We start from the raw sequence: 57671 nt of genomic DNA, 5'->3' as shown, positions 1-57671 counted from the left end.
CCGGTCGGGTTCGCCGCGTCGTAGCGCGGCCGACCGAGGATCGGTGCCGACTTCAACGTCAATGCCGCGCCGGTCAGCTGGACATAGCCGTTCACCGTCGCGCTCGAACAGCCGCCGATCGGATCGGTGCAGCTCGTCTGGCCGGGGTTGGGGAATTGCGAGATCGCGCGGTCGCCGGTGCGCACCGCCTCCTGCTTCACATAGCTGCCGCCGAACACCACGCTCGTCCGCGGCGCCTGGATCCCGTAGCTGACGTTATAGTCCTGCGTATGGCCGTCGCCCTGACGGAACGTACCGAACTGCGCGGAGGCCTTGAGCCCTTTCTGCTGCGACTTGGTGATGATGTTGACGACGCCGGCCAGCGCGTCCGAGCCATAGAGTGGCGACTGGCCCGACTGGAGGATCTCGATCCGCTCGATCGAGCCGACCTGGATCGTGTTGAGATCGACCGTCGAGGGAATCCCGCTCGCCGACGCGCCGTTGACGAAGCGCAGGCCGTCGACCAGCACCAGCGTCCGCTTGGCGGTGAGATAGCGCAGATCGATCTCGGCCGACCCTGCACCCACGCCGCCGCCATCGGGCGGATTGCCGATGTTCCCCGAATTATTGGCCTTCGAATTGAGCCCGCCGGCCGCGCTTGGTAGCCGCTGGAGCACGTCGGCGACCGACGACAGCCCGGTCCGCTGGATCGATTCCGCATCAACCGTGATGACCGGCGAAGGCTGCGACAGCGGATCGCGACGGATACGCGATCCAATGACGACGATCTCTTCCCCGCTGGTCTGATCGACGGGGGGCGTGGCCTCCGCCGCGGGTGTCGTGACGGTTTGCGCCTGGACCGGCGCCCCCGCTAGCATCGTCGCCAGGGCCAAACTACCGACGCTGGCATATTTGCCCGAATGTCTGCCCAGATATCTGAACGTCGTCACTGCACGCATGAACCATCCCCCTGTTCGTGTTTCCGCACCGCATCCGCTCTTATATTTTGTATACGAATGATGGCTCAGAGGCGTAACGAAGCAAGGTAATATCGCCGTGTGTAACAATTTTGTTGCGAAATGTGGCTGGTGTGTTGCGCAGATGCCACGTTTGGCGAGTTAGACGAGCACCGGTGCGCTCGCCCGGTCGGCTTCGCCGAATACGCGCAAATAACGGGCGATTTCGGCGGGTTCGCCGGTCGCCTTGGCGGGATTATCCGACAGTTTCACCGCTGGGCGCCCGTTCGCTTCGATCACCTTGCAGACCAGCGAGATCGGCTCCAGCGCCGCCGCGCCATCGGGATCGCAGCCGCGGAAGTCGTTGGTCAGGTTGGTCCCCCAGCCAAAGCTCATCCGCACACGCCCATGGAAATGGCCATACACCTGCTCGATCGTGTCGATGTCCATCCCGTCGGAGAAAATCAGCAGCTTGGTCTTCGGATCGACGCCCTGTTGCTCCCACCAGCGGATGATCTGCTCGCCACCCGCGATCGGCGGCGCGCTGTCGGGGCGGAAGCCGGTCCACTCTGCCAGCCAATGCGGCGCGTTGCGCAGGAACGCGGTCGTCCCGAACGCATCGGGCAGCGCGATCAGGAGGTTGCCGTTATAATGCTGCCGCCAATGCTCGAGCACGCGGTACGGCGCGTCGGCCAGGTCGGCGTCGCTCTCGGCTAGCGCGGCGGTGACCATCGGTAGTTCGTGCGCGTTCGTGCCGATCGCCTCGAGGTCCGCATCCATCGCCAGCAGCACGTTCGAGGTGCCGATGAACCGGTCGCCAAGACCTTCTTTGAGCGCCTCGACGCACCAGCGCTGCCACAGGAACCCGTGGCGCCGCCGCGTACCGAAATCCGACAGGACGAGATCGGGCAGCTCGCGCAACCGCTCGACCTTCTCCCACAGTTTCGCCTTGGCGCGCGCATAGACGATATCGAGTGCGAACCGGCCGCGATCGCGCAGGGCCGCACGCGATTTCAACTCGTTGATGATCGTCAGTGCGGGGATTTCCCACATCGTCGTGTGCGTCCACGGACCGTCGAAATGCAGCTCGTACTGCCCATCGACCTTCCGCAGGTCGTAGGCGGGCAGCTGGAACTCGCCGAGCCAGGCGAGGAACTCAGGTCCGAACATCTTCTGCTTGCCGTAGAAGCTGTTGCCCGCGAGCCAGATCAGCTCCTTCTTCGCGAACCTGAGCGTTCGGGCGTGATCGAGCTGCGCGCGCAGTTCGGCCTCGTCGACGATCTCCGCCAGCCGCACCGTCTTGGTCCGGTTGATCAGCGCGAAGGTGGCATGCACGTCCGGATAGACTTGCCGGATCATCTGCAACATCAGCAGCTTGTAGAAATCGGTATCGAGCAGGCTGCGCACGATCGGATCGAGCCGGAAATTGTGATTGTACGTGCGGGTGGCGATATCGGTCACGGCCATGCGCGCGGGCTCCTGCGTTGCTTGGGGGTTGCGGGTGTCCGAGATGACGGGAGTGTGTCAAGCAGCGGCCAAAGGAGACAGGCGATGGCGCGGTTCGTGGTCGTGGTGGATACGCAGTGGGATTTCATGGCGGAGGGCGGCGCGCTGAGCGTCGCGGGCGCGGCGGCGTTGGTCGGGCCGATGCAGGCTTGGCTGTCGGCTTTGCAGCCCGGTGAAACCTCAGGCGTCCTCTTCACCTTCGACACGCATTTCCGCGAAACCTACGCCGCGTCGCCCGAAGCGGCGATGTTCCCGATCCACTGCGTCCGGGGTACGCGAGGGTGGGAGAACATGCTCGATGTCGCGTTGCTCGATCCGGCGATCCCGGCATGGCGGATCGAGAAGGGGGTGTTCGACATGTGGGCCGAACCGGGGCTCGCGATCGAAGACGCACGCGATGCGAGCCGGACGATTCCCCGCGAAGAGTTCTTCGATCGCCTTGCCGCGCAACGGATCACCGACGTCACGGTCATCGGCGTCGCTGCGGACTATTGCGTCCGGTGGGCTGTCGAAGGTCTGGTCGATCGCGGTTTTGCGGTACGCGTTCCGGCCGCGTTGACGCGGGGAATCGAGCGCCAGATCGACACGGTCGCAGCGCAAGATTTCGTCGGCAAGCGCCTGGAGATTTCGGCCGAACCAGCCTGACGCCATGCGGTCGTGCGCGCGCGGCGCAGGCCACGATCTTGCACGCGCGATCAATTGTCCCGCGTTTCGGATGGTGCCCCCGACCGGCGTAGCGTCGGTATGTGTTCGAAATACTGCGGACAAGATTGGCGCGCAAAACTGCATCCGGGGATCTCGGAGGGCAGTTCCATGCAGCACCAGTCAATATCGTCGCCCGAATGCGCGATCGGGCGTCATGCGCCGCGTTCGCGTCATCGGGATGTCCTGAGCGAACCGATCCAGCGATCCGCCTGTCGTCGGTGCGGTGCGACGATCGTCAAATCGGCGGTCAGCCGACGCTGGGTCATCTCCGGACTGCTCGGCTGAGATGCCCGAATTCATTATCAAAAGGGGAAAGACATGACGCCAAGGATAGTGCCGATGCTTGCACTGCTGATGGGGATGCCGGGTATTGCCAGTGCCCAGATGCAGCGGGCAGGGCCACCAAGGATCGACGTCGTGACGCTGCAACGGCGCGAGGCGGACGACATGGCGCTTCTGCTGCAGCTGCGGGCGGCGCAACGTCCGGCACTCGACGCATTTCTGCAGTCATTCGCACCGCCGTCGGCGATGCCGCGCGGGGACAAAATGCGTGAGGCGATGCCGTCGGGCGGTTTCGAGGAGCATTTGCAGCGCATGACGGAGATGACGGCACAGCGCGCAGCCGATGACACCCGGCGCATCGCCGCGGCGCGAAGCTTCTATGATGGCCTGGATACGAAACAGCGCGCCGCGTTCGAGGCGTTGATGCGTCTGCGTCACGGCCCCCCCATGATGGGCCCTCCCATGATGGGACCCCCGATGATGGGCCCCTCCATGATGGGACCGCCGATGATGAGGCCCATGCCGGGTGGCCCGATGCGCGATCCCGACGGTGGCCCGTTCCTCGACGGCCCTGCGAATGGCGGCGTACCGTCGCACGCAGGTTCGTCACAGCAACTGCCAAACGGCCCGGGCAGCGACCAGTAGGACGATGCTCAACTGACGGGACCTCGGTGAACCCTCGTTATCGGGGTTTTTCGGGGTCCCTGTCGCGGTCGGGTTCGACCGGCGCATCGGATCCGTTGCGCCATGTCTCGGCCCCGGCGCGCGGCAATTCCCCGCGCGTTATTGCGCCATCGTGATTGCGGTCCAATGCCGCGAAACGAACCGTCGCGGTGCTCGTGAATTCGCTGGCGTCGACCCCGCGATTGCCATCGCGGTCGGCGGTGATGACCGGCTCGGGAAAGTCGAAGAACCCGAACCGCGCCGCACCCTGGCGTTCGCGGGGCACCGCAGTCTTGCTGGAACCACCATTGCCGAAGCGCATGCCGTCACCGCCGCCTCCGCCGCCGTTTCGACCGCCGCCGTTTCGACCACCCGCGTTATCGCCACGCCGCCCGCCTCCTTCGGCCATGCGGCGGCCGCCGACGACGCGGATCTCGGGGACGAGGACGTTTTCATAAAATGCGATGTCGTCCGGGTCGATTTCCCCGTCCTTGCCGCGATCGAGCACCGCGAAGAAGCGCATCGCGTCGTGCTGGAACTCCGCCAGTGTAAGGCGTCCGTCGCCATCCGTATCCGCTCCAGCGAACCAAAGGGCTTGCGCGGCGCCGGGGCGAAGGATCGTGCGAAACGGCTCGCCCATCGGGCTGACGAACAATTGGCCGCGGCCACGCTCGGGCGGATCGCCGGCGCGCGGGAGGTCGGCGGCACAGCCTGCCAGCGCGCCCGCCAGCCCGATGAGGATTACGCGTCGCATAGGGACTCCTTGCATGTCGACGGACAAAAACGGTCAGCCTGGTAGCGTGATGCGAGCCCGCAACCCGCCTTCGGGGCGCATATCGAGTGTCGCATCGCCGCCATGCGCACGTGCCACCGCGCGGACGCTGGCCAGACCCAGTCCGATCCCGCCGGTATCGCGGTTGCGCGATTGTTCGGCGCGGAAGAACGGTTCGAATGCACGGATCAGGTCGTCGGGCTGCATGCCGGGGCCGCGGTCCTGCACTTCGATGACCACCGTGTCGCGGTCGCGGTACAGCAGCACCTCGGCATGACCGGCGTATTTGATCGCATTGCCGACCAGGTTGCCGATCAACGCCTTCAGCGAGGGGGCATCGCCTTCGATCGTCAGGGGATCGCCGATCTGGAGCACGACGTCGTCGCCGCGGTCCGCGAACTCGTCGGTGACGCTCTCCGCCAGCGATCGCAGATCCAGGCGTTGGCGACGAACATGCCGTGTCATGTCGCGCACGAACGCCATCGCCGCACCGATCCGATGGCTCATCTCCTGAATGTCGTCCTCGGTGGCGATGCGGATGTCCTCCGGCGCCTTTTCGAGCCGTAACGAAAGCCGCATCAACGGCGTTCGCAAGTCGTGCGCGACCGCGGCGATCAGCGTCGTGCGATCCTCGACGTAGCGATTGAGCCGCTCCTGCATCACGTTGAAGGCGATTGCCGCCTCGGCGATCTCGGGCGGGCCGATCAGCGTTAACGGTTCTGCGCGCGGATCGCGGCCCAGTCGTTCGACCGCTGCCGTGAATTGGCCGATCGGCTTGACCACGCGTCGGGCAAGCGCCCAGGCGATCGGTGCAACGACGGCCAGCGCGACCAGAAACCACAGGATGATGCGGATTCGCCACGGGCCCATGATCGCGCTGGTCGGGCGGATCACGCGCCATCTGCCGCCACCGACGTCGATCGAAACGACGAACGGACCGAAGAGCGCATTCTCCAGCGCGGCGAAATTATGATGCCGACGGGGTCCGATCGGCGGTCCCATCGGTATCGGCGGGCGCAGCGCATCCGCGAACATCGGACGTCCGGACCGCTCCGCCTCGACGACGACCGCGGTCGCGGGCAGGCCGAGATCGGTGGCGATGATCGCGCCCAGCCGTCGGTCGCGCGGACTGTCGGTCGGGTTGGGCGCGCGGGTCGCAATCTCGGTCTTCAGCAGCTTGGCGGGGTCGACGCCGGTGCGGGCGAACGCCGCGATCCGGGTGGTGGTGAAGATGATCGGCGTCGGCGGCGGCATCAACAGCAGCGTGGCGAAGTTCAGCACCTGGACCAGCAGCACGGTGATCAGCATGAGCGCGAAGATTCGCAGGAACAGCGGCCAGGATCGTTGCAGATTGCGCGCGGGCACGGCGTCCCGGCCGGTATCGTTGCCGATCGGCTTTCGGGGAGCGTCCACGGCTTGGTTCACAGCCGGACCACGCGTGGCACGAAGAAATACCCTTCGTTGCGGATCGTCCGGATGATGTCGTCACCGCGGGAGCGGAGCTTGCGGCGCAGGCGGCTGACCTGGACGTCGATCGCGCGGTCGAAGGCATCGGTATCGGGCCCGCGTGCCGCCTCCAGCAGCGCGTCGCGCGCCAAAACGCGGCGGGGCCGCTCGACAAACGCACGCAGCACCGCAAACTCGCCATCCGTAAGATCGATCAGCGTATTTTCCGCATCGAACAGTTCGTGCGCGGCAAAATCGACGCGCCACCCGAGGAAACCGTAGGACCGCCCCTCGCTGGCGTCCTGGATTTCGCGGGCGCGCAACGCCGCGCGGACCGTCGCGAGGATTTCGCGCGGGCTGCACGGCTTGGTGAGATAGTGGCTGGCGCCGATCTCGAGCCCCAGGATACGGTCGGGCTCCGCGCCCAGCGCGCTCAGCATCACCACCGGCGGCCCGGCCGCACGCGCCAGGCGACGGCAGACCGACAGGCCGTCCTCGCCGGGCATCATCACATCGAGCAGGATCAGCGATACCGACTGGCGCGCCAGCACGCTGTCCATCTCCTGCGCGCTCGTCGCGGTCTCGACGTTATAGCCATGCATGCCGAGGCTTTGCGCCAGCAGCGTGCGGATCATGTGATCGTCGTCGACCACCAGCAGCGTCGGCTTCGGCACCACGCCGTCAGGGGCCGGGGCGAGCGATTCGGGGGCGGGGTTCGGCATCATGCGGCGATCCTAGCGAGCGCGTGTGTTCGCGATATTTCTGCATGCGCCAAAGCGCGTCGTCCCACATCTTTTCGTTGCAGTAACATAGGTTAGGATAACGCCAGCCCTCCAGTGTTTCAAAGCGGGGCGGGCGGTGTCACATCGGGAAACATCCCGGACAAACACCGGGTGCAGGGCAGGACGCATGGCTCACCGTCTCCCTCTCCCCGAAAGTCGCCGGCGATGAACGTTTCCCAACATTACGAACCCGTATCCGCCCGCCCGCCGCACATCGCCGCGTGGCAGGACGACGCGACCCACGAGCCCGCGGACGATGCCGGCTACCAGTCGGCCCGGGTCATCATCGTTGACGACGACCCCGGTCTTCGCGAGCTTCTCACCGAGTTCCTCGTCGATAATGGGTTGGGCGTCGAGGCGGTGTCGAGCGGGGCGGCGTTGCGCGCCCGTCTCGTTCAGCGGCCCTGCGATCTCGTTATCCTCGACATGATGATGCCTGGCGAGGATGGCCTGTCCGTCCTGCGCGGGCTTGCCCAGTCCGACGATCCGCCCGGGGTCATCATGCTGTCGGCCTTGTCGAGCGAGGTCGACCGCGTGGTCGCCCTGGAGATGGGCGCGGACGATTACGTGACGAAGCCATCGACTCCGCGCGAAATTCTCGCGCGGATCCGATCGGTGCTGCGACGGCGCAATCGGACGGTGCCTCTCGGTACGGACATCGGTGGCATGGTCGAGGCGGGTGACACGCCGCGATTCCACACGACCTATCGGTTTGCGGGCTGGACGCTCAACTGTCGGATGCGGTCGTTGCAGGCGCCCGGCGGCGAGATCGTCTCGCTGACCGAGGGTGAGTTCCAGATGATGGATGCCTTTGTCACGCATCCCCATGCGGTCCACACGCGCGAGGACATGATCGCGCTGTCGGGGCGTGCCGATACGTCGTCGAAGGATCGCACGATCGACGTCAACATCAGCCGTCTACGCCGCAAGTTGGCGGCCTTCGACCGGACCGAGATCATCCGTACGGTCCGCGGGAAGGGCTATCTGTTCATCGCCGACGTCAGCGGCGCCTGACCAGGGTATCGAATCGGCCGCGAGACTCAGGCGGCGGCGCGGGGCGTTGTCGCCGGATCCCCCGGATGCGCGATGCACCATGCGCGGAACGGCTCTGCCGGCATCGGTCGCGCGAACAGGAACCCTTGCGCCTCGTCGCACTCCATCGTCGAGAGGCAGGCCGCGACGCCCTCGGTCTCGACGCCTTCGGCAACCACGCGGTAGCCGAGTTCGTGCGATAATCGGATCATCGTTCGGACGAGCGTCTGTTCGTCGCCGCCGCTGATGGTCGCATCGAGATCGCGCATGAAGCTCTGGTCGATCTTGACGACGTCGACGGGCAATTGCTGAAGATAGGCGAGACTGCTGTAGCCGGTACCGAAATCGTCGATCGCCAGGCGCACCCCGGCGTCCCGGAGGGCGGCAAGCTGTTCGCGGGCCTGCGCGACGTTCCGCATGATCGCGCTTTCGGTAACCTCGAGTTCGATCCGCTCGGCACGGATCCGGTGCTTGAGCAGCAGCAGCTGGACCCGCGCGGCGAAATCGGGTTCCTCGAGATTGTTCGCCGACAGATTGATCGACAAATTACCTGTAAAGCCTTCGGCAATCCAGCGACCGAGTTGTTCCAGCGCCCGATCGACGACCCAGTGAGTCAGCGGTTTGGCGTGCCAGGTCTGTTCGATCAACGGGATGAACTCGGCGGGCGACACGTCGCCCAGTACCGGATGCGTCCAGCGCAACAGCACTTCGGCACCAAGGCATTGGCGGGACACCAGGTCGACCCGGGGTTGATACACCAGGCTCAACTGATCCTCGCTCGCCAACGCCGCCTCGAAGTCGCGCAGCAGTTCGTAGCGACGGCGATGCGCGGTGTCGTTCGCTGACGAGAAGAAGCAGACGGTAGCCTCCTGAGCCCGCGCATCCTGCGCGGCACCGTGCGCGAACCGCAGGACGTCGGTCGGTTCGACCATGCCGAGCGTGATCGGCGCAACGCCCACCGCGCCGGTGGTGGCAAAACGCAGTGACGATTTCACGCTGCACTCCGCGACCTTGTCCGTCAGCAGCGTGACATAGGCGGCATCATCGACATCGGGTTCGGCGAAGAACACGAACTGCGTCGCTGCGACATGGTACGCGCGACGGTTTGCAGGCAATGCGTCGCGGAGTTGCAGTGCGGCGGTCTTGACCATTTCAACGACATGTTCGGAGCCGAGCACGCGGGTCATGTTGTCGATCTGATCGGTCCTCGCCAGATCGAGCATCACCAGCAGGCGGCGCTCGCCGCAGTGATCGCGCGTCAGGTCGGCGAGATCGTCGAGAAACTGCTGGCGGTTCGGCAACCCGCTGATCGGATCGATCCGGCCAAATGCATGTTGCAGCTCGATCTGCGCCATCGCCATCGCCGCAAGATCGCGCAGCGCTCCCATCTCGGCGGTGGTTGCGGTCCGCGGTTCCGAGCCGAGCACGCACAACGAGCCCAAACCATAGCCATCGCGAGTCGTGAGGGGCGCCCCGGCGTAGAACCGGGTGCCCGAACTGGCGAGTTGGCTCGAGGCATAGAACGGATGATCGAGCAAATCGGGGATGACGAGAGGCTTGGTGGTCTCGGCGACCTCTGCACACGGTGCACGGTCGCGACTGAGTTCGGTGTGCTCGATACCGACCCGGGATTTGAACCACTGGCGATCGTCGTCCGTCAACGAGATGGCAGAGACGGGCAGCCCGAAAATCTGGCTCGCCATCCGCGTGATACGGTCGAAACTCTCGCTGGGAGGGCTGTCGAGGATATCGAGCTGCCTGAGAGCGTCGAGCCGCGCCGCTTCGTTTACCAGTTCAGTCATGGCAACACTCTGTCAAATATGACTTAAGTGAATGTGAATATTAGTCACCATGCGTATAACATAAGTTAGACCAGGCGGATACTGCGCGCGGTGCGATCACGTTTTGCTGCGTATAGCGCCGCATCGGCGCGTCCCCAGGCTGCAGCGAAGTTCTGCACGGCGGAGCTTGTCGTCGAGCCATCCATAAGCACCGCCCCGACACTGCCTCCGACCGGAAGCGTGATGCCGTCGCTGGTCATCCGCTCGCACAATGCGCGTTCGATACGATTGGCGACGACGGACAGCCGGGCGTCGTCGGCGTCGGGCAACAGGACGGCAAACTCGTCGCCCCCCAGACGCGCGAGATGGTCGCTGGCGCGGACGGCCCTGCGCAGACGCCTCGCAACCTCGACCAGAACCGTATCGCCGACACTATGCCCAAAGCGATCGTTGATCGCCTTGAACCGGTCCAGGTCGATCGCGATGATGCCGACCGCCACGCCGGGACTGGTCTGCGCGAGGCGCTGATCGAGACCGCGGCGATTGAGCAATCCCGTCAACGGGTCCGTTTCCGCGGCGACGACCGCGCGCAACTGGCGTTCCCGATCTTCGGAGATGTCGATCGTCACGCCGACGATCCGCAACGGACTGCCATCGGCGGCCCGAAGCAGCTTGCGATCGCACCGCATCCAGCGCGGGCCATTGATCGTCGACAATTCATATTCGACGGAGGCGTTGTCGATCTCACCGTCGAGCAAGGTCTGGACCGACGCCGCATCGCGGTTGGCAGGCGCGATATAGTCGCCATACGTATCGAGGTCGATCGGCCCTGACCTTTCCGGTCCACGCACGAAGCGCGAGAAACTCGGGGAGGTTTCGAACCGTTTGGTTTCCACATCGATGTGCCAGAAGCCGCCGCGTACCGCCTCCATGGCCAGCGTCATCCGCGCGTTGATCTCTTGGAGCGCGCGATCGGCGCGCCGTCGCTCGGTGACGTCCTGGATATGCGCGATTACCCGGATCAGCGCGCCGTCGGGCGCGCGGACGGCCGATACCGCGAGCGACGCATGGACCGGTTCGCCGTTCTTGTGAATATAGCGCTTTTCGAGCGTGTAGTCGTCCCGCCCGCCTGCCACGACCTCGGCGAACAGCCGTGCGTCGGCCTCCTGATCGTCGGGATGCGTGATCGTCCGGAAATCGAGACCCGCAAGCTGGACGACCGTTAGCCCGAGCATGGCGGCGAACGCAGCGTTTACGCGTTCCATCCGCCCATCGGCATTGGTGACCGCCATGCCGACAGGGGCATGCTCGAACGCATCGTTGAACATGATCTCCTTCTCGGCGATGCGGGCCTCGAGATCGCGCCGGACGCTGATATCGGTCACCAGCACGACGACACCACGGATGACCCCATCGGCATCGACATCGGGGACGTAGCTTCCCTGGACGCGGCGCGCGTCGCCCCCATCGAACAGCGTATATTCGTACGTCACGGGTGCGCCGGCCAATGCTTCGGTCAACCGCGGCAGCACGGTCGGAAAGTTACCCTCGCCGACGATCTCGCGACAATGCCGTCCAACGATCTGGTCGGGCGCGATCCCGCGCCACGCTGCGTAGGTCGCGTTGGCGTAGCGATAGGTCAGGTCCCGATCGAAATACGCGACCAGCCCCGGCAGCATGTCCAAGATGGCGAGTGCGGATGGCACGCCGTCCGACGATCGCTCAGGCCCGGTCGGAATAGATCCATTTTGAGGTCTATCTGTCGCGGAGGTAGGGCGGTGGGTCATGACGCTGCATACGGGCGGCATGGTTAAGTGATAGTTCGCGTCGTCGATCGATCGCGTATCGTGATCGACACCTACCTCAAAAGCCCAATGATCCCAACGCGATGGGCGGCGAGCTCTCAGCGCTGCACGCCAGCGATTGTAAAAAGCTCATAGCTCGCGGCGTTCGACGAGGGGCGCTGTCCCTCAGCTATTTCGCGCCACCTGAAACCCTGCAAACGACTGGCTCACCGGCATGATCTCGAGCCGGTTGATGTTCAGATGCGGCGGCAGTTCGGCGATCCACAACAGCGTCGCGGCAAGGTCGCCTCCGGTCATCGGATCGGCGCCGCCATACAGCGTGTCCGAGGCGGCCTGGTCGCCGGCGGTGCGGACGAGCGTGAATTCGGTTTCGATCATGCCCGGCTCGATCGATGTGACGCGCACGCCCTTGCCATGGAGATCGGATCGAAGCCCGAGCGAGAATTGTTCGACGAACGCCTTGGTGCCGCCGTACACATTGCCACCCGTATACGGATAGGTTGCCGCCACCGACGAGATGTTGATCACCGCACCCTTCCGCGCGATCAGCCCCGGCAACATCTTGTGCGTGAGCGATACGAGCGCGGTGACGTTGGTTGCGATCATCGTCTTCCACTGGTCGACGTCCGCCTGATCCGCGGGCTTCGTCCCCAGCGCCAGTCCGGCGTTGTTGATCAGCAGGTCGATGTCGCGAAATGCGTCGGGCAGCGCGTCGAGTGCGGCATCACGCGCGTGTTCGTCGCACACGTCGAAGACTGCCGGATGGACCATGTCTGCGCCGAGGGCGGCGACCAGCGCCTCCAGCCGTTCGGCACGGCGCCCGGTCGCAATCACGCGCCAGCCAGCCTTCGCGAACGCGTGCGCGGCGGCCTCGCCGATTCCCGAGGTCGCGCCGGTGATGAGGACGGTTCTGGTCATGTCGCTTCCTAGCCGTGGTCCGCCCCGCATCGGTCGGGGGCAGGGGCTATGTAGGAGCGATCATCGTGCTCGCAAACGTTGCACCTATAGAGCGCGTACCGCGGCCAGGATCATCCGTCCCGTCAGCCGCGCCGTCTGGTCCTCGGACAGCCGCGGGCGCGACAGGGTCCGGTGGCCGAGCCCGAACATGAAGGCGAGAATCAGCTCCTCGGCGCCTTCCAGTTCATTCTCCTGCAAGTCCGGGTTGGCGACGCAGGCGAGCTCGCGGATCATCCGCCGGAAATCGCGGCACAGGTCGGCGATCGTGTCGGCGACGTCGGCATTGCGATGCGCCTCTGCCATGATCTCGAACGAGAGCGCCTCGTCACCCTTCGACAACGCACGCCGTGCCAGTTCGACGAACCCTTCTTCGATCGAGAATCGTTCCGATTTGACCGAGTCGTTCATCGTCTGCAATTCGGCCATTTTCGCCGCCGCATCTTCCATCACGATCGCCTGGATCACGGCGTTCTTGCCGGTAAACAGGCGATAGATCTGACCGACCGACACACCCGCCGCAACGGCCAGTTCGGACATCGGCGTCTGGTGAAACCCTTGGGTCGCAAACAGATGACGAGCTGCGGCGACGATGCGCTCCCGGCTTCCCATCTCATGCTGCACTGCACTCAAAACTATATTCCCGACGCGTTTTTTGGTTGACCGGCCGCTCGCACAATCCTAGCGGGCAAGCAAGCGGAATGAACGTTCATTCCGGTGAACCTAATCTGCACGGACGTCGGGATGCTTAACATGCAGCAATTGAACCTCAAGGGATCGGTGGCGCTCTTCGCGCTCGCCCTGCTGTCGGCTTGCGGCAAGGAGCAGGCTCCGCCGCCTCCGCCCACGCCGACCGTCGGCGTCGTCACTGTCGGCGAGGAAGCGGTCGTGCTCACCTCCGAGCTTCCCGGTCGCATCGCTGCCGTAGAGACCTCGGAAGTCCGTCCGCAGGTCAGCGGCGTGGTCCGCGATCGGCTGTTCACCGAGGGCGCGATGGTCAGCAAGGGCCAGGTGCTCTACGCGATCGAGGACGCCCCCTACCGCGCGGCGCTCGCCAGCGCGCAGGGCCAGCTTGGCGCGGCCCAGTCGCAGATCAACGCGACCCGCCTCCAGGCGCAGCGCTACGGCCAGCTTGTGCAGTTGAACGCGGTCAGCAAGCAGGAAGCAGATAACGCCACGGCCTCCGCACAACAGGCTCGTGCCAATGTTGCAGCGCAGCAGGCGGCAGTCCAGTCGGCGCGCGTCAATCTGGGCTTCACGCGGATCAAGGCACCGATCTCCGGTCGCATCGGCCGGTCGCTGGTGACCGTCGGCGCGCTCGTCCAGACCGGCCAGACCGATCCGCTCGCAACCATTCAGCGCACCAACACGGTGTATGTCGACGTCGTCCAGTCCGCGGCGCAGCTGCTCGATCTCAAGCAGGCGATGGCAAGCGGCGGCGTGACCCGCGGCGACGGCAGCGCGCGCGTCCAGCTGATCCTCCCCAACGGCACGACCTATCCGATCGAGGGTCGCCTCCAGTTCGCCGAAGTCACCGTCGACCAGACCACCGGCGCGGTGACGCTGCGTGCGACGTTCCCTAATCCCAACGGCCTGTTGCTGCCCGGCATGTACGTCCGCGCCAAGCTGGTCGAAGGGACTCGCCGCCAGGCGATCATGGCACCGACCGCCGGCATCACCCGCGATCCGCGCGGCGGTGCGACCGCTCTGGTCGTCAACGCGCAGAACAAGGTCGAGCAGCGCACCGTCACCACCGATCGCGTGATCGGCGACAAGTGGATCGTCACCAGCGGCCTGAAGCCCGGCGACAAGCTGATCGTCGAGGGTCTGCTCAACCTGCGCCCCGGCGCAACCGTCAAGCCTGCCGCCCCGCAGCAGGTCGCCAAGCCCGCTGGCGGGCCCGGCGCGGCACCCGGAGGCGGCGACGCGTCCGGTGCGACCAGCAACAGTTCCGCGCAGGCCGGGAAGTAACCGCCCATGTCACGCTATTTCATCGATCGACCCATCTTTGCATGGGTCATCGCCATCATCCTGATGCTGGCCGGCATCCTCGCAATCCGGTCGCTGCCGATCGCGCAGTTCCCTGAGATCGCCGCCCCCAAGGTGACGGTCGCGACGTCCTATCCGGGCGCCGACGCACAGACGCTCGAGAACACGACGACGCAGATCATCGAGCAGCAGATGAAGGGCATCGACAACCTTCGCTACTTCGCCTCGACCTCGGACGGCTCTGGCAACCTCGCGATCACGCTCACCTTCGAGCAGGGCACCGATCCCGACATCGCGCAGGTCCAGGTGCAGAACAAGCTGCAACAGGCGACGCCGCTCCTGCCGCAGGAAGTGCAGCAGGCCGGTCTGCGCGTGACCAAGGCGACCGCCAACTTCCTGCTCATCATCGCCGCCTATTCCGAGAATGGCGACCACGACCAAGTCGATCTCGGCGACATGATCGCCTCGAAGCTCCAGGATCCACTCAGCCGCATCAAGGGCGTCGGCGACACGCAGGTGTTCGGCGCGCAATATTCGATGCGGATCTGGGTCGACCCGTTCAAGATGTCGAACCTCGGCGTCACCGTCACCGACATCACCTCCGCACTGACCGCGCAGAACGCACAGGTTTCGGCGGGGCAAGTCGGCAGTCTGCCCGCGGTGAAGGGCCAGTCGCTCAACGCCACCGTGACCGCGCAGTCGCGCCTGCAGACGCCGGAACAGTTCCGCGCGATCATCGTCCGCTCGGCGACCAGCGGCGCGACCGTGCGCCTGTCGGACGTCGCCCGCGTCGAGATGGGATCGGAGAACTACAGCTTCCAGGCGCGCTACAACGGCAAGCAGGCGGCAGGCTTCGGCGTGAAGCTGGCACCGGGCGCCAACGCGCTCGACACCGTCAAACTGGTCAAGGCCGAGGTCAACCGGATCGCCAAGCAGTTCCCGCCCGACGTCAAGGTCGCCTTCCCGATCGACAATTCGACGTTCGTGCGGCTGTCGGTCGAGCAGGTCATCCACACGCTGATCGAGGCGATCGTCCTCGTCTTCCTCGTGATGTTCCTGTTCCTCCAGAATTTCCGTGCCACGCTGATCCCGACGATCGCGGTCCCGGTCGTGTTGCTCGGCTCGCTTGCCGTGCTCCAGGTCGCGGGGTTCACGATCAACACGCTGACCTTGTTCGGCATGGTGCTGGCGATCGGTTTGCTCGTCGATGACGCGATCGTCGTCGTCGAGAACGTCGAGCGCTTGATCCAAGAGGAAGGGCTCTCCCCGAAGGAAGCCGCCAAGAAGTCGATGGACGAGATCAGCGGCGCGCTGGTCGGCATCGGCCTGGTGCTGTCGGCGGTGTTCCTGCCGATGGCGTTCTTCAGCGGCTCGACCGGCGTGATCTTCCGCCAGTTCTCGATCACCATCGTGTCGTCGATGGCGCTTTCGGTGCTGGTCGCGTTGATCCTCACGCCCGCGCTCTGCGCGACGATCCTCAAGCCCGCCAAGGAAGGCCATAGCGAGAAGAAGGGCTTCTTCGGCTGGTTCAACCGCACCTTCGACAAGGGCGTCGGCAAGTACGGCAACGGCCTGCGCCGCGTCGAGAAGGGCTGGGTCCGCACGATGCTGGTCTATGCCGTGATCGTCGTCGCGATGGCCTTCATCTTCGTGCGCCTGCCATCGGGCTTCCTCCCCGAGGAAGATCAGGGCGTGATGTTCGCACAGGTCTCGATGCCGTCGGGTACGCCGATGGAGGAGACCGCCCGGACGATGGACAAGGTCCGCGATCACTTCATGATCGACGAGAAGGCCAACACCGCGGGCATCTTCACGATCAGCGGGTTCGGCTTCGTCGGCCAGGGCCAGAATGTCGGCATCGCCTTCATCCAGCTGAAGCCTTGGGAAGATCGCAGCGGCAAGGAGAACGGCGTCGCCGCGGTTGCCGCCCGTGCCAACCAGGCACTCGCGGGGATCCGTGCCGGCATGGTGATCGGCTTCGTGCCGCCGGCCGTGCAGGAACTGGGCAACGCCAACGGCTTCGACTTCATGCTGAAGGACAATGCCGGCGTCGGTCACGAGAAACTGCTCGAAGCGCGCAACATGCTGCTCGGCATGGCCAGCCAGGACAAGCGCCTGATGCAGGTCCGTCCGAACGGCCTGGAGGATGCGCCACAGCTGAAACTGAACGTCGACCAGGCGCAGGCGGGGGCACTCGGCCTCAGCCAGCAAGACATCAACACCACCGTCAGCACCGCGTTCGGTGGCGCGTACATCAACGACTTCATCGACCGCGGTCGCGTGAAGAAGGTGTTCGTGCAGGCCGACGCGCCGTTCCGCACGACGCCTGCCGATCTCGGCAACTTCTACGTCCGCGGCACGACCAGCAACGCGATGGCACCGTTCTCGTCCTTCTCGACGACGAGTTGGAACTACGGCCCGTCACGCCTCGAACGTTATAATGGCGTGGCCTCGTTCGAGATCATGGGTTCGCCGGCGCCGGGCGTCAGCAGCGGCACCGCGATCAAGGCGATGGAGGAGATGGCGGCCAAGCTGCCACCCGGCATCGGCTATGAGTGGACCGGCCTCAGCTACGAGGAAAACCTGTCGGGCGGCCAGTCGACCACGGTCTATGCGCTGTCGTTGCTGATCGTGTTCCTCTGCCTCGCGGCGTTGTATGAGAGCTGGTCGATCCCGATCGCCGTCCTGCTGGTGGTGCCGCTCGGCGTCCTCGGCGCGGTCGGCGCGGCGATGATCTTCGGGCTGAACAACGACATCTACCTCCAGGTCGGGCTGATCACGACGATCGGCGTGGCGGCGAAGAACGCGATCCTGATCGTGGAGTTCGCCGAGGAGAAGATGGGCGACGGGATGAACGCGGCCGATGCCGCGGTCGAGGCGGCGAAGCTTCGCCTTCGCCCGATCCTGATGACGTCGTTCGCGTTCATCTTCGGCGTGTTGCCGCTCGCATTATCGAGCGGTGCCGGCGCCGGCGGCCAGAACGCGATCGGCTGGGCGGTGGTTGGCGGCATGCTGTCCGCAACCGTCCTCGCGATCTTCTTCGTGCCGCTGTTCTTCCTGCTCGTGAAGCGCGTCTTCAAGCAGGACAAGGCCGGCTCGGGGCAGGACCGCGACCAGGTGCCTGACCACGACGGCAACCGTGACGATAACCGTGACGGCGGCCATCCGCCCCACGACCAGCGGCCGCAGGAGGCCTGATCCAGATGTTCTCGACCAAGATCTCCAGCCGCACCGCGCTGACGTTCGCCGCCGGGCTCACGCTCGCCGGCTGTAATCTCGCCCCGAAATACGTCCGGCCCGAATTGTCCGTGCCGGCGGCGACGCCTTCAGGGCCCGCCTATGCCGCCACCGACGCGGCGGGCGCGATCATGCCGGCGGACACGTCGTGGGAGGTGTTCTTCACCGACGACCGCCTGCGCCGCGTGATCCGCACCGCGCTGGAAAACAACCGCGACCTCCGCGTCGCGGTCGCCAACGTTGCGCAGGCTCGCGCGCAATACAGCGTCCAGCGCTCGAACCTCTTCCCGACGATCGCGGCAAGCGGTAGCGCGACCTACCAGAAGTCGCCGTTCGGCGCGGTTGGAGGCGGGCTTGCGGGCGGTACGGGTACCGGCGGCACCGGGACGGGTGGCACCGGAACGGGCGGTACTGGTACGGGCGGTACCGGCACGGGCGGTACCGGCACAGGCGGCACCGGCGGCGGGACTGGCGGGACCGGGTCCAGCGTCGTCTCGAGCGGTCGTGCCGACATCTATTCGGCGAACGTCGGCATATCGGCGTGGCAGATCGACCTGTTCGGCCGCGTCCGCAACCTCACTCAGGCGCAGCAGGAACAGTATTTCGCGGCGGAGGAAAACCGTAACGCCGCCCAGGTGTCGCTGATCGCCGAGATTGCAACGCAGTGGCTGACGATGGCCGCCGACCAGGATCGCCTAAAGATCGCGCGCGATACGGAACGTGCGTTCGGCCAGACCGTCAAGTTGACGCAGGACCGCTTCCGGATCGGCATCGCATCCGAACTCGAAGTGCGCCAGGCGAGCACCAGCTACGATCAGGCCCGCTCGGACATCGCCGACGCGACCACGCTGATCGCGCAGGACCAGAACGCGTTGAACCTGCTCGCGGGCACGACCCTGACCGCGGACATGCTGCCGGCCCGGCTCGATACGACCAGCCCGACGCTGGAGAACCTGCCCGCCAACCTGCCGTCGCAGGTGCTGCTACGTCGTCCGGACATCGCATCGGCCGAGCATCAGCTGATCGCCGCCAATGCCAATATCGGCGCAGCGCGCGCGGCGTTCTTCCCGAACATCTCGCTGACCGCCGCCTTCGGTACCATCAGCCTCGGGCTGTCGAACCTGTTCGGCAACGGATCGCAGAACTGGTCGGTCGCGCCATCGGTCAGCCAGACCTTGTTCGACTTCGGCCGCAACAAGGGCAATCTCCGCTACGCCCAGGCGACGCGCGACGCCGCGGTCGCCACCTATGAGAAGAGCATCCAAACGGGCTTCCGCGAAGTCGCCGATGCGCTTGCCCGCCGCGGCACGATCGGCGCGCAGTTGCAGGCGCAGACCTCGCTCCGCGACAATGCGGCAGGTGCGTTCAAGCTGTCGGAACTGCGGTTCCGTGCGGGGATCGACACGTTCCTCAACACGCTCGACTCGCAGCGCTCGCTCTACACCGCGCAGCAAAGCCTGCTTGCCGCGCGCCTGACCCGCGACAGCAACTCGGTCGAACTCTACCGCGCCCTTGGCGGCGGGGTAACGACGACCCAGTCCCCGGACCCGCGCCCGCAAAACTAACCCAATGATCCTCCCCCGTCAGGGGGAGGATCGTAAGTGGCGAATGGCGGTTGGCCTCAGACCCTGTCGCCAGGCTAGCGATCGGGCCCATAGCGTGGCGCCGACCGTTGCGCCCCGGTGCAACTCTTCGAATCCCTCGACATCATCCTGCTCGCCGCGCTGGTCCTGCTGGTCCTCGCGCGCAAGCTGAACGTCCCGTATCCGACGTTGCTCGCCGTGGCGGGACTCGGCTTTGCGATGCTGCCGTTCGCGCCGAAGATCGCGGTCGAACCGCATCTGGCGCTCGCGCTGTTCATCGCCCCGGCGCTGCTTCACGCTTCCTACAACACCAGTCCGCGTGCGCTGCGGCGGTTCTGGTTCCCACTCCTGTCGCTGGCGGTGTTCGCGGTGCTCGTCACCACGGCGACGGTCGCGCTGGTCGGTGTGACGCTCGGTGGGCTACCGCTCGCGGCCGCGTTCGCACTGGGGGCGATCGTCGCGCCGCCCGATGCGGCCGCGTCCGAAGCGGTACTGGGCGAGGTCGGCATTCCCCGTCGCGGCCTGCTGCTGCTGCAGGGGGAAAGCCTGCTCAACGACGCCACCGCGCTGCTGTTGTTCGGGCTAGCCAGTGCGTTCGCGACGCATTCGGATACGCCCGTCACGCCGCTCGCGCTGGCCGCTGCGGTGCCGGGCGGGATCGTCTTCGGTGCGCTGGCGGCGTGGGCGTATCTTCGCGTCACGCCGCTGTTCGCACGAACACTGGGGGCAAGCCTGGCTGATTTCGCCGTGACGTTCGGGATCTGGCTGATGGCCGAGCGTCTCCACATTTCGCCGGTACTCGGCGTCGTCACCTTTGGCATGATCGTGTCGCAGCGCCGCCCGATCAAACAGCCCGCGCGCGACCGGTTGCAGAGCGCCGCGGTCTGGTCGGCAGCGGTCCTCGTCCTCAACATCATCGCCTTCGCACTGATGGGGCTGCAATCGCGTGACATCCTGATCCGGCTGCCGAGCGCGGAGCGGTGGCCCGCGATTGGCTTTGCGGCCGCGGTCCTGGCCACCGTGCTGGCGACGCGGATCGCCTGGGTGTTTCTCGTCCGCTTCGTCGAAGGCGGCATCGCCAATCGCTATGCGCCGTCCTGGTTGCCCAAGCCGCCGCCGTGGAACGCGTCGGTGATCCTGTCCTGGTCAGGGATGCGTGGCCTGCTGACGCTGGCCACCGCCTTCGCGCTGCCACGGTCGGTGCCGGGCCGTGACCTGATCGTGCTGGCCGCGTTCGGCGTAGTGATCGGCACGCTCGTACTGCAGGGACTGACGCTGGGTCCACTGATCCGCCGCCTTGATCTCGGCGAGGACACCGGGCTTGCCGACGAGATCGCACCCGCACGCAAGCGACTGATTGACGCCGGGCTCGCAGTGCTACCGGCGCGTGCGGGCGAGGCGGCGGACGCGTTGCGCTTTCGCTACGGCGCGGCGAGCAAGGTCACCGCCGAGGCCGATGATCCGCAGGCGACCTCCGAATTCGACGAACTCCACCTCGAGATGATCGCCTGCCAGCGGGTCGTGCTGCACCAGATGCGCGACAAGGGCGAGGTGGCCGAAGACGTGTATCGCCGCCTGCAGGAGGAACTCGACTGGGCGGAGGTTGACGCGCGCGCCTTCGGGGACAACATCCTCACTGCCACCTGAAACGCTGCCCTGAAATGACACCCGGAAATGCCACCCTGGAAATGGGTGTCGGGAACATCGGCGCCCGCTACGCTGTTTGAAGGAACCACCGAAGAAAGGGTCGATGCATGTCCGAGGCGAATTCGTGAGCAAGTCCGTGAAGCCCGCACCGCCGACGACGCTCGTGATTTTCGGCGCCTTTGGTGATCTGACCCGCCGCCTGCTGATGCCGGCGCTGATCAACATGACCCGCCTGGGGCTGGTCGGTAACGATTTCCATGTGCTCGGCGTCGGTATCGACGAGGGTAACGACCAGTCGCTCCGCGACGCACTCGGCAGCTTCGATGCGAAGGGCGGCGAGGGCGATAGCGAGAAGGGCGACGCCTGGGCGCGGCTCAAGGACCGGCTCGGCTATCTCCAGGGCGATTTCACCAAGGACGGCGTCTACGAGCAGCTCAAGGCGCGGGTGAACGGTAACGTCGCCTTCTACTTTGCGGTGCCGGCGAAGTTCTTCGGGACGATCGTCGACAAGCTCGCCGACCACGGCCTGATGGCGGAGACGCCGCACGGCTTCCGCCGGATCGCGATCGAGAAGCCGTTCGGCCACGACCTCGCCTCCGCCCGCGATCTCAACGCGCGCATCCTCGCGCGCGTGTCGGAGGCGCAGGTCTACCGGATCGACCATTTCCTCGGCAAGGAAACCGTCCAGAACATCATGACCGCGCGGTTTGCCAACATGATGATCGAGCGCGTCTGGAATTCGGACTGCATCGCGCACGTCCAGATCACCGCCGCCGAGACGGTCGACGTCGGCACCCGCGGCAAGTTCTACGACGGCACCGGCGCACTCCGCGACATGGTGCCCAACCACCTGTTCCAGTTGCTGTCGATGGTCGCGATGGAGCCGCCGGCGAGCTTCGATGCCGAGGCGATCCGCAACGAGAAGGGCAAGGTGCTCAAAGCCGTCCGGGTCTATTCGCCCGGCAAGGCGAAGCGCAACGGCGTCCGCGGGCAATATACCGCGGGCAAGGTGAAGGGGGTCGACGTCCCCGCCTACACCGCCTCGCCCGACGTGGCGCCCGACAGCAGGACGGAGACTTATGTCGCGCTGAAGCTGATGGTCGATACGTGGCGCTGGGCGGGCGTGCCGTTCTACCTGCGCACCGGCAAGGCGATGACGTGCCGGGATACCGAGATCGCGATCACCTTCAAGCCGGTGCCGTTCGCCTCGTTCCCGGGCGCGGCGGCGGATATGCTGCCGCCCAACCGCCTGATCATCCAGATCCAGCCCGACGAGGGGCTGAGCATGGACATCAACATCAAACGCCCCGGGCTCGAAGTCGCAACCGCGCCGATCGCCCTCGATTTCCGCTACGCCGACGCGTTCGATATCGGCCACCTGACCGGCTACGAGTCGCTAATTTACGACCTTTTCGTGGGTGACCAAACCCTGTTCCAGAGGGCGGATGCGATCGAGGCAGGCTGGGCCGCAGTGCAGCCGTTTCTCGACCTGTGGGCGCAGGATACCAGCGCGCCCGAGCCCTACGAAGCCGGAACGCTCGGCCCGGCCGCAGCCGATGCGCTGCTCGCGCACGACGGCCACACCTGGCACGAACTCGCCCCGGCAGGACAAACCGTACCTTAAAACCACTCCGGCGAAGGCCGGGGCCCAATTGGGCAACGTCGCTAATGGACGGCGGCGCTCGGTTCCGCCGACCTTGCCAATTGGACCCCGGCCTTCGCCGGGGTGGCGCGTGTATTTAGCCGCCGCTCGAAATCAAACCCGCTCGGTCAGCTCGATCTCGCCCTCGACCTCCATCTCGTCCTCGTCGCCCATCTCGTCCATGTCGGGCATCGTGAAGTCGGCCTTCCAGTCATAGACCTTCTCGACCCCGCCCTGTACCCAGACGCGCACCGCGCCCTCGGTGATCTCGCCGCCCATCGCGCCGACGAAATCAGCGACCAGCGAATCCGCCGCATCCTCGTGATCGGTCGCGCCGGGGATCGTAGCGGCGGTCATTTCTTCATCGAGTTCGATGATCTGCGCCCAATATTGCTTCGCCATGGTCTACTCCTGAGAAATGCTGCCGTTAGCCGGCGGTAATGATAGGGTGATCCTCGCGCAGCCGGTCCGCCAGCCGCTCGACCGCGTCGACCTCGCTCGCGCTGCCCGACGGCGTCACCGCCCAGTTGCAATGCGCGTGCGTCGCGAGGCTGTAGACCTTCACGTCGCCGACGATCAGCCTCCACCGCCGCCGGTCACCGCTATTGTACCGGACGAGATTGGTGACGAACAGGCTTTGGAGATCCGATGCGGTCATCCGCGCCCCATAGCGACAATCGCCCGCCCGCCGCCACCGCAAATGGCCTGAGGTGGATCCCTTCCAAATTACGGCGCGTTTGGGATCGGAACAGATCGTAAGAATAACGGAAATTGCACATGGCCAGGACGGCATTGGTAGTGGGAACGAGCGGAATCGTCGGCAGCGCGACCGCCGCGGCGTTGGTGGAGTCGGGCTGGACCGTCCACGGACTCGCGCGGCGCCCAACCGAACAGGACGGCGTGCAGCCGGTCGCGGCTGATCTCCAGGATCCTGCTAGCCTCGAAAAAGCACTCACTGGCCTCAAGCCCGATGCGGTCTTCATCGCCACCTGGTCGCGTCAAGACAGCGAGGCGGAGAACATCCGGGTCAACGGCGGCATGATCCGCAACCTGCTCGCCGCGCTCTCGCCAGCGGGTAGCGTCGACCACGTCGCACTGGTGACGGGCCTGAAGCATTACCTTGGACCGTTCGAGGCCTACGGCAAGGGCGCGCTCCCGCAGACCCCGTTTCGCGAAGAGCAGGGCCGCCTCGACGTCGAGAACTTCTACTATGCGCAGGAAGACGCCGTGTTCGAGGCGGCGGAGCGGGACGGCTTCGGCTGGAGCATCCACCGCCCGCACACGATCATCGGCAAGGCGGTCGGTAACGCGATGAACATGGGCACCACGCTCGCGGTCTACGCGACTCTGTGCCGCGAGACCGGCCGCCCGTTCCGCTTTCCAGGCTCGGCGGCGCAGTGGAACGGTCTCACCGACATGACCAGCGCGACTTTGCTCGCGGACCACCTGATTTGGGCCGCAACCACCTCCGCGGCACGCAACGAGGCGTTCAACGTCGTCAACGGCGACGTCTTCCGCTGGAGCTGGATGTGGGGGCGGATCGCCGAGTGGTTCGGCATCGAGGCCGCACCCTTCGACGGTACCGTGCTGACGCTCGATGAGCAGATGAAGGACGATGCGGGCATCTGGCGCGAGATCGCGGCGCGCGAAGGTTTGGCCGAGGCTGACCTGTCGCGCCTCGCATCGCCCTGGCACACCGACGCCGATCTCGGCCGCCCGATCGAGGTGGTGACGGACATGGGCAAGAGCCGCCGCCTGGGGTTCAAAGAATATCAGCCCACCGACGACGCGTTCTTCGATCTGTTCGACCAACTTCGGGCTGATCGGTTGATCCCGTAAGCGTCGGTGGCGGGATGTAAGAATACGCAGGCTTCGCGATCCTCCCCCGCCAGGGGGAGGTGGCTGGCCCTTGCCAGACGGAGGGGGAAGTAAGCGCAAACGGATGTTCCGTGTCCTCCCCCTCCGTCACCTTCGGCGCCACCTCCCCCTGGCGGGGGAGGATCGCAGGGGCGGACGCTAGCCCTTCACCGCCACCGTAGCCGTAACCCCCGGACCATCCCGAAGCTTCAGATACAGCATTCCCCCAACCGGTTTCGGCACCGCAAACGAACTCCCGGTAAACCCCTCCGGCACCCGAGCCGCCTCCGCAAACCCCGCATTCGCTGCCACCGACTCGATCAAAAACAGGTCCGCCCCCGCCAGCGTACAAGCCTCCGCACAATTCAACCCGGCCAGCGCAGGTATCCGCACCAGGCTCGTCAACGGCACCCAGTCGCCGGCGACGCCGTTCTGCACCAGCCGCCACCGCAGCGGCCCATGCGCGGACACGCCTAGTGCCTTGCCCGGCTCGACCGAGATCACCGCGATCCGCTCGTCCTGTACGGTCAGCCCGCGACCCGACGCGACGGTCATCGTCGGTCCACCAGCGACCGCCCCGATCTCGACGCTGTCCCCCGCCGCAAATCGCGTGGTCCCTTCGGCGCGCAGCGAGAAGGTGATCCGGGCATCCTGCGCGATTGCGGTGTCGCCCGCCAAGGTCACTGCGAGGCCGGGGGAGGGCGGTGCAATCACACTCTTGGCGATCAGAGTCGCCTTGGGTCGTGCCGCGGCGACGGTGACCTTCACCGACCGCTTGCGCCCATCGGTCAGCGTGACGAGCGCGGTCTTGGTCTGACCTGCCGCGAAATTCGGCGCCGCATCCGCGGTGAGCCCCAGCAGATCGCCCTTGTCCGCGCGCATCACTTCGCCCGGCTTGAACGCGACCCCGTCGACCGCCATCGACGCGACCAGGTCGAGCCGCGACCCCGCGAGCGTCCCCGCCGTATCGCCCGCGTATAGCGTCAGGCCATCGATCCGCCCCGCCTCGGCCAACGCGGTCAGGGCGATCTTCTCTGACGTCTCGATCCCGTATTGCTTGACTAGCAGCGTCAATTTCCCCGGCGCTGTCTTCCCGAGTGGCAGTGTCAGTCCGATCCGGTCGCCGTTCGTCGTCCACGCCAGCGGCACCTCGCCCGAGGCTCCAACCAGCGTCACGGCCTCGACGCAACTCGGCGTCGGCCCCGCCAGCGCCACCGGGTTGTCGCGCCCCACCACCAAATTCTCAGGGTCGGTATCGACCATCTGCCAGCCACCGGCGCTCGGCACCTGCAAGCGGAACCGCGGGCCGTCGAATGGCGTGAAGCCCCAGCGTCCATGCAGCGTCGCGTCGGTCACCGCGCTCAGCCCGGTCGTCCGCATGCCGACCTGATCGAGCACATAGCCGCCACGCTCGGCATTGGCCTGCACCGGCAGCTCGACCACGCCCCCCTGGGGCGTCGTCACGCGCAAGCTCATGTCGTGCGCGAACTTCGTCGCATAGATCAACGGCGCACCCTCGACCGGCAGCACGAGATCGGGCTTCGCCGCGCAGACCAGCCGATCCGCCTCCGCGCGCTGCAGCGTCGGCGTCTGCGGCGTGCCCGTCTCGATCACCGGCATCGCGACGACCATTACCGATTTCGGGCTCGCGAACGACGGCGCCGCGTTCAGCAGCAACGCCATCCGGTCTTCGCGGACCCGCGCCAGCGCCGGGATGTAGCGGAACTGCGTCGACTGGAACGCACCGAAGATCTTCGCCAGATCGCGGACCACGCCGATATATGGACTGTAATAGCCGAGCCCGCCGGCCGGCGTCGCGCTGAGTTGCAACGCCAGATCGGTCGGCGCGCCGACGAGCGTATCGGCCAGCGTCGAACTCTGGCCATCCGCGAGCAGCAGCGACTCGCGGTTCTGCGTCAGGCACGACGCCTGCAGATCGGCCGTCAGATCGAGGCACTCCGCCTTCAGCTTGACCGCAAGGCTGCGCGACAGCAGCGGCGATACCGCCTCGATCCGCTCCGGCCGAGTGCGTTCGAGCGCATGGATCCCGTCGAGAAACGCATCGAGTCGCGCGCGATCGAGCGACGCCTGATCCAAATCCTGTACCGCACGCACAAACGCACCAGGCTGTTTGCGCACCGCCGAGACAACCGCATCGAACCCGCCGCTGTCGGGAACCAGGAACACCACCAGCTGGCGCGCGCCGTCCGGCACCTTCAATGCGAGCGTGGCCTTCTTCGCCTTCCACGTTTCCGCCTTGAAGAACCACGACTTCGGTGGCGGCTCGGTCGCGCCGCGCAGGAACCCCGCGACCAGCAGATAACGTTCGGCGTCGTCCCTCTTGCCGGTCGGTAAATCCGCCGCGATCGTCACGCGGTCACCGGTCGCCAGCCTCGGCACCTGCGCGATCGGCAAGGTCGTCGTGCCATGCGTCACCCCGACGCGCAGACTCGGGCCGGTCAGGTCGAACGGCGCGGGATCGGCGTTCGCGGTTGCCGGCACGAGCGCGGCTGCCAGTGCGCAGAACGGAAGAAAGCGAAGCATCATCAGGGGCGACCTCGTCGTCTGGAGCATCTCCGATGGCCTGTACCGGTGTCGAGAATAGGGCAAGGCCAGCCACCGCACGATCCTTCCCCGCCAGGGGGGCACTCGCCAGACGGAGGGGGAGGTAAGCGGCCACGTGGGTTGCGTGTCCTCCCCCTCCGCCACCTTCGGCGACACCTTCACCTGGCGGGGGAGGATCGATCCCGCTCTTGTCCGATCACGCTTGGTGACGCACACGAAGCCCAACTCGGGGAAGGGGACAACTTCATGAAGATCGCCAAGATTCTAACCGCCACGCTGCTCGCAACCACCGCCACCACCGCAGACGCGAAGACGGTGGTCGTCACCGCCGCGCACATGATCGACGTGCTCGCGGGCAAGCGCGTCGACGACCCGCAGGTGACGATCGTAGACGGCCGCATCACTATAGTCGGGCGCAAGGGCGATGCCGTCCCCGCCGGCGCCGAACGCGTCGACCTCGGTACACGCACGCTGCTCCCCGGACTGATCGACATGCACGTCCATCTGACCAGCGACCCGACGCTCAGCGGCTATCGCACGCTCGAATTCACCGACAATTTCTGGACCGTCGTCGGCGTCGCCAATGCGCGCAAGACGCTCGACGCCGGGTTCACCACCGTGCGCAACGTCGGCTCGGCCAATTACGACGACGTCGCGATCAAGCAGGGGATCGACCGCGGCTATGTCCCCGGCCCGCGCATCGTCCCCGCCACCTACGCACTCGGCGCGACCGGCGGGCACTGCGACGCGACCGAATTCCCGCCCTCGATCCAGGTTCCGCATCCGCAGATCGCCAACACGCCCGACGAGTTTCGCGGCGCCGTTCGCACGATCCGCAAATATGGCGCCGAGGTGGTCAAGGTCTGCATGACCGGCGGCGTTCTCTCGAAGACCGACAGCGTCGGTGCGCAGCAGATCAGCCTCCCAGAGATCAAGGCGATCGTCGAGGAGGCGCACATGCTCGGCATGAAGGTCGCGGTCCACGCGCACGGCGTCGAGGGCATCAACGACGCACTCCGCGCAGGCGTCGACACGATCGAGCACGCCAGCCTCGCCGACGCGGAATCGTTCAAGCTCGCCAAGGCCAGCGGCGCATGGTTCGACATGGATATCTACGACGACGACTATATCCTCGCCGAGGGTGCGAAGAACGGTGTCTTCGCCGAAAGCCTCGAGAAGGAGCGCCAGGTCGGCCTGAAGCAGCGCCAGACCTTCCGCGCCGCGCACGCCGCCGGGGTAAAGATGCTCTTCGGTACCGATGGCGGGGTCTATCCCAACGGCAACAACGCACTGCAGTTCGCCAAGATGGTCGAATGGGGCATGACGCCGCTGGAGGCGATCCAGGCGGCCACCTCCAGCGCGGCGCAGGCGCTCGGCAGGACACCAGACGTCGGCGCGATCCAGCCCGGCCGCTTCGGTGACTTGGTTGCGGTCGATGGCGATCCGCTCGCCGATGTCCGCCAGCTAGAGCATCCCAGCTTCGTCATGAAGGGCGGGGCAGTGGTCATCGCACCAAAGTAAACTCGCCTTCCGAATCCTCCCCCTGGCGGGGGAGGATTAATATTTGACGTCGTTACGCCAGTCGCGTTTCACCGCTACCAAGGCGCAACTCGTCGCAACGCGGGTTGCCGTCGGGCCGTGTTCAGCCTCCCCCGCCCACAACGCCGCGACGACCGCACGCAGGGGATTTTCGACGATGACGACCGATCGCGGGGCACTGGCCGCCCTGCTCGCCACCATGACGATGCTCGCATCGGCAAGCCCGGCAACGGCACAGACCGAGCAGACCGCGCCGGTCCGTGGCCTGGAGGGCTTGGCGAACCCAGCGCCGCAGACCAGCACCGCGGTCCCGATCCCTGACGCGCCGACGATCGTCCTGCCGAGCCAGACGCCCGCGCCCCGCCGCGCATCGCGTCCCCGCGCTGCGGAACCAACTGCCGCGGAAAAAGCCGTCGGTACACGGCCCGCCGCGCGCAACGAATCCGAACCGTCGCAAGCCCGTACCTCGACCGAGCCGACACGTTCATCGGGCTCCACCGAACCCGCGCCGATAGCGACTCCTACGCCCCAGCCGGCATCGGCCCCGCCGCCGTCGGAAGCTCAATCGACGAAGTCCGGCCCGCAAGTCGCTGCCCCGCAACCCACAGTCCAGCAACCTACGCCCACGCCCGACGCAACGACACAATCGACGGTCACTGCACCAGAGACGGGCAGGGCGATGCCGCTCTGGCTTTCGCTCGCAGTCGTCATCGTAGTCATCGGCGCGCTCTGGCTGCTCCGCCGCAAACCCCGCGGCCGTAGGCAGGGCCGCGTAGAGGTCGAAACCGTCGTCCAGCCGACACCGGAGCCGTTCGCGCCTGAGCCCGCCGCTGCGCCGGAACCCGCCGTCGGCCCCGCCTCATCGATCGAGCCTATAGCGGTCCCGGTCGCGCCCGCTACGTCCGTCGCAATCCCCGTGGCCGCGGCGGCCGCGCCGAAATTCCTCGAACCGCGGGCAAAAACGCCACCGCCGCCGCCTGCCGTTCCGCGGGCTCGCGTAACCTGCGACCTCCGTCCCTTGCGCGCCGGTCTCAACCTGCTGAGCGCGACGGTCGAGTGCGAACTCGTCGTCACCAACACCGGCACCGTGGCCGCCGAAGCGATCCGCACCGGCATCGCGCTGCTGACCGCGCATGCTCGTCAGGACACCGACCTCGCCCAGTTCAATGCCGCTCCGATCGGCCGCCCGGCCACGCCACCGTTCGCGCTGGCGCCTGGCGAGACCCGCACGATCCGCACCGTCGTTGCGATCGCGCGCGAGGCGATCCAGACCATGACCGCTGCCAACCGCCCGATGTTCGTCCCCGTCGTCGCCACCAATATCCTCTACACCACTGCCGGTGACGACGCGCAGACCGCCCGCGCGTGGGTCGTCGGCATCGAACGCGTCGACTTCGCCAAGCTCGCACCGTTCTGGCTGGATGCCCCCGCAAAGATGTTCACGACGGTCGCCGCCCGGCCGCATGCCGCGACGTTCGAGCGGTAGGCCGAAGGGAGGGCGGGGGGCGAGATGTCGCTAGCCCTCTTCCCGTTCGTGCTGAGTAGAGACCGAGTACCTTCGTAGAAGCGTATCGAGGGCTCGTATCGAAGCACAGACTCCGCGCGCAACCTCATCGCGTGAAAGTCGACCGACTATCACCAGACACGAAAAAGGGCGACCCATCGCTGGGGCCGCCCTTTTCTTAGCTGCAGCCAGCAGGGGCAAAGCCCCTGCTTCGTCGGTCGGCATGAATGCCGCCGGCCGGCCTTGCGGGAGTGCGGGCCAGTATGGCCTGCACTCCCGCAAGGCTTACTTGACCTCGACGGTCGCGCCAGCTGCTTCGAGCTGAGCCTTGATCTTGGCTGCCTCGTCCTTCGACACGCCTTCCTTGACGGCCTTGGGAGCCGACTCGACCAGCGTCTTGGCTTCGGTCAGGCCGAGCGCGGTGATCGCACGGACTTCCTTGATGACGTTGATCTTCTTGCCACCGTCGCCGGTCAGGATGACGTCGAATTCGGTCTGCTCTTCTGCTGCAGGAGCAGCGGCGCCGCCGCCTGCTGCCGGTGCTGCGACCGCTGCTGCGGCCGAAACGCCCCACTTCTCTTCGAGCAGCTTCGAAAGCTCAGCTGCTTCGAGAACGGTCAGTTCGCTCAGGCTCTCAACGAGCGCGTTCAGGTCTGCCATGATAAATCTCCATCTCGGGGCATCGGCCCCATCAGTTCAAAAAGGTAACGAAAGGCCTGCAAGATCAGGCGGCTTCCTTCTCCGCGTAGGCGGAAAGCACGCGCGCGAGCTGCGCTGCCGGAGCCTGCGTGATCGTTGCCAGCTTCGTGGCAGGTGCCACGATGAGGCCAACGATCTTGGCACGCAGTTCGTCCAGCGAGGGCAGCGTTGCGAGCGCCTTCACACCGTCGACGTCGAGGGTCGTCGCGCCCATCGCCCCACCCACGATTTCGAACTTGTCGTTCGTCTTCGCGAATTCCACGACCACCTTGGCGGCCGCGACGGGATCGATGGAGCTGGCCAGACCGACCGGACCCGTGAGCATGTCGCCCAGCGAGCTGTAGTCGGTGCCGTCCATTGCGATCTTGGCAAGCTTGTTCTTCGAGACCTTGTAGGTCGCGCCGGCGTCGCGCATCTTGTTCCGCAGCACAGTGGACTGTGCGACGGTCAGGCCGAGGTTGCGCGTGACAACGACGACGCCGACCTCGGAAAAGGTGCGGTTCAGCTCGGCTACGGCCGCGGTCTTTTGATCACGATCCATGCCATTCTCCACGTTTTACGAGTTCACCGCTTGCGCAGGGAACCCGGTTACTAACCGGAGGCGCAGACAAACCCGCGCTTCCGGGGTGTCTCGTCGATGGGGCATGGGAGAGGGCAGGCGCACGAGACGCTCCGCAAAATCTCATTCCCCGTCTAGGTGGGAGATTAAGCACCGGCAAACCCTGTGCACCCACTGTCTCGGACGGAGTTCAACGAGCAAGCCCGCCGAACGAGCCCGCGCCTTAGCGGAATTGGCGGCGGAGTCAATCGGCGATGGACGTCGCGGCCGGCCTAAGGGCCTATAGTCGCTTTCAGATCATCGGCGAGGGCGCGCACCGCAGGCAACCGGGGTCTTTCGGCAACCGGATCGTGCGGAACCGCAGCGCCAGCAGGTCAACGAGCAGCAGCTTGCCCGCCTGATCGTCGCCGAAGGGCGCGATGGAGCGGAGCACTTCGAGCGCGGCGAGGCTGCCGAGGATGCCGGTGACGGGGCCGAGCACGCCGTCCTCCGCACAACTCGTTTCCGCCCGTTCGGGATCTTCGCCGACGAAGCAGCGATAGCACGGCTTGTCGGCTTCCCACCCGCGATAGGTGGCGAGCTGGCCTTCGAACTGGCCGACCGCCGCGGAGACCAGCGGGATGTGCAGCGCGTGGGCGGCATCGGCGACGCAGAACCGGGTGGCGAAATTGTCGCAGCCGTCGAGCACGACGTCCGCCCCGGCCAGCAGGTCCGCGACGTTGGTGGGGTCGATCCGGATGCAATGCGCGGCGATCTCGACATGCGGATTGATCCGGCGCGCGGCGGCGGCGGCGGCCTCGACCTTGGCGAGGCCGGTGTCGGCGGTCGTGAAGATCGTCTGGCGCTGAAGGTTCGAGGGCTCGACGCTGTCGTCGTCGATCAGGATCATCTGGCCGACGCCCGCCGCGGCGAGATACTGAATCGCGGGCGAGCCGATCCCGCCCGCGCCGACGACTGCAACGCTGGCCGCCTTCAGTTTCGCCTGACCGGTACCGCCAAATTCCTTCAGGACGATGTGTCGGGCGTAGCGGACGAGCTCGTCGTCGGAGAGCATCATGCGGTTCAGCTGCCTGCCCAGGTGAAGGTCATGCTGGTGCGATACCAGGTGTCGGTCTGCGTATCGTCGAGGTCGATCGCGTCGCGCGGCGTACCGACGAGTACGCCGGCAGCATATTGCTCGACCGTCGGGCAATCGATCGCGCGCGGCGTCACGCGGCGAAACCGGCCCTGCGGCGTCGCGAGGACGGCGAGGTCGAGCGTGAGCGTCCAGCCCTGCGCGGTCCGCACCGCCTTCGCACAGCGTCCCGCCATCACCTCGCCGTGGACGTACATCGAGGTGTTCGCCTGGATCGTCGCGGACCGGCGGATCGGAAGAATGGGCAGCCCGCTCCAATCCTGCGGCGGCAGGGGAACGCTGGCGGTCGGCGTGGCGGCAGATGGTGCGGCCGGCGCGACCTGCGTCGCGACGCCTGACGGGGCGACGGCCTGAAGCAGCAGGAGAAACGCGGCGATCATCGCCCGGTCGATCCGAAGCCGCCTGCGCCGCGGGTGGTGTCGTCGAGCGTATCGACTTCGGCGAGCGTCGCGCGGAGGACGACCGCGGGGACCAGTTGCGCGATACGGTCGCCGCGTGCGATCTCGAATGGGGCTTGGCCGAGATTGGCGAGGATCACCTTCACTTCGCCGCGATAGTCGCTGTCGATCGTGCCGGGGGTGTTGAGGCAGGTGACGCCGTGCTTCAGCGCGAGGCCGGAGCGGGGGCGGACCTGCACCTCATGGCCTGCGGGAATGGCGATCGCGAAACCAGTCGCGACCGCGGCTCGGTCGCCGGGGGCGAGCGTCAACGCCTCGGCGGCAACGACGTCCATCCCGGCGGCACCCTCGGTCGCATAGGCGGGCAAAGGCAGGCCCTCGCCATGCGGCAGGCGCTTCAGTTCGATACGGATCATGATGCGGCTTCTAGCGCATCGGCGATGCGGTCCGCCAGTCGTGCGGCAACCGCGTCCTTGGGCATGCGCTCCCAGCTCTCGACGCCCGCGGCGGTGACGAGGTGCACGCTGTTGTCGGCGCCGCCCATCACGTCGCCCGAGACGTCGTTGGCGACGATCCAGTCTGCGGTCTTGCGGATACGCTTGGCGACGGCGTGCTCGATCACGCGCTCGGTCTCGGCGGCGAACCCGATCAGCAGGCGAGGGCGGTCCGGGCTGCGCGCCAAAGTCGCGAGAATATCGGGATTTTCCGCGAGCGTCAGCGTCGGCGTGGCATCGCCTTTCTTGATCTTCTGCGGGGAGGACTCGATGTGCCAGTCCGCCACGGCGGCCACCATGACCGCGGCGTCGGCGGGCAGCGCGTGGTCCACCGCGTGCGCCATCTCGCGCGCGGTCTCGACGTCGATCCGGTCGACGCCGTGTGGAGTCGGCAGCGTCACCGGGCCCGCGACCAGCGTCACGCGTGCGCCGAGCCGTGCCAGCGCTGCGGCGATCGCAAAGCCCTGTTTGCCCGACGAGCGGTTGGCGATGTAGCGCACCGGATCGATCGGCTCGTGAGTCGGTCCGGCGGTGACGAGTACGTGGCGGCCCGCAAGGCGCTTCGGCAGTGCAGGCGAGAGCAAGGCCTCGATCGCGGCGACGATCGCGGGCGGCTCGGGCAGGCGGCCGGGACCGTATTCGCCGCACGCCATCGCGCCTTCGTCGGGCATCATCACCGTGACGCCATCCGCGCGAAGCTGTGCCACGTTGCGGACGGTCGCGGCATGGCCCCACATGCGGACGTTCATTGCCGGCGCGACGAGCACCGGCTTGTCGGTGGCGAGCAGCAGCGTCGTCGCGAGATCGTTCGCGAGGCCGGCGGCCATGCGGGCCATCAGGTCGGCGGTAGCGGGCGCGACGACGATCAGGTCGGCCTGCCGGCTGAGCTGGATATGGCCCATCTCAGCCTCGTCCTTGAGGTCCCACAGCGTCGTGTAGACCTTGTCCTCGCTGAGCGCGGCGAGCGTCATCGGCGTGACGAAATGATGCGCCGCCTCGGTCATCACGCAGCGTACCGCGTGGCCATCGCGTTTGAGCAGGCGGATCAGCTCGGCGGCCTTGTAGGCGGCGATCCCGCCGCCGACGATCAGGAGAATACGCGTCATGGACCGCGTCTTAGCGTATTACGCGGCGGACCGTAATGCGTCGCCCGTCGCTCGCGGCTCGTACCAGATCGCGCAGTCCGTCGGCTGCAAAGACTATCCCCACGAGTGAGGCCGGCGCGATCAGCAAGGCCCAGTAAAATGTGTCGATCCGCCCGAACAGGCCGAGCATCAGGCCATAGCCGGCGAGCAGCGCGGCCATCCGCCCGGCGAGCGGATCGTGCCAGGCGGTCCAGCCGAACGCCGCGATACCGACTATCGGCGCGGCAACCACGAGCGGAAACAGGCTGAGCGCAGAGGCATCGACGATCGCGCGGACGACGAAGCCGACCCCGAGCATGCCGGCCCAGCCCGGTGACGACGGATCCAGCGGATGCACGACGAGCGACACGGCATGCGCGTGGAGCACCAGGACAATCGCGACGATGGCGAGCGATCCGATCCAGGCGGCGACCTCACGGCGGCTTCCTTCGACGAGTGCGAAGACCGCCATCAACACGAGATACGGCGCGGCGGTCTCGCGGATAAGCGCGGCGGCAAGGCCTAATGCGACCGCTTCGACCCAATAGCCTGGACGACGCAGCGCGAGCGACAGCGCGATCAGCAATCCTGCCCAGATCTCGTGGAACAGCACCAGGCCCGCCTGGAAGAACGCTAGCATTCCGCCGAGCAGCAGGATCATCGCGATGGCGAGCGCCGGCTGGCTCAACGCGGGGCGCAGGCGGCGACACCAGGCGATCAACGTCGCGGTCGCCAGTGCGTACAGCATGGCGACGACCGCGAAGGCGGGCAACGCTGCGGCCACGACCGCGAGGGTCGGTAGGCGCATCGTGACGAACGGCTTCATCGGATAGTTGCCCGCGCGCATCGCATCGGCCGCGACCGCATAATAGGGGCCGCCGTGCCGAACACCGTCGACGATCCCCGCGTAGAGCGCCATGTCCGTGCCGTGATCGGCACCGGTTGCGCGGGGCGCGGTCGGTACCGAAAGGGCAAGCCACGTCGCCATGATCGCGATGACGAACACCGCCAGCGTCGCGCGTGCACCCGACTGCGACATCGCCGCAAACCGCGACGGTCTCGTCAGCCACAAAGGCGCTACGGGACGGCGCATCATCCGGTCCGGCAGGCGGATATCACCGCAGCAAGAGCCAGGTCGCACCCACGCTGGTCAGCGCGGTTGCGAGCGCCACCGCCATGTAGCGCCAGCCGCCGCCGATCCGGATCACTTCGATCTCGCGCAGCGGCATCGTCGGCGGCGCGCCACCGGGCGCGGGGTAATGCGCCTCGATCCGGCGGACCAGCTCAGGCAGCCGTGTGAGCGTCTGGAAGTCCGCGATCAGCCGGTCGGCGATCATCGCCTCGGGGCCGAGTTCGCCGCGGATCCAGTCGCGGACAAACGGCTCGGCCGCTTCCCACAAATTGATGTCGGGGTTGAGGCTGGTCGCGACGCCCTCGACCATCACCATCGTCTTCTGGAGCAGCAGCAGGTGCGGCTGCGTGACCATGTCGAAATCGCGCGTGATCGAGAACAGGCTGTCGAGCATCATCCCGATCGACATGTCCTTGACCGGCAACCCGCGCATCGGCTCGCCGACCGCCCTCAGCGCGGTCGCGAACTCGGCGACGTCGTGATAGGCGGGGACATAGCCCGCCTCGAAATGGATCTCGGCGACGCGTTTGTAGTTGCCGGTGATCAGGCCGTAGAGGATTTCGGCTAGCCAGACGCGGGCGCGGCGGTCGATCCGGCCCATGATGCCAAAATCGATCGCGGCGATGCGGTTGCCGGGAAGCGCAAACAGGTTTCCCTGGTGCATGTCTGCGTGGAAGAACCCGTCGGCGATCGCCTGGCGCAGGAATGCGCGAACGAGCGTGTTGGCGAGGCCGGGAAGGTCGTAGCCGGCGGCGACCAGTGCGGGGCGGTCGGACAGCTTGATGCCGTCGATCCACTCGATCGTCATGACCTTGGCCGTCGAGCGCGCCCAGTCGATCGCGGGGATGACGAAATCGGGCTCGGCGGTCATTCCCTCCGCAAGTTCGGAGGCGGAGGCGGCTTCGCGGCGGAAGTTCAGTTCCCTGAGCGTCCAGCGCTTGAACGTCTCGATCGTCAGGCGCGGGCGCAGGCGCATCGCCTCGGGGCTGAGCGCCTCGAGTTGGGCTGCGGCCCAGCTATAGGTGTCGATCGCGCGCGCGAAATCGTCCTCGACGCCGGGGCGCAGGACTTTCACCGCGACCTGGCGACCATCGGTGGTGACCGCGCGGTGGACCTGCGCGATCGACGCGGCGCCGACTGGGATCGGTTCGATCCGCGAGAACAGCGTTTCCAACGGCTTGCCGAAGCTCGCCAGCATCGCCGCCTCGATCGTCTCGTAGGGGACGGGGGAGAGCTGGTCCTGGAGGCGCAACAGATCCTGCGCGGCGTCGTCGCCGACGAGATCCGGCCGCGTGGCGAGCGTCTGCCCGAGCTTGATCGCCGCTGGCCCGATCGCCTGGAACGCATCCGCATAGCGTGGCACCGCGGGCACTCGCGCGCCGAACCGCGCGATCCGTGCGAGACGGCGGACGGGCGCGGGCGTGTTCGGGTCGCGCTCGATGCCCCGCAACGCGCCGTGGCGTGCGAGAATGCGACCCCAATTCAGGAGGCGCCAGACGTGCGTGGTTGAAGCCGTCACAGTTGGATCAAATCTTCCAGCCGCTGTGGATCGCGACGAGCCCACCCAGAAGCGGCTCGACCTTGGTCTGCACGAAGCCGGCATCCGCGATCATGCCCTTGAATTTGGGCATGTCGGGGAAGCGGCGGATCGATTCGATCAGATAGCGATAGCTGTCCGCGTCCTGCGCCAGAAGTTGGCCGAGCTTCGGGACCATCTTGTGCGAATAGGCATCGTACACCTCGGCGAACCCGGGCCACACCGTCGTCGAGAATTCGAGGCAGTAAAAGCGCCCGCCACGCCGCAACACACGGTGCGCCTCGCGCAACGCCTTCGGGATATCCGTTACGTTACGGATGCCGAACGCAATCGTGTAGGCGTCGAAGAACTTGTCGGGGAAGGTCAGCGTTTCCGCGTTGGCTTCGGTCCAGACGAGGCCGTCGATCCCGCGCTTCTGCGCGCGCTGCATGCCGACTTCGAGCATCTGCGGGTTGATGTCGGCGACCGTGATCGATGCGCCCGACGGCTCCATGCGGAACGCGATGTCGCCCGTGCCGCCGGCCATGTCGAGGATCTGCTCGCCTTCGCGCGGTTTCACGCGGCGGACGAAGCGGTCCTTCCACAGGCGGTGCATGCCGCCCGACATCGCATCGTTCATCAGGTCGTATTTGCCTGCGACGTTCGAGAAGACGCCGCCGACGCGGGCGGTCTTCTCGGTGGCGGGGATGTCTTCGTAACCGAAGGAGACGGTATCGGGCGTGAGTGCGGGCGCGGGCGCGATCAAGTCGTTCATATCCTGCGCTCTAGCCGCGCCTTGTGGCGCGAGCAAACGCAACCTAGCTGCAAACCGTGCCAGAATTACCAGAAGTCGAAACCACCGTGCGCGGGCTGCAGCCCGTGCTGAAGGGCCAGCGCCTGACCTCGGTCGAGCCGCGTCGTGCCGATCTGCGCAAAGCGATCCCGGTCGACCTGCGCCAGCGGATGACGGGCGCGACCGTGACGCGCTTGGGGCGTCGGGCCAAATATGGCCTGATCGATACCGATCGCGGCGACACGCTCGTCTTTCACCTCGGCATGTCGGGGCGCTGGCGAGTCGATCCGAGCGAATTGCTGGCGCACGATCACCTGCTGATCGGGACGGCGGCGGGGCGGACGGTCGCGCTCAACGATCCGCGGCGATTCGGCTTTCTCGATCTGTGGGCCACCGATGACATCGCCAATTATCCGCCGTTCCTCAGCATGGGGCCGGAGCCGCTCGGGCTCGACCTGACCGCTGCGTATCTGCTGGAGGCGCTCGAAGGGCGGGGGGCGTCGATCAAGGCGATGCTGCTCGATCAGCGAATCGTCGCGGGTCTTGGCAACATTTATGTGTGCGAGGCGCTACACATGGCGAAGATCGCGCCGTCACGCGCGGCGGGGCGCATTTCGTTGTTTCGACTCGAGCGACTCGTCGAGGCGATTCGGACGGTGCTGACCGCCGCGATCCTGGCGGGCGGGTCTTCGCTCCGGGACTACGTCCGGCCGGACGGTGAACTCGGCTATTTCTCCAAGCAATGGCGCGTTTATGGGCGCGAAGGCGAGGCGTGCGAATGCGGCGCCATCGTCAAGCGGCGTACCGAAGGCGGGCGCTCAACCTTCTGGTGCGCAAAGTGCCAGCGCGGTTGAGCGTTTCGGTTGACGCACAGGAGCAAAGTGAGTAGGGCCGCGGCTTCGAGAGGGCGTAGGAGCAATCCGGCGCCCCTTTTTATTCATTCGAACATCCAGAGGGCTTCATGGCGAACACGCCGCAGGCGAAAAAGCGTATCCGTCGCAACGACCGTCGCGCGGAAGTGAACGGCAACCGCGTCGGCCGTATCCGTACCTTCATCAAGAAGGTCGAGGCCGCACTGGCTTCGGGCGACAAGGGCGCAGCGACCACCGCACTCGCGGCCGCACAGCCTGAGCTGCAGCGTGGCGTCGCCAAGGGCGTGCTGCACAAGAACACCGCGAGCCGCAAGTTCGCGCGTCTGACCAAGGCTGTGACCGGGCTCGCCTAAGCGAACCGTCATTGTTGAGTAGATCACCCGTCGGGCATCCCCGGCGGGTTTTTTGCGCCTGCGAACGAAACCTAGGTTATGTCCGCATAACCCGAGGATTTCCCACGATTCGAGTGGTGCGCGATTACGTCATGACAAGACCAAATTCGCAAAAAATACGTAAACACAGCCACTTATAAAAATATCGACGCATTTCCGCGGCTTGATCAAGTCAACCCGCTTTATTTCGAAAATGTGACGCGTCGGGGTCTTGCTCGGATCGTCGATCGCTTCATAACGGGGCTCACAGCGACGGTGGTTTCCACCGCTGCATCAAACACACAGGGCGAAGATGCCGGATGACCCTTGGGGTCGTCAGGGGGACCATTTTCTGTCGGGACTATATCACCCGCGCGAGCAATCTCGCGGGGTCGGAGAAGCGTGCGCGTGACGAAGTGGCAAGGATCAGTGACGCACGCGACCGAGGCCGAAAAGGCCTGGGCTCGCGTTCGTGCATCCTTGCGCGAGTCGGCGGGTGCACGGCTGTTCGAGCAATGGCTCAAGCCGATCGAGCTGATCCCTGGCGAGGACCGCGACACGATCCGGCTCGCGCTGCCGTCGGCGTTCATGACCAACTGGGTCCGCAATCACTACGCCGACCGACTCGTGCTCGAATTCAAGCAGATCCTGCCCAACGTTCGTACCGTGCAGATCGAGACCCGGGCGCCGGGTCGCGCACCCGTCGTGCTGGCGATCGAGCCGGTGGCCGATGCCATTCCGGCCAAACCCGTTGCCGGTCCGCTGCCGGTCGAGGCCAAACCGGCTCCCAAGCCGGTCGCGGAGCCTGCGCAGGTCTCGATGAAGTTCGGCGTCGATCCGTCGCTGAAGCCAGCACCGGCGCCTGTCGCGGCCGCTGCGCCGGTCGGGGTGCCCGCCGAGCGGCCGCCACTCGATCCGCGCTACACGTTTGCGCGATTCGTCGTCGATCCGTCGAACAAGGTGGCGTTCAACGCCGCCAAGGTGCTCGCCGAGCCGGGCCCGGTCCGGTTCAGCCCGTTGTTCCTCCATAGCGGCACGGGGCAGGGCAAGACCCACCTCATGCACGCGATCGGCCACGCGTTCCTCGAGCATAACCCGCACGCGATCGTGCTGTGCATGTCCGCCGAGCGGTTCATGTACGACTTCGTCGCGTCGATGCGCGCGCGCGATACGCATGCGTTCAAGCAGCGGCTGCGCGGTGCCGACTTGCTGCTGATCGACGACCTCCAGTTCATCGCCGGCAAGGACGCGACGCAGGAAGAATTCTTCCACACGGTCAACGAGATCATGGCGGCGGGCAAGCGGCTGGTGATCTCCGCCGATCGCTGCCCGCAGGCGCTCGAAGGCGTCGAGGCGCGGATCGTCAGTCGCATGTCGGTTGGGCTGGTTGCGGACATCAAGGCGCCCGACCTGACGCTGCGCCGGACGATCCTCGACCGGAAGCTGGTCGACCTGCCTGACATGCGCGTGCCGACCGACGTGCTCGATCTGCTCGCGGCGCGCATCCATGCGAACATCCGCGAGCTGGAAGGCGCGCTGAACCGCGTCGTAGCGTATGCGCAGCTGACCGGCGACACGATCGATCTCGACTTCGCGGTGGCGACGTTGGGTGAGGTGTTGCGCGGCGCGCAGAAGCGCGTGACGATCGACGAGATCCAGAAGCTGGTGTCGGCGCATTTCGAACTGAAGCCGCTCGACCTGATTTCGGCGCGGCGGGCTCGGGCTGTGGCACGGCCGCGGCAGATCGCGATGTATCTGGCGAAGCGTCTGACGACTCGGTCGCTGCCCGAGATCGGTCGGAAGTTCGGCGGGCGTGATCACTCGACGGTGATCCATGCTGTGCGGAAGATCGAGGAACTGCGCGACTCGGACCGGGATATCGACGCGGCGGTCCGCGTGCTGATGCGCGAGCTCGAAGGCTAGGCTAGCCCGTACTTCCTTGTTCTCCCGCGAAGGCGGGAGCCCAGACTGGGCCCCCGCCTTCGCGGGGGAGCACGCTAGTGCGCGCGATATCGCGGCATGTGGCCGCGTGACCCGGCACACCAAAAACTTCCCCGGCACACCAAAAAATCGCCGTCATCCTGACGAAAGTCAGGATCCAGAGTTACGGGCGCTGCGCTTTATCGCTCTGGATCCTGACTTTCGTCAGGATGACTGGACCGGGGGAGCGGTCCTTAGACATGCAACCCCATCGCGTCCTGCGCCTGCTTGAGCACCGGTGCCGCCAGCGCGCGCGCCTTTTCCCCGCCCGCCTGCAACACCGCCGTCACCGCGCTGCGGTCATCGAGCAGGCGCACCATCTCATCGCGGATCGGCCCGAGCTTCGCCACCGCGAGATCCGCCAGCGCAGGCTTGAACGCGCCGAAGCCTTTCCCGCCGAACTCGCCCAGCACGGTCGCGACATCGCTATCCGCCAGCGCCGCGTAGATCGTCAGCAGGTTGCGGGCCTCGGCGCGGTCGCCCAGTTCCTCGACCGTCGCGGGCAGCACGTCGGGATCGGTCTTTGCCTTACGGAACTTGTCGGCGATCGTGTCGTCGCTGTCGATCAGCTTGACCACCGACTGCTCGGACGGGTTCGACTTCGACATCTTCGCCGACGCATCGCGCAAGGACATGATCCGCGGCGCGGCCTTGCTGATCAGCGGGGCGGGGAGCGTGAACAGGTCCACCTTGTAATCACCGTTAAATTTGGTGGCGATGTCGCGCGCGAGTTCGAGATGCTGCTTCTGGTCCTCGCCGACCGGCACATGGGTCGCGTTGTAGAGCAGCACGTCGGCGGCCATCAGCACCGGGTAGTCGTACAGCCCGACGCTCGCGCCCTCGCGGTTCTTGCCCGCCTTGTCCTTGAACTGCGTCATCCGGTTCAGCCAGCCGACGCGCGCGACGGTGTTGAGCAGCCACGCCATCTCGCTATGTGCCGGCACGCGTGCCTGGTTGAACAGGATCGACTTCGCCGGATCGATCCCCGCGGCGATCATCGTCGCGGCGACCTCGATCGTGTGCGACGAGAGCTCGGCAGGCGCGATCCATTCGGTCGGCGCGTGGAGATCGGCGATGAAGAACATCGACTCGCCGCCCTGCGCCGCGACGTCGTCCTGCAGCGTCACCCACTGCTTCACCGCCCCCAGGTAATTGCCGAGATGGAGATTACCGGTAGGCTTGATGCCGGACACGACGCGCATGAAAAAACCTTACTTGGAACGACGCAGAAGCGTGGAGATGTCGCCCAGCCGGAACGCGCCGGTGAGCAATGTCGCGATCGCATAGACCACCCCGCCGGTGGTAACCAGCACCAGCATCGCCCCCCAGCGCTGGATGCTGGTGCCGGTCACGAACGGCTGGAACAGGTCGTTGAGGAAAAACATCACGACCCCCATGATCAGCGCGGCGACCAATAGCCGCCACGTCCGCCGACGAAGCCGTGCGTCAGGCGTGAAATGCCCCCGGCGGACGAGCGTGCGGTAGAGCATCGCGACGTTGACCGTGCTCGCGATCGCGGTGGCGAGCGGTGGGCCCATATGCCCGAGCGGCTTGATGAAGGCGAGGTTGAGGACGAGGTTCACGACCATCGACATCGTCGCATAGCGGACCGGCGTGCGCGTGTCGGAGCGCGCGTAATAGCCGGGCGTGAGGACCTTCACGAGGATGTAAGACGGCAGGCCGATCGAGAACGCGGCGAGCGCCTGCGCGGTCAGCACGCTGTCGTCGAGCGCGAACTTGCCGTGCTGGAACAGCGCGCCGACGATCGGCACGCCGCACACGATCAGTGCGACCGTGGCGGGCAGGGTGAGGAACAGCGCGAGCTCCATGCCGCGGTTCTGCGTCGTCATCGCCTCCGCATCCTCGCCGCGGCCGAGCTGTCGTGAGATCGTGGGAAGCAGGACGGTGCCGAGACCGATGCCGATCAGACCCAGGGGGAGCTGGTTCAGCCGATCGGCGAAATAGATGTACGAGACCGATCCCGCCGGCAGCAACGCGGCAGCAAGCGCGGTCGAGACGACAAGGTTGATCTGCACCGCGCCGGCCCCGGCGGCGGCGGGCCAGATCAGCGACATGAGCTTCTTCACGTCGGGATTGAGCTGCGGGCGCTTCAGCCGAAGCTTCACGCCCGACGCACGGCATGCCCAGATTAGCCACAGAAGCTGCAGCGCACCCGATATCGTGACGGCGATGCCCTGGTTGCGAGATGTCAGCAGCGGGTCATGCTCGTGGAACAGCAGCAGTGCGGCGATCAGCGTTGCGTTAAGCAGGATCGGCGCAGCCGCGTTGATCCAGAATTTATGGAGCGAATTGAGGATGCCGCCGAGCAGCGAGACGAGGCTGATCAGTGGCAGATAAGGCAGCATGATCCGCGAAAGATGGACGACATAGTCGAACCGCTCCGCACTCGCACCGTTAAATCCAAACGTTAGCAGCCACGTCAGTGGCCATGCCGCGAGCTCGAAGATCACGGTCATGACGATCAGCGTGGGCAGTAGAACCGACAGCGCGTCCTCAGCGAACGCGATCCCATCGGGCAATCCGCGGCCGTCTTTCGCGCCGACCTTCCGGTTGAACATCGGAATGAACGCCGCGGAAAACGCGCCCTCCGCGAACAGCGCGCGGAACATGTTGGGGAGGCGGAACGCGATCAGATACGCGTCCGATGCGAAGCCGGCACCGACGAACCGCGCGAACAGCGAGTCGCGCACCAGCCCCAGGACACGGCTGGCGAGCGTCAGCCCGCCGACCGATCCCAGCGCCTTGGTCAGGTTCATCTAATACCGCTCCGCCTCCGGTCGATCAGGCCTGGCCGAAATCGCCGACGTTCGGCTGGATGCCCTGCTGCTCCGACCGCGTCAGGTACAGCTGGCCGAAGTCGATGGGCTCGAGCAGCAGCGGCGGGAAACCACCGTCACGCACCGCATCCGACAACACGCGGCGCGCGAACGGGAACAGCAGGCGCGGAGCCTCGCCCAGCAGGAACGGCTGAACATGCTCGGCCGGGATGTTGCGCAGTCCGAAGAGCCCTGCGTACGAAAGGTCGACGATGAACGCGACCTGCCCGTCGGTCTCCGCGCGGACGTCGATCTTCAGCACGACCTCATGCACCTCGTCGCCGACCTGCGCCGCGCCGATGTTGAACTGCACATCGATCGCCGGCGGGGTCTGGTTCTGGTAGACCGCGGGAGCGTTCGGGTTCTCGAACGACAGATCCTTGACGTACTGCGAGATCAGCCCGGCGGCTGGGATCGTGTCCTCGCCATTCGCGATAGCCTGGTCCGGCATGGTGATGCCGTTGTCCTGATCGTCCATTCGTCATGTCCTTGAAATGCGCAAAGATGGGACCGAAGCGGAATGCTCGTGCGTTCCATTGGGTCGAGGCGGTGCGATTAGCAGTGCCCGAGGGGCGTTTCAACGGGCGCGGGTTTGAATAACCGCAGCTTTGGCCTATGTTAGCCCGAAGATCGGAGGCACGGTTGTTTTACGTAGTACTTCTCGCGATGGTTGCAGGCTTCTTGGCGATGCGACTGTACAGCGTGCTCGGTAAGCGGACGGGGCATGAACAGCCCTTGCCGCGCGCTGCCGAGGATCGGCCTGCGCTCGCCGCGGTTCCGCGAACGGTCGATGCGACGCCTGAGCCGCGTGAGATCGTCAGCCGCAACATCGAGCCGCGCGCCGAGGCAGGCCTGCGTTCGATCGTCGCCGCCGAACCTGGGTTCGACGTCAACCAGTTCCTCGAAGGCGCACAGGCGGCGTACCGCATGGTGCTCGAGGCGTTCTGGAAGGGCGACGAGGAAGAACTGGGCTATCTGGCCGAAGACGATGTCCGGACGGCCTTTGCCGAGGCGATCGCCGCACGGATCGCGGCGGGCGAAGTGCTCGACAACCGTCTTGTCTCGATCGAACGCGCAGTGATTGCCGATGCGAGCGTGTCGGGTCGCGACGCGCGGATCACGGTGCGGTTCGACGCGGATATTGCTGCCGTTACGCGTGATGGCGAGGGCAATGTCCTGGCCGGCTCGCTGACCGACGCGGTCGAGACGCACGACGTCTGGACCTTCGCACGGACGCTGAAGAGCAGCGATCCGAACTGGAAGCTTGCCGACACCGACGAGGCGTGACCGTGCGTTTCAGGGGGGCGGGGCTTAGCGCACTGGGTCTAGCTCTGGCGCTTAGCGCGTGCGTCGGCGGCATCGAGCCACCGCGTGCAGGCCCCGCGCCGGTCGATCGCGGCGGCAGTTCCGACAGAGAGCCTTCGCGCGAGCCGGTCCGCGTCCACCCGTCGCGTGATACCGGAGCCTCGCCTAACATCCGTGGCATTCAGATGCCCGCGCGGATCGTCGGCGCGGTGCCGCTGTTACCGGCTCCCGTCCTTGCACCCGCGGCCCCCGTCAACGCGGCGTCCGCCGGCGTCACCGCTGGTCCGGCGATAGCGAGCCTGCCGATCGACGATACGCAGGCGCAGTCCGCGCTCGCGGCTTTCATCACGAGTTGCCCGTCGCTGATGCGCCGCAACGATGCGTCGGGACTGACGCGCGGTGCCGATTGGCAGCCGGCCTGTGCGGCGGCGGCGTCCGTCCCCCGCGGTGGCGCGCGGAATTTCTTCACGCAGTTGTTCGAGGCGGTCCAGGTCGGCGACGGCAAGGCGTTCGCGACGGGCTATTACGAGCCCGAGATTGCAGGATCGCTCGAGCGTCGCGATGGGTATGCGCCGATCTACGGGCGGCCGAACGATCTGGTCGATGTCGATCTCGGCGCGTTCTCGACAAGCTTGAAGGGCAAGAAGATTCGCGGTCGTGTCGATCGCAGCAATCTGGTGCCCTATTACGACCGCACCGCGATCGAGCAGGGCGCTATCTCCGGGCGTGCACCGATCCTCGCCTGGGCGCGCGATCCGGTGGAGTTGTTCTTCCTCCAGATCCAGGGGTCGGGGCGGCTTCGGCTGACCGATGGCGAGATCCTGCGGATCGGCTACGCGACGCAGAATGGCCGCGATTACACCGGCATCGGTGCGCTGATGAAGTCGCGCGGGCTTCTGCAACCGGGACAGACCTCGATGCAGGGGATCGTCGCTTGGTTGCACGCGCATCCGGCCGAGGGGCAGGCGATCATGCGCGAGAACAAGAGCTTCGTGTTCTTCCGCGAGTTGGAGGGCGCGCCTTTGGGGGCGCTTGGATTGCCGGTCACCGGTCAGGTGAGCGCGGCGGCGGACGTCAAGTTCGTGCCGCTGGGCGCACCGGTGTTCCTGTCGCTCGATCGGCAGGATGCGAGTGGTTTGTGGGTCGCACAGGACACCGGCGGCGCGATCAAGGGGAGCAATCGCTTCGACACGTTCTGGGGCGCTGGCCCAGCGGCGGAGTCGACCGCGGGTGGGATGGCGGGGCGTGGCACCGCGTATCTGTTGCTGCCGATCGGTACCGTACAACGTCTCAACAGCCAGCGGTTCAACGGTCTAGCGAATGGGGCGCAAGATGGCGGGTCGACCCCTCAACCCTGACCCCCTCACCCCCGAGGAGGCGCAGCTCTGGGCGCGCGTGATGGCGAGCGTCCGGCCGATGCGCACGGTCGCAATCCGCATTCCAGAGCGCGCCCCGCCGCTACCGCCTCCGCCGAAACCGGTGATCGGACCCAATGGCAAGGTTGTGCCGCCGCCCCCCGCGCCGATGGGGCGGGTAAAGCCGCTCGTCCCCACTGTCGTCACGCCGTTCGCTAGCCGACCGGGTGCGAAGCCGGTGGCGGCACCGCGGCCGGTTGCGAAGCCGATCACCGCGAACACGCTCGATGGCGGCTGGGACAAGAGGCTGACGCGCGGCGTGGTCAGTCCCGACAGTTCGATCGACTTGCACGGGCATACGCTGGCGTCGGCGCATGCGATGCTCGACGTCGGGCTGGGCAGGGCCATCGCGCGGGGCGACCGCGTGCTGCTGCTGGTGACCGGTAAGCCACCACGCCCCGAAAGCGAACGCCCGCATGCGCGCGGTGCGATCCGGTCGGCGGTGGCGGACTGGCTGGCGGGGTCGCGTCACGCGGACTCGATCGCCGCGGTCCGCGGGGCGCATCCGCGACATGGCGGGCAGGGGGCGTTGTATATCGTTCTGCGTCGCGGGCGGGAGTAGGCGTTCTTTCTCGCTACTCGGAACGGGGGGTAGAGAGCGTAAGGGAGCTCTGACCTACATACTCCCGTCGTCCCAGCGAACGCTGGGATATTTCACGATACGCGCGTCGTATGCCAAACGGGGATACCCCAGCTTTCGCTGGGGTGACGGGTTCTTGGGGGGGGCGTTGGCAAGGTAGCGATACGGCTCCTGTTCGCCGATTTACCGCAGCGCCCGCGTGATCACACCTGCGTAGATATCCGTCAGCGTCCGCAGATCCTCGACCGCGACCGCTTCGTCAACCTTGTGCATCGTCGCGTTGACCAAGCCGAACTCGACCACCGGGCACAGCTTCGACAAGAACCGCGCATCGGAGGTGCCACCGGTTGTCGACAGCTCTGGTGTGATCCCGGTCGCATCCGCAATCGCATCCGACAGCAGCGTCGAGAAGGCACCCGGCTCGGTCAGGAACGCCTCGCCGGATACCTTGCCCGTCACGATCGTACCCGGCGCATGACGCTCGGCGATCGCGCGGATGCGGTCGATCAGATCCGCGCCACGGTGGCGGTCGTTGAACCGGATGTTCAGCCGCGCCATCGCCTTGGCCGGGATGACGTTGTGCGCTGGGTTGCCGACGGTGATGTCGGTGACTTCGATGTTCGATGGCTGGAACCAGTCGGTACCCTGGTCGAGCAGCACGGCGTCAATCTCCGCGAGGATCGCGATCAGCCGCGGGATCGGGTTGTCGGCGAGATGCGGATAGGCGACGTGGCCTTGGCGCCCCGGGACGTCGATCCAGATGTTCACCGAACCGCGCCGCCCGATCTTCACCATGTCGCCGAGCTGGGCGGTCGAGGTGGGTTCGCCGACCAGGCACAAATCCGGGACGATCCCCCGCGCCGCCATCCGCTCCATCAGCGCGACGGTGCCGTAGGTCGCTGGCCCTTCTTCGTCACCCGTGATGATCAGCGACAGCGTTCCCGCATCGCTGCGGCTGGCGGCGGCGGCGAAGGCGGCGACCGCGCCCTTCATGTCGACCGCGCCGCGCCCGTACAGCAGTCCGCCGCGGACCTCGCCGGACCAGGGCGATCCGGTCCAGCCCTCACCGGGTGGAACGACGTCGACATGCCCGGCAAACGCCAGATGACGCGGGCCCGCGCCGCGCGTGGCGAGCAAATTTTCTACCGGGCCGTCAGGCGCTTCACCGACGACGAACCGGTCGACCGCGAAGCCGATCGGCACGAGCGCCGCCTCCAGCACGTCGAACACGGTTCCCCGCGCGGGCGTTACGCTGTCCGCGCGCAACAGCGCCTGGGTCAGTTGGACGGGGTCGATCATCTTGTTGTCCCGATCAAGCGGGGGTCGCAACCGGCTGTTCGAATTGTTCGAGGACCCATTCCTCTTCCTGCGCGGCGGCGATCCAGTCCTGCATGAAGGGATGTTCGAACATCGCCTGCATATAGCCTGCCGCAAAACGGGCGATCGGCAGCTGATAGGTGACGATCCGCGTGACGAGCGGCGCGAACATGATGTCCGCCGCGCCGAACTGGCCGAACAGGAAATCGCCCCCGCCACCGAAGCGCGCGCGCGCCTGGGCCCATAATTCCATGATCCGCTGCAATTCGATCAGGACGTCATCGTCGGGTTGCTGCGCGGGGAACACCTGGCGCACGTTCATGCTGTGCTTGCGACGCAGCGCGGCAAAGCTCGAATGCATCTCGGCGGCCATCGACCGTGCCATCGCGCGTGCGGCATTGTCCTCTGGCCAGAAGCGGTCGCGCCCGACCTTGTCGGCGAGATAGTCGACGATCGCCAGGCTGTCCCACACCACCGCGTCGCCGTCCCACAGGATCGGCACCTTGCCCGACGACGGCGCGAACTCGTCGCCCGAGCGGCGCTTTTCCCAGTCGGCGTCGTACATCGGCACGACCACCTCCTCGAAGGGAAGACCGGATTGCTTGCAGGCGAGCCAGCCGCGAAGCGACCAGGAGGAATAGGCCTTGTTGCCGATGATCAGTTTCATGCGCGCGGTGCTAGGCGAGGGGGCGGCGAGAGGCAACTCGCTCGCCGTCCCCTCTTGGCTCCAGCGGTCAGAACAGGCCCGGAACCTCACGCTGCGCGGTGCCGGGCCGATTCGGCATCAGCAGGTCGCGCCGTGGCTCCGACGTGCGCAACGACCGTGCGCTCGCGTCGCCGGTGATCGGCGTACAGCTGCGCCCGGCCAGGAAGTTCAACGCCTGACGCGTCGACGATTCGAGCGGATCGCCGAGCTGATAGCCGATATCGTCCGAGGCCTGGCAGGACGCCTCGACCTTGGTGGCGAGCCCATCATAGTAATCACCGGTGCGCGCGGCATTCTGCGTCGCCAGTGCCACCACGCGCAGGCGATCGTCGCAGGCTTCCTTGTCGAGCGCGATCTGTCCGACCGGCTTGCCATAGGTGTTGGTGCCGATCAGCCCCGCGTTGGTGTGCAGATAAGGCGTGAACGCGTTGATCACGAGCTCGCTCGCCGACGCCGTTCCGCCGGTGCCGATGAACGCGATCCGCGTCGGCGCGATCGATTCGGGCTGCGGTGCGAAGAACCGCGTCGTGTTGTTCGAGGCCTTTTCGGTACGGAACGTGACGTAATCGAAGACCTCCGATGTCGAACGCGCACCGCCGAGCAGATCCCCCAGATACTCCGCCGTCTCGATCAGGCCGCCGCCATTGTAGCGCAGATCGATGATGACCTTGGTCACGCCCTTCGCACGGAAATCGGCAAACGCCGTCTTCAGCGCGGGCTCCGCGGTTTTGATGAACGTGCGAAGATTGATGTAGCCGACGCTCTGCCCACCATCCTGGATGACTTTCGCACCATAGCGAGTCGACACCGGCAACAGTGAGAAGTCCGCCTTGGCGACGGTGACGGTACGCGTACCCGCGGCGTCGTTGATCTGGAGGACCCGCGAGGTTCCAACGGTATCGGGGCCAAGCGCGGCGGTCAGTCCGGCGGTACCCTCCGCGGCGACGATCGCACTGACGGTGCGCAGATTGGCAGCCGTCGTCCCGATCGCCAAAATCTCCGTCCCGCGATCGATCCCGGCGGCAAGAGCGGGCGCGCCCTCGAACGACTCCGCCGAGAACAGGCGTTGGCCGGTTTGATCCAGTGCGAGTCGGAATCCAAACCCGGCGCTGGACCCAGAGTTATAATAGGCGGTCTCTTCCTTGATCGACGTCAGATAGGTGAAATACCGATCCTTGCGCTGCGCTCGCGCGGTGGCGGTCAGCGCGTCGATATAGTCGTCGACCGTCGTGTACGCCGCCGGGCTGAGGCTGGCGGGCAGCGTATCGGGGAACAGATACCATTCGCGAAGCTGTGCCGCGGCCCAGTCCTGGCGTTCGCGGAGCGAACAGCCCGCGGTACTTGTAGGCGTTGGCGAAGGCGTGCTGCCGCCCGTCGAGATCGAACCGTTATCGCTGCCGCCACAGCCCGACAGCATCGCCGTCATCGCCAACAGCCCCACCAATGTCCTACGCATACCCACGATCCCCTTTGACGAGAGGCTACGAAGTTTGACGGACCGTGTCAGGCGGAAATATCAGATTGATCGAAAGTCGGTTCTTTCTCGGTGCGCCGGTCATGCCGACCTTCGATCCTCCCGCTCGCGGAGGAGGATCGATGAGGACCGAATCGCTTAGCTGACCGCTTCGACGACCGCCGCACGCAGTTCGGGAATGCCCATGCCGTATTCGCTCGACGTGACGAGGATGTCGGGATGCGCGGCCGGACGCTTGCGCGCCTCGATCGCGGTGCGCTCGGTGACCTCGACGAGCTCGGACGCCTTGATCTTGTCCGCCTTGGTCAGGACCATGCGGTAGCTGACCGCGGCCTTGTCGAGCATCTCGAGGATCTCGCGGTCGACGTCCTTGATTCCGTGGCGCGAGTCGATCAGCACGAGCGCACGCTTGAGAACATCACGCCCGCGCAGGAAGTCGTTGATCAGGAAGCGCCATTTCTTGACGACGTCCTTGGGTGCCTTGGCAAACCCATAGCCCGGCATGTCGACGAGGCGGAATGCGAGCGGCGCGCCCACGTCGAAGAAGTTCAGCTCCTGCGTACGGCCCGGCGTGTTCGACGTGCGTGCCATCGAGTTGCGCCCGGTGAGCGCGTTCAACAGCGACGATTTGCCGACGTTCGAGCGGCCGGCGAACGCCACTTCCGGCACCAACGCATCGGGCAGGAATTCGAGCGTCGGCGCGGACTTCAGGAAGCCGACATGCCCCGCGAATAGCTTCCGCGCATGCTCGAGCATCTCGGGCGTGAACGGCGCGTCGGTCTGTTCGAGGTCGGGACCTAAGTTAGGGACGTCGTTCACTTGGTCACCGGCACTTTCAGGCCCGGATGGCGGGCGTACAGCAGCTTCTGCTGGATGATGGTCAGGCAGTTCGACGTGATCCAGTACACCTGGAGGCCGACCGCGAAGGGTGCCATCACGAACATCAGCACCCATGGCAGCAGCTTGAAGACCTGCTTCTGCGTGTCGTCCATCGGCGTCGGGTTCAGCTTGAACTGGAAGTACATGCTGATGCCCAGGATGATCGGCACGACACCGATCGCGATCATGTGCGGCGGCGTGAACGGCAGCAGGCCGAACAGGTTGAGCGGCGTCAGCGGATCGGGCGCCGACAGATCCTTGATCCACGCGACGAATGGCTGGTGACGCATCTCGATCGTCAGCATCAGCACCTTGTACAGCGCGTACATGATCGGGATCTGCAACAGCGTCGGCGCGCAACCGGCGAGCGGATTGACGCCCTCGGTCTTGTACAGCGCCATCACTTCCTGCTGCATGCGGACCTTGTCGTCCTTATACTTCTCCTGCAGCAGCTTCATCTTCGGCTGCACGGCGCGCATCGCGGCCATCGACTTGAACTGACGCTGTGCGATCGGGAACAGCAGGCCGCGGATCGTCACGGTCAGCAGAATGATCGCGACACCGAAATTGCCGATCATCCGGAACAGCCAGTCGAGATAGTAGAAGATCGGCTTCTCGACGATCCGGAACCAGCCCCAGTCGATCGCGTAATCGAGTTTCGCGACGCCCTGCTGATCGGTGTAGCGATCGAGCAGGCGGACTTCTTTCGCGCCCGCGAAGAAGCGCGAGGTCTGCGTGATCGCCTGGCCCGGTGCGACCTGCTTGGGCTGGAGCGCGTAATCAGCCTGGTACGCCTTGTTGGCGCCGGCGCGGAACTGGCCGTCGAACGTCTGGCCCTGGTCGGGGATGATCGCGGTCAGCCAGTATTTGTCGGTAAAGCCGAGCCAGCCGCCGGTCGTCGTGAACTTCTGAGCGGCCTCGTCGATGTCCTTGTAGTTCGGACGGTAATGCGCGCCGCCATTGTCGACCGACATCGGCCCGACATGGATCGTCATCGACGACGGATCCTTCGAGATGCCGACGCGGTTGACGAGGCCGTAGGTGGCGACGGGGACGGGCGCAGTGCCCGCGTTGAGGACGGTCTGGCGGACCGTGAACATGTAATCCTGGTCGACCGCGATCTGGATGCGGAAGCGCTGGCCGGTGGCGTTGGTCGCATCGAGCGTGACCGGCGTGGTCGGCGTCAGCGTGGTCGCGCCCGAGGGCGTCCAGACGGCATCGGCAGCAGGCGGGGTCAGGCCCTGCGCGCGCCAGCCGAAGCTTGCGAAATACGCGTCGGGCGCGCCGGCGGGCGAGAGCAGTCGGATCGGCGGCGAGTTCTTCGCGACGGTCTCGTCATAGCCCTTGAGCACGAGATCGTCGATCCGCGCACCCTTCAGGTTGATCGAGCCGGACACGCGCGGCGTTTCGATGCGGATGCGCGGGGTGCTCGCGATCACGGCGTTGCGATCGCCGATCGCGGCGGCGCCGTCCGCGGCCGGATCGGCGGCGGGGTTGGCGATGGCCTTGGTTTTGCCCCCCTCGATCTTCGTGACCGGCGGATTCGCGGTCGGGAAGAACTTGCCCTGGATCAGCGGCCATCCGAACAGGATCAGCGCCGCGATCACCGCGAACAGCACGAAATTCTGCTTGTCGTCTTTCACAGGGCGGCGTCTTTCAATTTTTTAGGCTTCAGCTCTGGGACCGGATCGGGGCCGTACCCGCCCCACGGATGGCACCGCGCAATACGCTTCGCCGCCAACCAGCCCCCCTTGAGCGCGCCATAGCGCCCAACCGCCTCTATTGCATAGGCTGAACAGGAAGGATCGTAGCGGCAACTCGACGGCAGGACGAGCGAAGGGCCGAGTTGCCAGCCGCGGGCGAGGAGGATGAGGAGGCGGGCTAGCATGTCAAAACCGACGTTCGCCGACACCACAATATTGTTTCCCCGCGAAGGCGGGGACCCAGACTGGGCTCCCGCCTTCGCGGGAGAACAAGGGCCAAGAGGACCGCTTCGAGTGAGGCATTTCCACCCCGGCGAAGGCCGGGGCCCAGCTGGGGGACGTCGCTAACGAATGGCGGTGCTGAATCACGGCCGCTTTCCCACCTGGGCCCCGGCCTTCGCCGGGGTGGTGGCTTGCGCCGATGCGGTATCAGTGGCCTGTGGCGTGACCTTGCGGAACGCCTTGTCCAACTCGGTCCGCAGCAAAGCGAAATCGCGCTCGACACCGCCATTCCGCCCGATCAAAACATGATCGGCCCCCGCAACGCCGCGTTCCGCCAACAGCTCGCGCGCCAAAGCCCGGAACCGCCGTTTCATGCGGTTGCGGACGACGGCGTTGCCGATCTTCTTGGTGACGGTGAAGCCGATTCGCATCGTCTCGTCACCGTCATCGCGGGGGCGCATGAGCAGGACGAATCCCGGCATCGGTGCGCGCTTCCCCGCATTCGCCGCGAGAAAATCGCGGCGTTTATCGAGAATAGTTAGGCCGACAGCTTCTTGCGACCGCGTGCGCGGCGTGCGTGGATCACTGCCCGGCCGCCGACCGTCGCCATCCGTGCGCGGAAGCCGTGACGGCGTGCGCGTACCAGGTTGCTCGGCTGAAAGGTCCGCTTCATTGGTCATTCCCTAGGTCATCAAATAGAAAACGGCCGCCACGGGGACGGCCTTGATGCCCGGGCGCTTACGGAAAGGGCGGCAGTAAGTCAATTCGCAGCGGCCTTGGCAGCAGCGCTTTTCGACGCCTTTGCCCGCTCGTGGCGCCGCATCGCGCTCTGTCGCCGCATCATCCGGTCGACGAAATGCCCGGTGCGGGGCCAGCGCCGTTTCAACCGCGCCCATTTCAGCCGCGCCCAGCGTGAATTGCGCAGCACCAGAACCATCCCACCCGCGAACAGGAAGATGCCCGCCGGTCCCGGCAACGGCGCAAGGAGCGGCGCTGCGACGATCAACAGCATCCCGAGCAGCAACTGGCCGAAGCGGAGGACGGGGGAGCGGACTGCTTTCACGGAAGGCATGTGGGTCCGGTGTATTAGGATGGCAAGACGGCGCGGATCGACGGCGTTAGGCCGCGTGTCCTTGCAGACATGGCAAATCGGGTATGAATAAGGCGTGACGTCGTGTCGCGGGGGAGCGGGCATGGCGGCGATCGTGGCGACGGTGGCGTATCTGGGGCTGGAAGCGCGTGCCGTCGAGGTGCAAGTCCAACTGATTCCAGGACTTCCTGCGTTCAACGTGGTCGGCCTTGCGGACAAGGCGGTCGGCGAAAGCCGCGAACGCGTGCGTGGTGCGATCGCGGGCATGGGGCTGTCGCTGCCGCCGAAACGCATCGCGGTGAACCTGTCGCCCGCCGATCTCCCGAAAGAAGGATCGCATTTCGATCTTCCTATAGCGTTGGCGTTGCTGGCCGCGATGGGGGTGGTCGATGCAGAAGCCTTGGCGGATTACGTGATCGTCGGCGAACTCGGCCTCGACGCGCGGATCACCGCGTCGCCGGGCGTGCTGCTGGCGGCGCTGCACGCGTCGGAAGTGGGGAAGGGGCTCGTCTGCCCCGCCGCGCAAGGCTCAGAGGCGGCCTGGGCTGGCGAGATCGAAGTGATCGCCGCGCCCAACCTGCTGGCGTTGCTCAACCACTTCAAGGGTCACGGCCTGCTCAGCCCGCCCAAGCCCGGCATCGCCGACCAGGCCGACCACGGCCCGGACCTGCGCCAGGTAAAAGGGCAGGAGACCGCCAAGCGCGCGCTGGAGATCGCCGCTGCGGGATCACATAATTTATTGATGGTAGGCCCGCCCGGCTCCGGAAAGTCGCTGATGGCATCATGCCTCCCCGGCATCTTGCCACCGCTCGACCCTGCCGAGGCGCTCGAAGTGTCGATGGTCCAGTCGGTAGCGGGGACGCTGACGGGCGGGCGCTTGACCCGAACGCGGCCTTTTAGGGCGCCGCATCACTCCGCCTCGATGGCGGCACTGACGGGGGGCGGTTTGAAAGTAAAACCGGGGGAAGTCAGCCTCGCACACCTCGGGGTCCTGTTTCTCGACGAACTCCCCGAGTTCCAGCGGGCCGTCCTCGACTCACTGCGCCAACCCTTGGAGACCGGCACGGTCAGCGTCGCCCGAGCCAACGCGCATGTCACGTTCCCGGCGCGCGTACAGTTGATCGCAGCCATGAACCCATGTCGCTGCGGCCACCTCGGCGATGCGAGCCTCGCCTGCGCGAGAGCCCCGAAATGCGCAGCAGACTATCAAGCGAAGGTCTCGGGGCCGCTACTCGATCGGATCGACCTCCACATCGACGTCCAGGCGGTCAGCGCCGCAGACCTGATCCTTCCGCCACCGACCGAGGGTTCGGCCGAGGTTTCCGTCCGCGTCGCTGCCGCCCGCGCGATCCAGTCCGACCGCTACCGCGATCACCCGGTGCGCACCAATGCGGAGGCGGATGGGGCACTGCTCGACGCGGTTGCCACGCCCGACGAAGCTGGCCGGAAACTGCTCGCCCAGGCCGCCGAGGCGATGCGCCTGACCGCGCGCGGCTACACGCGCATCCTCCGCGTCGGCCGCACCATCGCCGATCTCGCCGGCAGCGACACCGTCGGCCGCATCCACATCGCCGAAGCGCTCAGCTATCGTCGCCAACCGCCGAGAAACTGAACCGATACGTTTTCCGATCAAGACAGCTTGCGGCAAACGAAAGCTTCGTCTAGCCAACCCGCCGCTGCCCCTGTGGCGAAATTGGTAGACGCGACCGACTCAAAATCGGTTGCCGCAAGGCATGCTGGTTCGATTCCGGCCAGGGGCACCAACCACTAATTCCAACGCATCCCGACCCGTCCCGCAAGGGGCGGGTTTTGGTGTTGTTACAGGGTTGTGCGGGGTCCCAGCGCGTCCCATTGTAACCCGATGCAGCGACAATCATTTGGGGGCACTTCGGGGGCACCGAGTTTTGTGCTTGGGGGCACTGGATGCTGACCGATACGGCCATCAAGAAGGCGAAGCCGAAGGACAAGGCGTACAAGCTCGGCGACTCCGGCGGCTTATATTTATACATCATGCCCAGCGGATATCGCAGCTGGCGCATGAAGTTTCGATTTGGCGGCAAGGAAAAGCGCCTGGTCTTCGGATCGTATCCGGACACGACGTTGCTGCAGGCGCGCGGCATGCGGGAGAATGCGGCCAAGCTACTGCGGGACGGGGTCGACCCCTCGGTTCACAAAGTGCAGCAGGCGGCAGCGCAGGTGGCTCGCGTGGGCGCGACGTTCAAGACGATCGCGGAGGACTGGCTGGCAAGCCAGGAGGCGACCTGGTCCAAGCGGTACGCGCAGAACGTCAAGAACAGCTTCGTGCAGGACGTGTATCCGAAACTCGGGCACTTGCCGATCGACGCGATCACGACGCCGCTAGTGCTGAAGGTTCTACGTCCGGTCGAGGAGCGCGGTGCGATCGAAACGGCGCATCGGATTCGGCAGAGAATTTCGGAGGTGTTCGCACGGGCGATCGGCAGCGGCATTGTCGCGGCGGATCCGGCCGGGGTCGCACAGCGTGCGTTGGCACCAATCAAGCGCGGCAAACAGCCCGCGGTGCGGACGGTGGAAGCCGCACGGATCGTTCTACGGAAGGTCGAGCAACAGCCGGCGCATCCGCTAACCAAACTCGCGTCGCGCTTCCTATCGCTGACGGCGGTGCGATCGGGTGTGCTTCGCATGGCCGAGCCGAAGGAATTCGAGGGACTGGACGGGCCGGAGCCGATCTGGCGTATCCCGGCAGCCAAGATGAAACTGGTTATCGAACAGAAGGAGGATTCGGCCTTCGAATTCATCGTTCCGCTCTCATGGCAGGCCGTCGAGACGATCAAGGTCGCGATGGAATTCTCCGGGAAGGGATCG

The 57671-nt window shown here is 65.9% G+C and carries 53 protein-coding genes and 1 tRNA gene (2 of these 54 cut by a window edge); 20 read left to right on the top strand and 34 right to left on the bottom strand.

Annotated features, from left to right (window positions below; translation table 11 throughout):
* A protein-coding gene (locus U1763_RS10875) for a TonB-dependent receptor domain-containing protein (RefSeq protein ID WP_332755236.1) crosses the window boundary here: on the bottom strand, positions 1-938 show its beginning. It extends 1984 nt beyond the left edge of the window; 938 of the gene's 2922 nt are visible here — the first part of the coding sequence; the start codon lies at positions 936-938; the stop codon falls past the left edge of the window.
* A gap of 159 nt (positions 939-1097) precedes the next feature.
* Positions 1098-2402 carry a nicotinate phosphoribosyltransferase gene (gene pncB / locus U1763_RS10870; protein ID WP_332755235.1) on the bottom strand — a complete coding sequence of 435 codons (1305 nt, stop codon included), beginning with the start codon at positions 2400-2402 and terminating at the stop codon, positions 1098-1100.
* Positions 2403-2486: 84 nt separating this feature from the next.
* Here pncB and U1763_RS10865 point away from each other — a divergent pair, with 84 nt between their 5' ends.
* Positions 2487-3086, top strand: coding sequence for an isochorismatase family protein (locus U1763_RS10865; protein WP_332755234.1), 600 nt, complete (start codon positions 2487-2489; stop codon positions 3084-3086).
* 399 nt (positions 3087-3485) lie between these two features.
* Positions 3486-4073 (top strand): Spy/CpxP family protein refolding chaperone, encoded by a 588-nt coding sequence (locus U1763_RS10860; RefSeq protein ID WP_332755233.1) that lies wholly within the window; start codon positions 3486-3488, stop codon positions 4071-4073.
* A 37-nt stretch (positions 4074-4110) separates the two neighbouring features.
* On the opposite strand, the gene U1763_RS10855 is transcribed toward U1763_RS10860, so the two are convergent.
* Genes U1763_RS10855 through U1763_RS10845 form a run of 3 tightly spaced genes read right to left on the bottom strand, consistent with a single transcriptional unit; the run spans position 4111 to position 7031 of the window.
* Positions 4111-4845, bottom strand: a complete 735-nt coding sequence (locus tag U1763_RS10855) for an EF-hand domain-containing protein (RefSeq protein WP_332755232.1) — start codon at positions 4843-4845, stop codon at positions 4111-4113.
* Between the two features lie 33 nt (positions 4846-4878).
* The gene (locus U1763_RS10850) at positions 4879-6276 is read right to left on the bottom strand and encodes a sensor histidine kinase (protein ID WP_243643338.1); all 1398 of its coding nucleotides are present in this window, start codon (positions 6274-6276) and stop codon (positions 4879-4881) included.
* An 8-nt stretch (positions 6277-6284) separates the two neighbouring features.
* Positions 6285-7031, bottom strand: coding sequence for a response regulator (locus tag U1763_RS10845; protein ID WP_207901247.1), 747 nt, complete (start codon positions 7029-7031; stop codon positions 6285-6287).
* Positions 7032-7256: 225 nt separating this feature from the next.
* On the opposite strand from U1763_RS10845, the gene U1763_RS10840 reads away from it, so the two are divergent.
* Positions 7257-8105, top strand: coding sequence for a response regulator (locus U1763_RS10840; RefSeq protein ID WP_332755231.1), 849 nt, complete (start codon positions 7257-7259; stop codon positions 8103-8105).
* A 26-nt stretch (positions 8106-8131) separates the two neighbouring features.
* On the opposite strand, the gene U1763_RS10835 is transcribed toward U1763_RS10840, so the two are convergent.
* The 4 genes from U1763_RS10835 to U1763_RS10820 all read right to left on the bottom strand — a co-directional run bounded on the left by U1763_RS10835 (position 8132) and on the right by U1763_RS10820 (position 13287).
* On the bottom strand, positions 8132-9925 hold the full coding sequence (locus U1763_RS10835; RefSeq protein ID WP_332755230.1) for a sensor domain-containing phosphodiesterase: 1794 nt from the start codon (positions 9923-9925) through the stop codon (positions 8132-8134).
* 65 nt (positions 9926-9990) lie between these two features.
* Positions 9991-11610 carry a GGDEF and EAL domain-containing protein gene (locus tag U1763_RS10830; protein ID WP_332755229.1) on the bottom strand — a complete coding sequence of 540 codons (1620 nt, stop codon included), beginning with the start codon at positions 11608-11610 and terminating at the stop codon, positions 9991-9993.
* Positions 11611-11874: 264 nt separating this feature from the next.
* Positions 11875-12627, bottom strand: a complete 753-nt coding sequence (locus U1763_RS10825) for an SDR family NAD(P)-dependent oxidoreductase (RefSeq protein WP_332755228.1) — start codon at positions 12625-12627, stop codon at positions 11875-11877.
* 84 nt (positions 12628-12711) lie between these two features.
* Positions 12712-13287, bottom strand: a complete 576-nt coding sequence (locus U1763_RS10820) for a TetR/AcrR family transcriptional regulator (RefSeq protein WP_332755409.1) — start codon at positions 13285-13287, stop codon at positions 12712-12714.
* A 129-nt stretch (positions 13288-13416) separates the two neighbouring features.
* Here U1763_RS10820 and U1763_RS10815 point away from each other — a divergent pair, with 129 nt between their 5' ends.
* The 5 genes from U1763_RS10815 (at position 13417) to zwf (ending at position 22743) form a co-directional block, all read left to right on the top strand.
* Positions 13417-14634 carry an efflux RND transporter periplasmic adaptor subunit gene (locus U1763_RS10815; protein WP_332755227.1) on the top strand — a complete coding sequence of 406 codons (1218 nt, stop codon included), beginning with the start codon at positions 13417-13419 and terminating at the stop codon, positions 14632-14634.
* Positions 14635-14640: 6 nt separating this feature from the next.
* Positions 14641-17850, top strand: coding sequence for an efflux RND transporter permease subunit (locus U1763_RS10810; RefSeq protein ID WP_332755226.1), 3210 nt, complete (start codon positions 14641-14643; stop codon positions 17848-17850).
* A gap of 5 nt (positions 17851-17855) precedes the next feature.
* Positions 17856-19454 (top strand): efflux transporter outer membrane subunit, encoded by a 1599-nt coding sequence (locus U1763_RS10805; protein ID WP_132897752.1) that lies wholly within the window; start codon positions 17856-17858, stop codon positions 19452-19454.
* Between the two features lie 117 nt (positions 19455-19571).
* Entirely contained in the window at positions 19572-21119 is a 1548-nt protein-coding gene (locus tag U1763_RS10800) for a cation:proton antiporter (RefSeq protein ID WP_132897753.1), read from the top strand.
* A gap of 124 nt (positions 21120-21243) precedes the next feature.
* The gene (gene zwf / locus U1763_RS10795; RefSeq protein ID WP_332755225.1) at positions 21244-22743 is read left to right on the top strand and encodes a glucose-6-phosphate dehydrogenase; all 1500 of its coding nucleotides are present in this window, start codon (positions 21244-21246) and stop codon (positions 22741-22743) included.
* Positions 22744-22875: 132 nt separating this feature from the next.
* On the opposite strand, the gene U1763_RS10790 is transcribed toward zwf, so the two are convergent.
* Both U1763_RS10790 and U1763_RS10785 read right to left on the bottom strand, forming a co-directional pair.
* Positions 22876-23163, bottom strand: a complete 288-nt coding sequence (locus tag U1763_RS10790) for a hypothetical protein (RefSeq protein WP_131585933.1) — start codon at positions 23161-23163, stop codon at positions 22876-22878.
* Positions 23164-23188: 25 nt separating this feature from the next.
* Positions 23189-23419: a hypothetical protein gene (locus U1763_RS10785; protein WP_056047557.1), complete on the bottom strand. Its 231-nt coding sequence runs from the start codon at positions 23417-23419 to the stop codon at positions 23189-23191.
* 119 nt (positions 23420-23538) lie between these two features.
* Between U1763_RS10785 and U1763_RS10780 the strand changes: the two genes are divergently transcribed.
* On the top strand, positions 23539-24600 hold the full coding sequence (locus U1763_RS10780) for an SDR family oxidoreductase (RefSeq protein ID WP_332755224.1): 1062 nt from the start codon (positions 23539-23541) through the stop codon (positions 24598-24600).
* A 177-nt stretch (positions 24601-24777) separates the two neighbouring features.
* Here U1763_RS10780 and U1763_RS10775 read toward each other — a convergent pair whose 3' ends face one another.
* Positions 24778-27162 (bottom strand): hypothetical protein, encoded by a 2385-nt coding sequence (locus tag U1763_RS10775; RefSeq protein WP_332755223.1) that lies wholly within the window; start codon positions 27160-27162, stop codon positions 24778-24780.
* A 267-nt stretch (positions 27163-27429) separates the two neighbouring features.
* On the opposite strand from U1763_RS10775, the gene U1763_RS10770 reads away from it, so the two are divergent.
* On the top strand, positions 27430-28704 hold the full coding sequence (locus U1763_RS10770; RefSeq protein WP_332755222.1) for a Xaa-Pro dipeptidase: 1275 nt from the start codon (positions 27430-27432) through the stop codon (positions 28702-28704).
* 36 nt (positions 28705-28740) lie between these two features.
* Here U1763_RS10770 and U1763_RS10765 read toward each other — a convergent pair whose 3' ends face one another.
* Complete coding sequence (locus U1763_RS10765) at positions 28741-29220, bottom strand: hypothetical protein (protein WP_332755221.1); 480 nt, start codon at positions 29218-29220, stop codon at positions 28741-28743.
* A gap of 181 nt (positions 29221-29401) precedes the next feature.
* On the opposite strand from U1763_RS10765, the gene U1763_RS10760 reads away from it, so the two are divergent.
* Entirely contained in the window at positions 29402-30208 is an 807-nt protein-coding gene (locus U1763_RS10760; protein WP_332755220.1) for a hypothetical protein, read from the top strand.
* A gap of 303 nt (positions 30209-30511) precedes the next feature.
* Here the strand turns inward: U1763_RS10760 and rplL are convergent, their stop codons facing one another.
* The 9 genes from rplL to U1763_RS10715 form a co-directional block, all read right to left on the bottom strand.
* A complete protein-coding gene (gene rplL / locus U1763_RS10755; protein WP_056047577.1) occupies positions 30512-30886 on the bottom strand; it encodes a 50S ribosomal protein L7/L12 in 375 nt (124 codons plus the stop codon).
* A 64-nt stretch (positions 30887-30950) separates the two neighbouring features.
* Entirely contained in the window at positions 30951-31466 is a 516-nt protein-coding gene (gene rplJ, locus U1763_RS10750) for a 50S ribosomal protein L10 (protein WP_055879768.1), read from the bottom strand.
* Positions 31467-31776: 310 nt separating this feature from the next.
* Positions 31777-32541, bottom strand: coding sequence for a HesA/MoeB/ThiF family protein (locus tag U1763_RS10745; protein ID WP_132897760.1), 765 nt, complete (start codon positions 32539-32541; stop codon positions 31777-31779).
* Positions 32542-32546: 5 nt separating this feature from the next.
* A complete protein-coding gene (locus U1763_RS10740; protein WP_332755219.1) occupies positions 32547-32999 on the bottom strand; it encodes a hypothetical protein in 453 nt (150 codons plus the stop codon).
* Positions 32996-33433 carry a dUTP diphosphatase gene (gene dut, locus U1763_RS10735; protein WP_132897762.1) on the bottom strand — a complete coding sequence of 146 codons (438 nt, stop codon included), beginning with the start codon at positions 33431-33433 and terminating at the stop codon, positions 32996-32998. The genes U1763_RS10740 and dut overlap by 4 nt, the downstream gene beginning before the upstream one ends.
* A complete protein-coding gene (gene coaBC, locus U1763_RS10730; protein WP_332755218.1) occupies positions 33430-34617 on the bottom strand; it encodes a bifunctional phosphopantothenoylcysteine decarboxylase/phosphopantothenate--cysteine ligase CoaBC in 1188 nt (395 codons plus the stop codon). Before coaBC ends, dut begins: the two co-directional genes overlap by 4 nt.
* Before the next feature lie 10 nt (positions 34618-34627).
* Positions 34628-35728 carry a hypothetical protein gene (locus U1763_RS10725; protein WP_332755217.1) on the bottom strand — a complete coding sequence of 367 codons (1101 nt, stop codon included), beginning with the start codon at positions 35726-35728 and terminating at the stop codon, positions 34628-34630.
* 22 nt (positions 35729-35750) lie between these two features.
* Complete coding sequence (ubiB, locus tag U1763_RS10720; RefSeq protein WP_332755216.1) at positions 35751-37286, bottom strand: 2-polyprenylphenol 6-hydroxylase; 1536 nt, start codon at positions 37284-37286, stop codon at positions 35751-35753.
* 7 nt (positions 37287-37293) lie between these two features.
* The gene (locus U1763_RS10715; protein ID WP_056051226.1) at positions 37294-38058 is read right to left on the bottom strand and encodes a class I SAM-dependent methyltransferase; all 765 of its coding nucleotides are present in this window, start codon (positions 38056-38058) and stop codon (positions 37294-37296) included.
* Positions 38059-38114: 56 nt separating this feature from the next.
* Here U1763_RS10715 and mutM point away from each other — a divergent pair, with 56 nt between their 5' ends.
* From mutM to dnaA, 3 genes are all read left to right on the top strand, one after another.
* A complete protein-coding gene (mutM, locus tag U1763_RS10710) occupies positions 38115-38930 on the top strand; it encodes a bifunctional DNA-formamidopyrimidine glycosylase/DNA-(apurinic or apyrimidinic site) lyase (protein ID WP_332755215.1) in 816 nt (271 codons plus the stop codon).
* Positions 38931-39037: 107 nt separating this feature from the next.
* Positions 39038-39301, top strand: coding sequence for a 30S ribosomal protein S20 (gene rpsT / locus U1763_RS10705; protein WP_031394736.1), 264 nt, complete (start codon positions 39038-39040; stop codon positions 39299-39301).
* A 426-nt stretch (positions 39302-39727) separates the two neighbouring features.
* The gene (dnaA, locus tag U1763_RS10700) at positions 39728-41242 is read left to right on the top strand and encodes a chromosomal replication initiator protein DnaA (protein WP_332755214.1); all 1515 of its coding nucleotides are present in this window, start codon (positions 39728-39730) and stop codon (positions 41240-41242) included.
* Positions 41243-41493: 251 nt separating this feature from the next.
* On the opposite strand, the gene trpS is transcribed toward dnaA, so the two are convergent.
* The 3 genes from trpS to secB are packed head-to-tail and all read right to left on the bottom strand — an operon-like array spanning position 41494 to position 44614.
* Positions 41494-42501, bottom strand: coding sequence for a tryptophan--tRNA ligase (gene trpS, locus U1763_RS10695; RefSeq protein ID WP_332755213.1), 1008 nt, complete (start codon positions 42499-42501; stop codon positions 41494-41496).
* 9 nt (positions 42502-42510) lie between these two features.
* Positions 42511-44076 (bottom strand): murein biosynthesis integral membrane protein MurJ, encoded by a 1566-nt coding sequence (murJ, locus tag U1763_RS10690; RefSeq protein WP_332755212.1) that lies wholly within the window; start codon positions 44074-44076, stop codon positions 42511-42513.
* A gap of 25 nt (positions 44077-44101) precedes the next feature.
* Positions 44102-44614: a protein-export chaperone SecB gene (secB, locus tag U1763_RS10685; RefSeq protein WP_332755211.1), complete on the bottom strand. Its 513-nt coding sequence runs from the start codon at positions 44612-44614 to the stop codon at positions 44102-44104.
* 164 nt (positions 44615-44778) lie between these two features.
* On the opposite strand from secB, the gene U1763_RS10680 reads away from it, so the two are divergent.
* The 3 genes from U1763_RS10680 to U1763_RS10670 are packed head-to-tail and all read left to right on the top strand — an operon-like array spanning position 44779 to position 47418.
* Positions 44779-45423, top strand: coding sequence for a Tim44/TimA family putative adaptor protein (locus tag U1763_RS10680; RefSeq protein ID WP_332755210.1), 645 nt, complete (start codon positions 44779-44781; stop codon positions 45421-45423).
* Entirely contained in the window at positions 45420-46799 is a 1380-nt protein-coding gene (gene mltA, locus U1763_RS10675; RefSeq protein ID WP_332755209.1) for a murein transglycosylase A, read from the top strand. Before U1763_RS10680 ends, mltA begins: the two co-directional genes overlap by 4 nt.
* The gene (locus tag U1763_RS10670) at positions 46774-47418 is read left to right on the top strand and encodes a Smr/MutS family protein (protein WP_332755208.1); all 645 of its coding nucleotides are present in this window, start codon (positions 46774-46776) and stop codon (positions 47416-47418) included. Before mltA ends, U1763_RS10670 begins: the two co-directional genes overlap by 26 nt.
* A gap of 201 nt (positions 47419-47619) precedes the next feature.
* On the opposite strand, the gene dapE is transcribed toward U1763_RS10670, so the two are convergent.
* The 9 genes from dapE to U1763_RS10625 all read right to left on the bottom strand — a co-directional run bounded on the left by dapE (position 47620) and on the right by U1763_RS10625 (position 54809).
* Positions 47620-48735, bottom strand: a complete 1116-nt coding sequence (gene dapE, locus U1763_RS10665; protein WP_332755207.1) for a succinyl-diaminopimelate desuccinylase — start codon at positions 48733-48735, stop codon at positions 47620-47622.
* Between the two features lie 13 nt (positions 48736-48748).
* Positions 48749-49420 (bottom strand): glutathione S-transferase, encoded by a 672-nt coding sequence (locus tag U1763_RS10660; RefSeq protein ID WP_332755206.1) that lies wholly within the window; start codon positions 49418-49420, stop codon positions 48749-48751.
* Positions 49421-49487: 67 nt separating this feature from the next.
* Complete coding sequence (locus tag U1763_RS10655; protein ID WP_332755205.1) at positions 49488-50915, bottom strand: S41 family peptidase; 1428 nt, start codon at positions 50913-50915, stop codon at positions 49488-49490.
* A 156-nt stretch (positions 50916-51071) separates the two neighbouring features.
* Entirely contained in the window at positions 51072-51689 is a 618-nt protein-coding gene (gene yihA / locus U1763_RS10650) for a ribosome biogenesis GTP-binding protein YihA/YsxC (protein WP_132739574.1), read from the bottom strand.
* 59 nt (positions 51690-51748) lie between these two features.
* Positions 51749-53455 (bottom strand): membrane protein insertase YidC, encoded by a 1707-nt coding sequence (gene yidC, locus U1763_RS10645; protein WP_332755204.1) that lies wholly within the window; start codon positions 53453-53455, stop codon positions 51749-51751.
* Positions 53452-53700, bottom strand: a complete 249-nt coding sequence (gene yidD / locus U1763_RS10640; protein WP_332755408.1) for a membrane protein insertion efficiency factor YidD — start codon at positions 53698-53700, stop codon at positions 53452-53454. Before yidD ends, yidC begins: the two co-directional genes overlap by 4 nt.
* Before the next feature lie 180 nt (positions 53701-53880).
* Entirely contained in the window at positions 53881-54219 is a 339-nt protein-coding gene (gene rnpA, locus U1763_RS10635) for a ribonuclease P protein component (protein WP_443026912.1), read from the bottom strand.
* A 56-nt stretch (positions 54220-54275) separates the two neighbouring features.
* Positions 54276-54410, bottom strand: a complete 135-nt coding sequence (gene rpmH / locus U1763_RS10630; protein WP_031393806.1) for a 50S ribosomal protein L34 — start codon at positions 54408-54410, stop codon at positions 54276-54278.
* 87 nt (positions 54411-54497) lie between these two features.
* Entirely contained in the window at positions 54498-54809 is a 312-nt protein-coding gene (locus U1763_RS10625; RefSeq protein ID WP_332755203.1) for a hypothetical protein, read from the bottom strand.
* Positions 54810-54930: 121 nt separating this feature from the next.
* Between U1763_RS10625 and U1763_RS10620 the strand changes: the two genes are divergently transcribed.
* From U1763_RS10620 to U1763_RS10610, 3 genes are all read left to right on the top strand, one after another.
* Positions 54931-56439, top strand: coding sequence for a YifB family Mg chelatase-like AAA ATPase (locus U1763_RS10620; protein WP_332755202.1), 1509 nt, complete (start codon positions 54931-54933; stop codon positions 56437-56439).
* A 66-nt stretch (positions 56440-56505) separates the two neighbouring features.
* A tRNA-Leu gene (locus U1763_RS10615) sits at positions 56506-56590 on the top strand.
* A gap of 160 nt (positions 56591-56750) precedes the next feature.
* A protein-coding gene (locus U1763_RS10610) for a tyrosine-type recombinase/integrase (RefSeq protein ID WP_332755201.1) crosses the window boundary here: on the top strand, positions 56751-57671 show its 5' portion. 345 nt of this gene lie beyond the right edge of the window; the window shows 921 of its 1266 coding nt (coding positions 1-921); the start codon lies at positions 56751-56753; its stop codon lies beyond the right edge, outside the window.

It is taken from the genome of Sphingomonas sorbitolis, from assembly GCF_036663875.1.
In the GTDB taxonomy this organism is placed as follows: Bacteria; Pseudomonadota; Alphaproteobacteria; order Sphingomonadales; family Sphingomonadaceae; genus Sphingomonas.
The sequence above is the reverse complement of the archived record's forward strand: the minus strand, read 5'-3'. Positions and strand labels throughout refer to the sequence as shown.

Coding starts and splice junctions, on each gene's coding strand:
- pncB (WP_332755235.1), bottom strand. CDS start 2,402: ATGGCCGTGACCGATATCGCCACCCGCACGTACAATCACAATTTCCGG.
- U1763_RS10865 (WP_332755234.1), top strand. CDS start 2,487: ATGGCGCGGTTCGTGGTCGTGGTGGATACGCAGTGGGATTTCATGGCG.
- U1763_RS10860 (WP_332755233.1), top strand. CDS start 3,486: ATGCTTGCACTGCTGATGGGGATGCCGGGTATTGCCAGTGCCCAGATG.
- U1763_RS10855 (WP_332755232.1), bottom strand. CDS start 4,845: ATGCGACGCGTAATCCTCATCGGGCTGGCGGGCGCGCTGGCAGGCTGT.
- U1763_RS10845 (WP_207901247.1), bottom strand. CDS start 7,031: ATGCCGAACCCCGCCCCCGAATCGCTCGCCCCGGCCCCTGACGGCGTG.
- U1763_RS10840 (WP_332755231.1), top strand. CDS start 7,257: ATGAACGTTTCCCAACATTACGAACCCGTATCCGCCCGCCCGCCGCAC.
- U1763_RS10835 (WP_332755230.1), bottom strand. CDS start 9,925: ATGACTGAACTGGTAAACGAAGCGGCGCGGCTCGACGCTCTCAGGCAG.
- U1763_RS10825 (WP_332755228.1), bottom strand. CDS start 12,627: ATGACCAGAACCGTCCTCATCACCGGCGCGACCTCGGGAATCGGCGAG.
- U1763_RS10815 (WP_332755227.1), top strand. CDS start 13,417: ATGCAGCAATTGAACCTCAAGGGATCGGTGGCGCTCTTCGCGCTCGCC.
- U1763_RS10810 (WP_332755226.1), top strand. CDS start 14,641: ATGTCACGCTATTTCATCGATCGACCCATCTTTGCATGGGTCATCGCC.
- U1763_RS10805 (WP_132897752.1), top strand. CDS start 17,856: ATGTTCTCGACCAAGATCTCCAGCCGCACCGCGCTGACGTTCGCCGCC.
- U1763_RS10790 (WP_131585933.1), bottom strand. CDS start 23,163: ATGGCGAAGCAATATTGGGCGCAGATCATCGAACTCGATGAAGAAATG.
- U1763_RS10785 (WP_056047557.1), bottom strand. CDS start 23,419: ATGACCGCATCGGATCTCCAAAGCCTGTTCGTCACCAATCTCGTCCGG.
- U1763_RS10780 (WP_332755224.1), top strand. CDS start 23,539: ATGGCCAGGACGGCATTGGTAGTGGGAACGAGCGGAATCGTCGGCAGC.
- U1763_RS10775 (WP_332755223.1), bottom strand. CDS start 27,162: ATGCTTCGCTTTCTTCCGTTCTGCGCACTGGCAGCCGCGCTCGTGCCG.
- U1763_RS10770 (WP_332755222.1), top strand. CDS start 27,430: ATGAAGATCGCCAAGATTCTAACCGCCACGCTGCTCGCAACCACCGCC.
- U1763_RS10760 (WP_332755220.1), top strand. CDS start 29,402: ATGCCGCTCTGGCTTTCGCTCGCAGTCGTCATCGTAGTCATCGGCGCG.
- rplL (WP_056047577.1), bottom strand. CDS start 30,886: ATGGCAGACCTGAACGCGCTCGTTGAGAGCCTGAGCGAACTGACCGTT.
- rplJ (WP_055879768.1), bottom strand. CDS start 31,466: ATGGATCGTGATCAAAAGACCGCGGCCGTAGCCGAGCTGAACCGCACC.
- U1763_RS10745 (WP_132897760.1), bottom strand. CDS start 32,541: ATGATGCTCTCCGACGACGAGCTCGTCCGCTACGCCCGACACATCGTC.
- U1763_RS10740 (WP_332755219.1), bottom strand. CDS start 32,999: ATGATCGCCGCGTTTCTCCTGCTGCTTCAGGCCGTCGCCCCGTCAGGC.
- dut (WP_132897762.1), bottom strand. CDS start 33,433: ATGATCCGTATCGAACTGAAGCGCCTGCCGCATGGCGAGGGCCTGCCT.
- coaBC (WP_332755218.1), bottom strand. CDS start 34,617: ATGACGCGTATTCTCCTGATCGTCGGCGGCGGGATCGCCGCCTACAAG.
- U1763_RS10725 (WP_332755217.1), bottom strand. CDS start 35,728: ATGCGCCGTCCCGTAGCGCCTTTGTGGCTGACGAGACCGTCGCGGTTT.
- U1763_RS10715 (WP_056051226.1), bottom strand. CDS start 38,058: ATGAACGACTTGATCGCGCCCGCGCCCGCACTCACGCCCGATACCGTC.
- rpsT (WP_031394736.1), top strand. CDS start 39,038: ATGGCGAACACGCCGCAGGCGAAAAAGCGTATCCGTCGCAACGACCGT.
- trpS (WP_332755213.1), bottom strand. CDS start 42,501: ATGCGCGTCGTGTCCGGCATCAAGCCTACCGGTAATCTCCATCTCGGC.
- murJ (WP_332755212.1), bottom strand. CDS start 44,076: ATGAACCTGACCAAGGCGCTGGGATCGGTCGGCGGGCTGACGCTCGCC.
- secB (WP_332755211.1), bottom strand. CDS start 44,614: ATGGACGATCAGGACAACGGCATCACCATGCCGGACCAGGCTATCGCG.
- U1763_RS10670 (WP_332755208.1), top strand. CDS start 46,774: ATGGCGGGTCGACCCCTCAACCCTGACCCCCTCACCCCCGAGGAGGCG.
- dapE (WP_332755207.1), bottom strand. CDS start 48,735: ATGATCGACCCCGTCCAACTGACCCAGGCGCTGTTGCGCGCGGACAGC.
- U1763_RS10660 (WP_332755206.1), bottom strand. CDS start 49,420: ATGAAACTGATCATCGGCAACAAGGCCTATTCCTCCTGGTCGCTTCGC.
- U1763_RS10655 (WP_332755205.1), bottom strand. CDS start 50,915: ATGCGTAGGACATTGGTGGGGCTGTTGGCGATGACGGCGATGCTGTCG.
- yihA (WP_132739574.1), bottom strand. CDS start 51,689: ATGCTCGAGCATGCGCGGAAGCTATTCGCGGGGCATGTCGGCTTCCTG.
- yidD (WP_332755408.1), bottom strand. CDS start 53,700: ATGCTAGCCCGCCTCCTCATCCTCCTCGCCCGCGGCTGGCAACTCGGC.
- rnpA (WP_443026912.1), bottom strand. CDS start 54,219: ATGCCGGGATTCGTCCTGCTCATGCGCCCCCGCGATGACGGTGACGAG.
- rpmH (WP_031393806.1), bottom strand. CDS start 54,410: ATGAAGCGGACCTTTCAGCCGAGCAACCTGGTACGCGCACGCCGTCAC.
- U1763_RS10625 (WP_332755203.1), bottom strand. CDS start 54,809: ATGCCTTCCGTGAAAGCAGTCCGCTCCCCCGTCCTCCGCTTCGGCCAG.
- U1763_RS10620 (WP_332755202.1), top strand. CDS start 54,931: ATGGCGGCGATCGTGGCGACGGTGGCGTATCTGGGGCTGGAAGCGCGT.